The following is a 54,813-nucleotide window of genomic DNA, read 5'->3' on the forward strand; positions in this document are numbered from 1 at the left end:
GTCGGCATCGCCGCCACCGCCGCCGTGTAGGCAGTGCCCGCCGTCTCATGCTGTGCGGCCGCCGCGGCGCTGTGCGCGCTGGCCTGCGTCAACCACGCCAGATACGGGGTATGCGCCGCCACGTAGGACTCGGCGCTCGGCCCCTGCCATGCCCCGGCCTGCGTCGACGCCAGGATGCCGCTGAGTTCCTCTGCCGCCGAAGCATATTCGGCGCTCATTGAGCTCCACGTGGCGGCTGCGGCGAACAGCGATGCGGGCCCGGGGCCACTGCTCAGCAACGCCGAGTGCAGCTCCGGTGGTGAGGCCATCCAAATCGGCGCGGTCATCGTGGGACGTCCCCGCTGACATATGTGAACGGCTGGGTGGTCGCGGCAGGCAACGTCATCACCGGCAACTCCTGGGCTGGGAAGGCTAAAGGGTTGCCGAGAGCTTACTGAAAACGATTATCGTTATCAATACGGGAGCCGAGGCCCCCGATGGGACCCGCTAGACCAACGGGCGCCCCGTCCTGATCCGGCGGTCCAGGTCCCAGAGCATCAGGTTGAACGGGAACTGCCGGATGATCCGTGGCAGCATCCGGTTCACCGCCCCCAGTACCGCCATCAGCCGGTCGAACCGCCGTTGCTTGGCGGCATCCCAGGGCAGCCGCATCTCGTCGCGAAACCGTTGCGGCAGAAAGCCGGTGGTGATCAGCAGGTTGAAATTCTCCAATGGTTCCTGCAGGCGGCGGGGCAGGCGCACCCCGCGCACCCGGGACGCGGCGATCGGATACAGGAACTCGCGGACGGTGTCATCGATGTGCACCTTGGCCAGCGACTCCTGCCAGTACTTGTCGAAGGCAGCCCGGTCCGGTGGCCACATCTCCGGCGGCACCTGCAACGTGGTGCCCAGCGTCATGCCCTCGCGGTAGAGGCGATCGGCGTCGTCCTCGTCCATCTCGCCGACAAAGGTGCGGTAGACGTCGATGCCGCCTTTGTAGATGCAAGCCGCCACCCACAGCTGCAAGTCCGGATCGAACGCGTTGTATTGCACCGGGCTGTCCGGCGTGGTGTAGACCTGCGCGTGCGAACGATTGACCGCACGGCGATACGCGTCTTTCTGAGCGTCGGTCCCGGCGTTGGCGACCGCAATGTAGGTGAAGGTGGTGCGTGCCCGCTTGATCGGATGGCGGTCGATTCGGCCGCTCTCGACATGGCTCTCCGCTACGCCGTGGCCGACGCCGGGACGCGACAACTCCATGATCACGTTGGCCGGACCGGCCAATAGCGCCACGCCCATCAGGCCATAGTCGCTGGCAACCCGACGTCCCCGCCGGCTCGACCGTGGGCGTGGCGGGTCGGCCATCGGACGCTCGACATGTGGAATGGGCCGGTGAACCGCCGCCTCGTGAATCGCCATCCGAAACCCTCTCCGCACCCGAATCTGATAACGCGTGTTTCCTGATATTGTCCGGGCGGCGCGTCGGTGTCAAGATGGTGCTCATGGCTGAGACCCCGAGCGAGCGCCCCTACCGCGGCGTCCAGGCGGCCCGGCGACTGGCCGAACGACGCGCGCGGCTGCTGACCGCCGGCCTGGACCTGCTGGGCGCGGGCCAGCAGGATGCCTCGGCGTTGACGGTTCGCGCGGTCTGCGGGCGGGCCGGCCTGACCCCTCGCTATTTCTACGAAAGCTTCAGCGAGAGAGACGGATTCGTCGGCGCAGTCTTCGACTGGGTGATAGCCGAACTGGCCGCCACCACCCAGGCCGCCGTCGCGGCGGTGCCGATACCCGAACAGGCCCGCGCCGGCATGGCCAACATCGTGCGGACCATCGCCGGTGACCCCCGGGTCGGACGGCTGCTGTTCAGCACTCAGCTCGCCGATGCCGTAATCGTGCGCAAGCGCGCCGAATCCACCGCGTTGTTCGCCATGCTGGCGGGCCAGCATGCCGGCGACATGCTGCGGATGCCGGCGAACGACAGCATGAAAGCGGGCGCACACTTCGCGGTGGGCGGCGTCGGGCAGATGATCAGCGCCTGGCTGGCCGGCGACGTACGGCTAGAGCCCGACCAACTCGTCGATCAGCTCGCCTTGCTGCTCGGCGAACTCGCTCGTCCGAGGCTGTACGGCGTCACGGAAACAACGGCAGCTGCCACAGCCGCATCCCGGGATCCAGGAGCCACAGACGCAACATCGTGAGCCGCATGATGCGCTGAGCGCCACGGATCATGAAAATCGCGAGTGGCACCTCGATCCCCAGCGCCGTGACCAACGAAAACCAGATGTCGTTGGGTCCGGCGGTCATCAGATCGAACCACGCGTCGCAGATCAGCAGCACACCGGACGTGAATGCCGCAAACAGCAGTATTTGGCGCCGCAAGTAACCGAAAACCGCTGTCGCCGCCATGAATCCGACCAGCAGAATGTCGAAACCCACCCAGGTCAAACCCCAATTGCGCGCGATGTAACTGTCCGGCAGCGTCAGGGAGAGATAGACCAGCCAAGGGATCATCGCAATCGAGCCACCGATCATCAGGCCCAATCGGATGCGCCGCATCCGGGACAGCAGCACCGGATCGATCACCTCGTGCAGCGGTGCCTCTAGGCGCGTGATCAGGTCTCGGCGCTGCGCGGGCGTCAACGCCGAGATCTGCTCATCGGTCAAAATGCCGTCGGTCATCACGGACTCCCCGGGTCGGCCACGGTTTCGCCGATTAGGTTACGGCGTGCTCCTTCGGTCGCCGATCGGCCGCCGTCCTGGGAACAGCCTGGGCGTCGCTCGCGCCGAATTCCTTTACCCAACAGGCGAACTCGAGGGTGACGCCGTCGGGGTCGAGAAAATAGAACGAACGCACGTACACACCGGGGTGCACCGTGGCTGAGACCTGCATCTCGCTCTCGTCGTGGTTGAGGATCGGGCCGACGCGCACACCCTTCTCCTTGAGTCGCTGGCGGTAGGCGTCGAACTTCTCGGCCGGCACGTGAAAGGCGAGATGGTTCATCGTGCTGACCGCGCTGGTGATGTCCCCGATCCCCGGTATCGCTGCCGGCGACGAGATGCCGGGCACCCGGTCGGGCGCGTCGGCGAACCAGAAGAACGCGACACAGTCGCCGTTGCCGGCATCGAAGAAGAAGTGCTGCCCCGCGCCGCCGGGCAGATCAAGCGATTTGATCAACGGCATGCCGAGGATGTTGCTGTAGAAGTCCACGGTGCGGGCCATGTCGGAACACACCAGCGCAACATGGTTGATCCCGCCCAGTTCGAACTCGGTGTTGGTGTTGTTCGGCTTGATCACGTTGCGGCTCCGATCGACCGTTGGGCCTGGCCAAGATGTGAAACTGAATCTAACATCAGATTCAGTTCTGCTCCAGAGGAGGAACACTCAAGTGTCGATCGCGGCGGAATCCAACAGCCGGCCGGCCGAGTTCCCGACCCACCGCGGCAGGCGCACCCAAGCAGCGATCGACGCTGCCGCGCGAACGGTCATCGCGCGCAAGGGAATTCTGGCGACCACCATCGCCGACATCGCCGCCGAAGCGGGCCGCTCGCCGGCGTCCTTTTACAACTACTACGACTCCAAAGAGGCGATGGTCCGCCAGTGGGCCCTGCGCTTCCGCGACGAGGCCAACGAGCGCGCACGCTCGGTCACCGGCCACGGTCTGTCCAACCGGCAACGCACCCACGAGGCGGCCGCCGCGCACTGGCACACCTATCGCAACCGGCTCGCCGAGGTGATCAGCGTGTCTCAGCTGGCGACGGTCAACGACGACTTCGCGCAGTACTGGTCCGAAATCTGCGATATCCCAATCTCTTTCATCGCCGAGACGGTCCGGCGCGCCCAAACCAAGGGCTATTGCTCCGGCGACGACCCGCAGCTGATCGCCGAGGCGATCGTGGCGATGTTCAACCAGTTCTGCTACGTCCAGCTCAGCCGGGCCGGGGCCGACGAGCTCGACGACCAAGCCTGCATCCAAACCCTCGCCAACATCTACTACCGGGCGATCTACGCGAAGGAAGGTCGCTGAATTGACGCCGAGTAGCGGCAGTACAGGCGTTGTCCGCGAGTTCGTCGGCCTGCCGTCGCGCACTGCCGGGCGGGCCGGCGCCGGCGGGCATCCGTGCCAAGGGCTCTACCACCGCGGCGTTGGGCGCAAGCCGAAGGTGGCGATGATCGCCACGCACTATCAAATCGACTTCTCCGAGCACTATCTCGCCGACTACATGGCGATCCGGGGCATCGGATTTCTCGGCTGGAACACCAGGTTCCGCGGCTTCGAATCCAACTTTCTGCTCGACCACGCGCTGGTCGACATCGGCGTCGGGGTGCGTTGGCTGCGTGAAGTACAGGGCGTCGATACCGTTGTACTGCTGGGAAACTCAGGGGGCGGATCGTTGATGGCCGCCTATCAGTCGCAGGCCGCCGACCCGAATGTGACCCCATTGCAGGGGATGCGTCCGGCGGCCGGGCTGACGGAGTTGGTCCCCGCCGACGGCTATGTGGCGACCGCGGCCCACCCCGGACGCCCCGAGGTGCTCACCGCGTGGATGGACGGGGCCGTCGTCGATGAAAACGATCCCGTCGCCACCGATCCCGACCTCGACCTGTTCAACGAGGCCAACGGCCCGCCGTATTCGCCGGAGTTCATCGCGCGCTACCGCGCGGCGCAGACCGCACGCAATCACGCCATTACCGACTGGGCCGAGACAGAGCTCAAACGTGTTCGCGCCGCAGGGTTTTCCGATCGGCCGTTCTCGGTGATGCGGACCTGGGCGGATCCCCGCATGGTCGATCCCAGCATCGAGCCCACCAGGCGCGCGCCCAACCAGTGCTACGCGGGTGAACCGGCCAAGGCCAACCGGTCCGCGCAGGGCATCGCCGCGTCCTGCACCCTGCGGAACTGGCTGGGCATGTGGAGTTTGCGGGTGGCGCAAACCCGGGCCGAGCCGCACCTGGGCCGGATCAGCTGCCCGGCCCTGGTGGTCAACGCCGAGGCCGATACCGGAGTGTTTCCGTCTGACGCCCAACGCATCTACGACGCGCTCGCCGGCACCGACAAGTCACAGGTCTCGATCGATAGCGACCACTACTTCACCACCCCGGGCGCGCGTAGCGAACAGGCGGATACCATCGCCAGGTGGATCAGCAAGCGGTGGCGCTGAAAGTTCTCGCCCACTTCGTTCCCGGTGACAAAGTCCTCGATTTCCTTGCTGCCGAAGCAGATTGGCTCGATATCCGGTGGTGCGCCGCGGATGACGACACCGGCTTCTATCGCGAGCTGCCCGAAGCCGACGTGATTTGGCATGTACTACGACCGTTGTCAGGCGCGGACCTGCGCCGCGGGCCACGGCTGCGGCTGGTGCACAAACTCGGCGCCGGCGTGAACACCATCGACGTCGAGACCGCGACCGAGCGCGGCATTGCGGTCGCCAACATGCCGGGAGCCAATGCACCGTCGGTGGCGGAAGGAACGGTGCTGTTGATGCTCGCCGCGCTGCGCCGGTTGCCGGCTCTGGATCGCGTCACCCGGGGCGGGCGCGGCTGGCCGCTCGATCCGGGACTGGGCGAGACGGTCCGCGACATCGGCGGCTGCACCGTCGGCCTGGTGGGCTACGGCAACATCGCCAAGCGGGTCGCCGCCTTCGTCGGCGCGATGGAGGCCACCGTCGTGCACACCAGCACCCGCGACGACGGGCGGCCCGGCTGGCGGCCACTGCCCGAACTGCTGGCTGTTAGCGACATCGTCTCGCTGCACCTACCGTTGACGGCTGACACCCGTCACCTGCTCAACCGGGATGCGATCGCCTTGATGAAGCCCAGCGCGGTGCTGGTCAACACGTCGCGCGGTGCCATCGTCGACGAAGGCGCACTGGTCGGCGCGCTGCGCGACGGCCGGCTGGCCGCTGCGGGCCTCGACGTTTTCGAGGACGAGCCGGCGGCGCCGGACAATCCGCTGTTCGACCTGGACAACGTGGTGCTGACGCCGCACGTCAGCTGGTACACCGCCGACACGATGCGGCGCTATCTGGTCGAGGCCGTGGCCAACTGCCGCCGCCTGCGCGACGGCGAGCCCCTGGCCAATGTGGTCAACCAACCGACCGGTTATTAGATTGATGAGTGCTTGGCCGGAACGAACCCGAACGCAAGGGAAGGCGACCAATGCCGATCGCAATAAATCCTGAGCATCAAGACCTGGCGGACTCGGTGCGGTCCCTGGTGGCGCGTGTCGCGCCGTCAGAGGTGCTGCACGCGGCCATGGAGACCCCGATCGAGAACCCGCCGCCGTACTGGCAGGCGGCAGCCGAACAAGGTCTGCAGGGCGTTCACCTGTCCGAATCGGTCGGCGGGCAGGGCTTCGGCCTCCTCGAGCTGGCCATCGTGCTGGCCGAGTTCGGCTACGGCGCCGTACCCGGGCCATTCGTGCCGTCGGCGATCGCCAGTGCGCTGATCGCCTCGGATGACCCGAAGGCCGAAGTGCTCGCCGATCTGGCATCGGGCGCGGCGATTGCCGCCTATGCCCTGGACTCCGGGTTGACCGCCACCCGAAAGGGCGACGTGCTGGTCATCCGGGGCGAGGTCCGCGCGGTTCCCGCCGCGGGGCAGGCATCGGTGCTGGTGCTCCCGGTGGCCATCGACAGCGGCGACGAGTGGGTGGTGCTGCACGCCGACCAGCTCGAGATCGAGCCGGTGAAAAGCCTGGACCCGCTGCGACCCATCGCGCACGTGCGGGCCGACGCCGTCGAGGTCGGCGACGACGCCCTGCTGAGCAGCCTGACCAAGACCACCGCCTACGCACTGATGTCCACACTGCTGTCCGCGGAGGCGATCGGTGTGGCCCGCTGGGCGACCGATACGGCGGCGGAATACGCCAAGATCCGGGAGCAGTTCGGTAGGCCGATCGGCCAATTCCAGGCCATCAAGCACAAGTGCGCGGAGATGATCGCCGACACCGAGCGGGCCACCGCGGCCGTATGGGACGCGGCGCGCGCGATTGACGAAGCCTCGCCGGACGTGGAGTTCGCCGCCGCCGTGGCCGCGACGCTGGCACCGGCGGCCGCCCAACGGTGCACGCAGGACTGCATTCAGGTGCACGGCGGGATCGGCTACACCTGGGAGCACGACACAAACGTGTACTACCGGCGGGCGCTAATGCTGGCCGCCTGCTTCGGCCGCAACGCGTACTACCCGCAGAAGGTGGTCACCACCGCGACCACCACCGGGATGCGCGCGGTGGATATCGACCTGGATCCCGAGACCGAAAAGCTGCGCGACGAGATCCGCGCCGAGGTCACCGCGCTCAAGGCAATGGATCGCGAGCCGCGCACCGTGGCGCTCGCCGAGGGCGGCTGGGTGTTGCCGTATCTGCCAACGCCGTGGGGCCGGGCGTCGGGCCCGGTCGAACAGATCATCATCGCCCAGGAGTTCGCCACCGGGCGGGTCAAGCGGCCGCAGGTCGGCATCGCCGCGTGGATCATCCCGTCGATCGTCGCGTTCGGAACCGAGGAGCAAAAGCAACGGTTCCTGCCGCCGACCTTCCGCGGCGAGATGATCTGGTGCCAGCTCTTCTCCGAACCGGGCGCCGGTTCGGACCTGGCCGGGCTGTCCACGAAGGCAACCCGAACCGACGGCGGCTGGCGCATCACCGGCCAGAAGATCTGGACCACCGCCGCGCAGTACTCACAGTGGGGCGCGCTGCTGGCCAGAACGGACCCGTCGGCGCCCAAGCACAACGGCATCACCTACTTCCTGCTGGACATGAAGAGCGAAGGCGTGACGGTCAAGCCCCTTCGTGAGCTCACCGGCAACGCGATGTTCAACACCGTCTACATCGACGACGTGTTCGTGCCCGACGAGTGCGTACTGGGCGAGGTCAACCGGGGTTGGGAGGTCAGCCGCAACACGTTGACAGCGGAGCGGGTGTCGATCGGAAGCAGCGACGCGAATTTCCTGGCCACCCTTCCCCAGTTCGTCGAGTTCGTCCGCGACGGCCACTTCGATCAGGTCGCGCAACACCGGGCCGGGCAGTTGATCGCCGAAGGGCACGCCGCCAAGGTGCTGAACCTGCGCTCCACGCTGTTGACGTTGGCCGGCGGCGACGCCATGCCGTCCGCGGCGATCTCCAAGCTGCTGTCGATGCGTACCGGCCAGGGCTACGCGGAATTCGCGGTGTCCTCATTCGGGACCGACGCCGTGATCGGCGACCCCGATGAGTTAGCCGGCAAGTGGGGTGAATACCTGCTGGCCAGCCGTGCCACCACCATCTATGGCGGCACGTCGGAGGTGCAGCTCAACATCATCGCTGAGCGACTGCTGGGCCTGCCCCGCGACCCGTAAAGAAAATCCATGCCGACCCGAGGCCGGTCTCGGGTCGGCATGGACGTTTTTTGAGGTGGGGCCACGCCGGCCTGAGATTGTCAGACCGGCGTGGGTTCCCCCCCAATGCGGGTCGGCCAGCCTGTAACTCTGGCAGGACGAGGCTGACCGACCACGCGACTTTGGCGGCTCACCACCAGGGGCGCCACCAGTTGCCCCAACCCCAGAAGCCGTGCCCAGGGGGCCCCCAGCCGCCGTTGCCCCAACCGGGGTGGCCGCCCCAGCCGCCGCGACCCCAGCCGCCGTCATCCCAGTCGCCACCGCGGCCCCAGCCGCCGCCGTGACCCCACCCGCCGCGACCCCAGTCGGCGCCGTGGCCGCCGCCGGGACCCCAGCCGCCGTGGCCGCCACCACCGTGGCCGCCTCCGCCGTGACCGCCTCCGCCGCCAGGCCGCTCGGGAAGAATGCCAGGGCCAAGCGGTGCGCCGCCGTGCGGCCCCGCAGTTTCGAAACTTGTGACGGGGGCGGGCGCCGGCGCGGCGTGTGCCGCGGGGGTGCCGCCGAACAGCATCGCGCCGGCCACTGCACCGGCGCCGACAGCGCCGGCGGCCGCGCCGCGGATCGATCGCACTGTATTCATGGTCGTGAGCTCCTTTCGAGACCTCAGTTCCCCGACACCTCAAAACGCTACGCATAAATTCTTGGGCAAACAATAGAAATGGCGCAATTCGTGCTGTGAATTGAACGACATTTCATAGTCCGTCAGCGAATATGTGCTTTCACATTTGCGTATCGCATGAACGTATTTCTGGAAATACTTATATGCGCCATTCATGATCTCTGCCGATACTGAGGTCAGTAGCCACTGAGGCCAGTCTCTGTGCACTTCAAGTGGCATCTACTGACGTACTGAACTACGTATCTTTGAGTTTCAGTAAATCCCCATAAATCCGACACGACATACATTCATTCGCGATGCGGCGCCCTTCGATTATGACAGATGTATGCGCGGATAACAAAGCCCATTCAGCTTCAGTTTCCAAAAAAACCGTATTCCCAGCAGCTACTTCATAGAATTTCTGATGGTAGAGCGCCTCGTCGCGGCCCCGCATGCCTGCGCTGCGTTGCGTCCGGCCGGTGACACCCGACGTTGTGCGACGCGATTTACGCTGGCGTCAGTGAGACAATCAGTGGACAATGTGCACTGAAGTACTGATCTACTGATTGCACCCCACGGGAGGGACGGTCGCACCAGTGAGTCTCAACCCCGGGAACGTCGGGCCCGGCGCCAGTGCGTTCGGTGCGCAGATGTCGGCCGCGACACCCCCTGAAGACGCCGTGCCTACCGAACGTCTCACCGGCTTCCGACAGCCGCGCCCCCAACGAATGGTCAGCGAGCCCGCGGAATCCCGATCACGGCCCGAAGCCCCGCGCATCCAGCGGACCCGTCGCACCGTCGACCTTTCGGCCGCCACCCACCGGTCCCTCGACATCTGGCAGCGAGAAGCCGCCGACCGCCTGGGTGTCGCCCGGGTGACCGGGCAAGAGGTGCTCACCGCGCTCATCGATCAACTCTTGGCCGATCCCAAACTCGCGGACCAGATCACCCGGGCCATCCAGGACCGGCGCTAGGCCCTGCCCGCTAGTCGATCTCCATTTCGCGCAGCTCGCGCTTGAGGATCTTGCCGGTCGGGTTGCGCGGCAGCTCCTCGAGGAAGATCACTTCGCGCGGAACCTTGTAGCGGGCCAGGTGGTCGCGCACGTAGTGCTTGATGGCGTCCGCGTCTACGTCGGAGCCTTCCTTCTTGACCACGAACGCGCGCAGCCGGTGGCCCCACTCCTTGTCTTCGACACCGATCGCGGTGGCCTCCACCACGGATTCGTGCCCGCTGATCAGATCCTCGACCTCGGCCGGGAACACGTTCTCGCCGCCCGAGACGATCATCTCGTCGTCGCGGCCGCTGACATACAGCAGACCGTGTTCGTCGAAGTAGCCGACGTCACCGGAGGACATCAGACCGTCGATGATCTGCTTGTGCCCACCGCCGGTGTAACCCTCGAACGGGAAGGCATTGCCGACGAAGATGCGTCCCACGTCGCCCTGGGGCAATTCGTTGCCGTTGTCGTCGAGGATCTTGACCTTGACGCCCTTGACAACAGGTCCGACCGTCGATGCGTTGCGTTCCAGGTCCTCGGGCCGGGCGATGGTGGCGAACGCGATCTCCGTCGAGCCGTACATGTTGTAGACCACCGGGCCGATGTCCTTGAGCGCACGGTTGGCCAGCTCGGCGCCCAACTGCGATCCGGACACGAAGATGATCTTCAGGCTGGACAGGTCGGGCTTCTTGTCCATCTTTTCCAGGGTGTCCAGGATGCGGGACAACATCACCGGCACCACGACCATCGCCGTCACCTTGTGCTTCTCGATGTCTTCGAGCACCAGCGGCGGCTTGAACTTGCGCCGCAGCACCAGCGTGGAGCCCAGGAACATTGCGATGGTGGCGTGCAGATAACCGAGCGCATGGAACATCGGCGCCGGCAGCGACGTGATCTCGTTCGCCTTGAACGGAACGTGCGACAGGATGCCGCCGACGGGGGCCAGGGTTGGCGGGGTGCTGCGGTTAGCCCCCTTGGGCGTCCCGGTGGTCCCGCTGGTCAGGATGATGATCGAGGCGTGCTTGCTGGCCTTGGGAGCGGGCTGGGAGCTGCTGCGCTTGATCAGATCGGCGAGCGTCTCGTCGGTGCTGCCCGACGGCTCGTCGCTGTCCGGGTTGACGCCGAGCGCCCGCAGCTTGCCCAGCGGCGGCTCGGCTTTGCCGACCGCATCGGTGTACTCGTCGTCATAGATGATGACCTTGGCGCCCTCGCGCTCGGAGACCTCTTTGATCTGCGGGCCGGAGAATTCGCTGTTGAGCAGGATGATTCGGGCGCCGACCCGCGCCGCGCCGTAATTGGCGATGACGAACCAGCGGTGGTTGCGAGCCAGGATCGCGACGCCGTCGCCGCCCTTGACGCCCTTGTCGATCAGGCCGTTGGCCACCGCGTGAGCCGCTTCGTCGAGCTCGCGATAGCTGAAAGCGCCGTCTTCGTCGATGAGCGCCGCGCGGTCGGGGGTACGCCGGGCGTTGAGCGAGGGCAGCATGCCGAACTCGCCCCATTTCACGATGTCACTTGCCAGCGCGGCGTAGTTCTGCGGCGGCTCTAGCTTGAGCACACCCGCCTCGTAGATCTTCCGGACGTAATGCAGTTCGGCCGCGCCGCGTTCGACGTACTGCTGGAGCTTGGAAACGGCTTGCCCGGGCAGGCCAGGAAGGTTAGGCATAACCTCACCATATGTGACGCAGGTCGCAACGCGGCCAGAAAATTTTCGCGGAATTACGATTGACCACATGACCGGTCCGGTGCCATTGGAGGTTGCCGGGCACGAGGTCACCATCACCCATCCCGACAAAGTCGTGTTCGAAGCCCGCGGTGACACAGGGCCTTACACCAAGCTCGACCTGGTCCGGTATTACCTTTCGGTCGCCGACGGGGCGTTGCGGGGGGTAGCCGGCCGGCCCATGATCTTGAAGCGCTTCGTCAAGGGAATCTCCGCCGAGGCGGTGTTCCAGAAGCGCGCGCCCACGAAGCGGCCGGACTGGGTCGACGTCGCCGAACTCCACTACGCGCGCGGCACGTCAGCCGCGGAGGCCGTCATCCACGACGCCGCCGGGCTGGCGTGGGCGATCAACCTGGGGTGCGTGGACCTCAACCCGCATCCGGTGCTGGCCGACGACCTCGATCATCCCGACGAGCTGCGCGTCGATCTGGACCCGATGCCCGGGGTCGAGTGGCGACGGATCGTCGACGTGGCATTGGTGGCCCGCGAGGTGCTCGAGGACTACGGCCTGACGGCGTGGCCCAAGACATCCGGGTCGCGGGGCTTTCACATCTACGCCCGGATCGCCCCGCACTGGGAGTTCCGTCAGGTCCGGCTGGCCGCCCAGACCGTCGCGCGCGAGGTCGAGCGGCGGGTGCCCGAGTCGGCGACCAGCCGCTGGTGGAAGGAAGAGCGCGAGGGCGTGTTCGTCGACTTCAACCAGAACGCCAAGGACCGCACGGTTGCGTCGGCCTACTCGGTGCGGGCCACTGCCGATGCCCGGGTGTCGACGCCGCTGCATTGGGACGAGGTCGCCGGCTGCCGGCCCGAGGCGTTCACGATCGCCACCGTGCCCGACCGGTTCGCCGACATCGGCGACCCGTGGGCGGGGATGGACGACGCGGTCGGCGGGCTGGACCGGCTGCTGATGCTGGCCGAGGAACTGGGGCCACCGGAGCGAGCGCCGCGCGGTTCCGGGAAGCGTGCCGACGGCCGGCGCCAGTCGTCGATGCCGCTCATCGAGATCGCCCGGACCAAGACCAAGGACGAGGCGATGGCCGCGCTGGACACCTGGCGCGACCGCTACCCCGCCGTGGCCGAGCGGTTGCAGCCGGTCGACGTGCTGGTCGACGGCATGCGCGGGCCGAGTTCGATCTGGTACCGGATCCGGATCAACCTGCAGCACGTGGCGGTCGACCAGCGCCCGCCGCAGGAGGAGCTGATCGCCGATTACAGCCCTTGGAACAAGGCCGAGCAGGGATACACACCGCCTGCTTCCCGGCCCGGCGCCGCGGGTGCGGGAGAATCGCCCCATGCCGGTGACTGATCAGCCCCTGGGTTTGCGGGAGCGCAAGAAGCTCAAGACCCGCCAGGCCATCAGGCGCGAAGCGTTCCGGCTGATCGACGCGAACGGTTATGCCGCCACCACCGTCGAGCAGATCGCCGAGGCCGCCGACGTGTCGCCCAGCACCTTCTTCCGCTACTTCCCGTCCAAGGAGTCGCTGCTGCTCGCCGACGATCTGGACCCGCTGATCTTCGCGGCCTTCGAGGCACAACCGCCCGAGCTGTCGCCCACCGAGGCGATCCGCCGGGCCTACACCGAAGTGATGGCGGGCCTTGCGCCGGAGCAGCTGGATTTCGAGAACACCCGGCAGCGGCTGATGTTCTCGATACCCGAGCTCAAGGCGGCCATGTACGACGAGTACTACCGCACCGTCACCGTCGTGGCCGAGCTGATCGCGCGCCGAATCGGCCGTCCCACAGACGATTTCGAGGTTCGGGTGTTCGCCGGTGCGCTGACCGGCGCCATGATGGCCGCGTTCGACAGCGCGCCGCCGACGACCGAGACGATCTATCGGGCCCTGGACTTCGTGGACGCCGGGATGCCGCTGGGCTGAGTGGTAAAACCGCGCGGCGATGCAGGTCAGGGTCGGCGACGCGATACTCTCACGCGATGCGACACGGATGGAATCGGCGGGGGTTCTTGCAGCTCGCCGGTGCCGCTGCGGCCGCCGCCGCAGCGGGCGTGACCGGGCTCTCATCGGGGTGCTCGTCGCCCAAACCGACGCCGGGCACACCGGCCGGCGAGGGCGTGACGATCACCCATCTTTTCGGTCAGACCGTCATCAAGCAGCCGCCCAAACGCGTGGTCAGCGCGGGCTACACCGAGCAAGACGACCTGCTCGCGGTCGGCGTCGTGCCGATCGCGGTGACCAACTGGTTCGGTGACCAGCCGTTCGCGGTGTGGCCATGGGCCCAACCCAAGCTCGGTGGCGCGCATCCCGTGGTGTTGAACCTGGACAACGGAATTCCCGTCGACCAGATAGCCGGCCTGAAGCCCGATTTGATCGTGGCCATCAATGCCGGCGTAGACGCCGACACCTACCAGAAGCTGTCCGCGATCGCCCCGACCGTCGCGCAGTCCGGCGGAGACGCTTTCTTCGAGCCGTGGAAGGACCAGGCCACCACGATCGGACAAGCGGTGTTTGCGGCCGACCAGATGAAGACGCTGATCGATGGCGTCGACAAGCAGTTCGTCGCCGTCGCCCAGAATCATCCGCAATGGAAGACGAAGAAGGCGTTGCTGATGCAGGGCAGCCTCTTCCGCGGCACCGTGGTCGCCACCGCGGCGGGCTGGCAGACCGACTTCCTGAACCAGATGGGTCTGGTCATCGCCGACAGCATCAAGCCTTTCGTCGCCGATCACCGCGCCGTCATCCCACGTGATCAGATCAAAGCGGTGCTCGATTCGGCCGATGTGGTGATCTGGACGACCGAGAGTCCCGACGAGCAGAAGGCGCTGCTGGCCGACCCCGAGATAGCCGGGTCGCAGGCGACCGGGCAGAACCGCCACGTGTTCACCACCAAGGACCAGGCCGGTGCGATCGCTTTCGGATCGGTGCTGAGCTACCCGATGGTCGCCGATCAGCTGCCCCCGCAGATCGGCAAGATCCTCGGTTAGACCCCGGTCTCTATGAGCATTCGCTAAGGCAGCTCTGGCAGTGCTCGAAAATCTGGCGCCGCCCCCTCCCGCCTGCCCCGATTCCGAGGTTACCGTTCAGTAATGAGCGTGACGGATCTCCCTGCGGACGTGTCGAGCGAGCTGGTCGGCAACGTCGTTCTGGATTACGGCGACCAGGCGCTGTTGGTGCAATGCGGGAGCACCGCAGAGGTATTGGCATGGGCGGACGCGTTGCGCGCGGCGGCGTTGCCCGGTGTGCTCGACATCGTTCCCGCCGCCCGCACGGTGCTGGTCAAGCTCGACGGCCCTCGGTATCAGGGCGTCATCCGCCAGCGGCTACGGAAACTGCGGGTCACAGCCGATACGGCCGCCCCGGGCGAGCACACCGCCGACGTGGCGATCGACGTCGTTTACGACGGCCCGGACCTTGCCGAGGTCGCCGCCCACACCGGGCTGACGACCGCACAGGTCATCAACGCCCACACGTCGACGTTGTGGCGAGTCGGATTCAGCGGATTCGCACCGGGTTTCGCGTACCTGGTCGACGGCGACCCGCGCCTGCGGGTGCCGCGCCGCGCCGAGCCGCGGACCGCGGTACCTGCCGGCTCGGTAGCGCTCGCGGGTGAATTCAGCGCGATATACCCGCGCCGATCCCCCGGCGGCTGGCAACTCATCGGTCACACCGACGCGGTCCTGTGGGACCTGGTGCGATCCGATCCGGCGTTGCTGACGCAGGGGATGTGGGTTCAATTCCGGGCCGCGTAACCAAGGAGCATGCAGTGACAACCCTGGAAATTCTGCACACCGGACCACTCGCCGTTGTCCAGGACCTCGGCCGGATCGGGCAGGCCCACCTCGGCGTCGGCCGGTCCGGCGCCGCGGACCGCCGCTCGCACAAGCTCGCCAACCGGCTGGTCGCCAACCCCGACGACCGTGCCACCGTCGAGGTGACCTTCGGTGGCTTCGCGGCCCGGGTGCACGGCGGCGACGTGGACATCGCGGTGACCGGCGCCGACACCGACCCGTCGGTCAACGGAATCAAGTTCGGCACCAACAGCATTCATCATGTCCGCGACGGCCAGGTGATTTCGCTGGGCACCCCGCGGGCGGGCTTGAGGACCTACCTGGCGGTGCGGGGCGGTATATCGGCGCAGCCGGTGCTGGGCTCGCGAAGCTACGACGTGATGTCAGCGATCGGGCCGTCTCCGTTGTCCCCCGGGGACCAACTGCCGGTCGGCGCGCACACCGACGAGTACCCCGAACTCGACCAGGCCCCGGTGGCGGCCATCGGCGGCGAGCCGGTCGAGCTGTTGGTGGTGCCCGGACCACGCGACGACTGGTTCGTCGATGCCGATGTCCTGGTGCACTCCGACTGGGTGGCATCCGACCGCAGCGACCGGGTCGGGATGCGGTTGGTCGGCCGCCCGCTGCAGTACCGCTTCCCCGACCGGCAGCTGCCCAGCGAAGGTGCCACCCGGGGCGCGATTCAGGTGCCGCCCAACGGATTACCGGTCATCCTGGGTCCCGACCACCCGATCACCGGCGGTTATCCGGTCGTCGGCGTGGTGATCGATGAGGACATCGACAAGGTCGCCCAGGTGCGTTCGGGTCAGCAGGTACGCCTGCACTGGGCGCGGCCACGGTCTCCGGTGGGCGCCCAGTCGCACCCGGGCTCGGTGAACTCTCCCTTCTCCTGATGCGGGCCTGGCAACCAGGCTGGTAGACAAGGAGTGTGCGTCCCCAGGTACACACCGCACGCCTCGTTCACACTGCCGATCTCGACAGCGATACTCGGCATGCCGTCCGCGAGATGGTTAACGACGCCTTCGCGGGTGATTTCACCGAGGACGACTGGGAGCACGCGCTGGGCGGTATGCACGCCCTGATCTGGCAGCACGGCGCGATCATCGCGCACGCCGCGGTGGTTCAGCGGCGGTTGTTCTACCAGGGCAACGCGCTGCGCTGTGGTTATGTCGAAGCGGTCGCGGTACGGGAGGACCACCGCGGCCAGGGGCTGGTGCACGCGCTGCTAGACGGAATCGAGCAGGTGATGCGCGGCGCCTATCAGATGGGCGCGCTGAGTTCCACGATCCAGGCCCGCAGCCTCTATGCGTCGCGTGGCTGGTTGCCCTGGCTTGGCCCGACGTCCGTGCTGGCCCCGACCGGTCCAACACCCACCCCCGACGACAATGGAACGATATTCGTCTTCCCGGTGCTGATCGACGTGGACACGTCCGCGGAGCTGATGTGCGATTGGCGCGCGGGCGACGTGTGGTAGGTGTGCTCGAAATCTCCTCCATCTCAGCGTGATTCATCACAGCGCGGTCGGCTACGATGTGAGTTGCCGTTGCGTCGTCCGCCGTTATTGTGGTGTACGCCACACCGATTGACCGCCCTCACACTGCCGGCCTGGAGAGGGTGAGCGGAAATTCACGCCCGGGTCATTGCGGACAGCGCCCGGGCAACAATGGATTCCTACCGTTATCGCCAAGAGCGATGACGATTGGAGTCCCATGAAAACCCTGCTGGGCCGTTCGCATGTCCTTTCGGACTGGGACCCCGAAGACACGGAGGCCTGGGAGGCGGGCAACAACAAGATCGCCCGTCGCAACCTGATCTGGTCGGTGGCCGCCGAGCACATCGGCTTCTCGGTCTGGTCGATCTGGTCGGTGATGGTGCTGTTCATGCCGGCGTCGGTGTACGGCTTCTCCGCCGGGGACAAGTTCTTGCTCGGCGCCACCGCCACACTGGTCGGGGCGTGCCTGCGATTTCCCTACACGTTCGCCACCGCGAAGTTCGGCGGACGCAACTGGACCGTGTTCTCCGCACTGGTGCTGCTGATCCCGACCGTCGGCACCATGCTGCTACTGGCCCACCCCGGGCTACCGCTGTGGCCGTACCTGGTGTGCGCGGCGCTGGCCGGCCTCGGCGGCGGCAACTTCGCGTCGTCGATGACGAACATCAACGCGTTCTACCCACAACGCCTGAAGGGCTGGGCGTTGGCGGTCAACGCCGGCGGCGGCAACCTCGGCGTGCCGGTGATCCAGCTGGTCGGACTGCTGGTGATCGCGGCCGCAGGTAACCGGCAGCCGTACTGGGTGTGTGCGATTTACCTTGTGCTGCTGGCGATTGCGGGTATCGGGGCCGCGCTGTACATGGACAATTTGCCGCAGTACCGCATCGAGATGGACACCATGCGGGCGGTGCTGCGCGAACCGCATAGCTGGGTGATCGCGCTGCTGTACATCGGTACCTTCGGCTCGTTCATCGGTTTCTCGTTCGCGTTTGGCCAGGTACTGCAGATGAACTTCATCGCCAGCGGCGAGAACACCGCACGGGCATCACTGCACGCCGCCCAGATCGCTTTCCTGGGCCCATTATTGGGCTCGATATCGCGGGTGTACGGCGGTAAGCTCGCCGACCGGATCGGTGGCGGGCGGGTCACCCTCGCCGTCTTCTGCTCGATGATCCTGGCCGCCGGAATATTGATCAGCGCAAGCACTTTCGGTGGCCATCGCGCCGGTCACACTCCGGCCGCGACGATGGTCGGTTACGTGATCGGGTTCGTTGCCCTGTTCTTCTTATCCGGCATCGGCAACGGATCGGTGTACAAGATGATTCCGTCGATCTTCGAGGCGCGCAGTCACTCGCTGCAGATCGGCGAGATGGAGCGCCGGCAGTGGTCACGTTCCATGTCCGGAGCACTGATCGGACTTGCCGGTGCGATCGGCGCCCTCGGCGGCGTCGGCGTCAATCTGGCGCTGCGCCAGTCGTATCTGCACAGCGGCACGGCGACGTCGGCGTTCTGGGCCTTCACATTGTGCTATGTGGCGGCCGCGGTACTGACCTGGGTGATGTACGTACGCCGTCCGCTCGAGGTCACCGCCCAGGCCGCGGCAGAGGCTTCATCGTCCGTCCGATTGGCTCACGTATAGCCGCGGGTATACCTGCCATACCGATTCGGTAGAGAGCCCGTATAGCACGAAATGTATGCCACCTCACACCGAATTCCCCAGGCGCCCCGGCACGGTCGAGTACGTACCATCTTCGGGCGTGATTATCACCCGGCATCATCCCGGCTGAGCTGCCATTATTGCGGTCCGGACGACCCCTCAGGGGTTTGCCAGATAACTCGGATTCAACTTACAGGCGATATTGGTCGGATTGAGTTGACGCAGTTCGGTTCTGAATGTGAGCATCGGAACTACGGCAGGGCATGCCTCTTAATTCGAGGCGCCCACAAGGGCATTGAAGTCCAGACTCACAACAGCTCGTCCCTCTTGCGGGTCGGGCCGATTGGCGCCTGGCTCGAAGCCGCCGGTGCGCGGTTCAGGCGGGCGGCTTCTCAACGCGCCCAGAGGATTTCGTCGAAAGGTGCAGATCGTATGGGCCGCAACCACCGCATAACAGACTGGAATCCGGAAGACACCGCGGCCTGGGCGGCCGGCAACGACAAGATCGCCCGCCGCAATCTGCTGTGCACCGTGGCCGGCGACCATGTCGCCTTTTCGATCTGGACCCTCTGGTCGGTGATGGCGCTGTTCATGCCGATGTCGGTCTACGGCTTCAACGCCAGCGACAAGCTACTGCTGGGCGCCGTTGCCACGCTGACCGGCGGCTGCGCGCGCATCCCCTACACCCTGGGCATCGCAAAGTTCGGCGGTCGCAACTGGACCACGTTTTCGGCGTTCGTGCTGCTGATCCCGACCGTCGGGACCATCGTGTTGCTGGCCAATCCCGGGCTGCCGTTATGGCCGTACGTGGTGTGCGCGGGGCTGACCGGACTGGGTGGCGGCAACTATGCGGCCTCGCTGGCCAACGTCAACGCGTTCTATCCGCAGCGGCTCAAGGGCACCGCGCTGGCGATCAACGCCGGTGTCGGCAACCTCGGTGTCGCGGTGATCCAATTGATTGGCCTGCTGGTGCTGGCTACCGCGGGCCACCAGGCGCCGTACTGGGTGTGCGCGGTCTACCTGGTGCTGCTCACGGCGGTCGGGATCGCCGCGGCGCTGTTCATGGACAATCTCGACCACGGCATCGAGCTCAACCACATGCGCTCGATCCTGTTCGACCGCGACACCTGGGTGATCTCGCTGCTCTACATCTGCACTTTCGGCTCCTGGATCGGCTTTTCCTTCGCCTTCGGACAGGTGCTGCAGGTCAACTTCGGGGCCAATGGTGAAAGCCCTGCGCACGCTTCACTGCACGCGGCCCAAATCGCCTTTGTCGGGCCGCTATTGGGCTCGCTGGCGCGGATCTACGGCGGTAGGCTGGCAGACCGCCGCAGCGGCAGCCGCGTCACCCTGGGCGTCCTCGTGGGCATGATTGTGGGCGCCGGGCTGCTGGTGGCCATCAGCACCTTCGACGACCGCGGCGGTACTACGACGTCGACCGCGATGGTCGGCTACGTCATCGGGTTCATGGTGCTGTTCGTGCTGTCGGGAATGGGCAACGGCTCGGTGTTCAAATTGATCCCGTCGGTCTTCGAGGCGCGCAGTCGCTCGCTGGATGCCGGCGAGGCGGAGTGCCGGCAGTGGTCGCGCGCGAAATCGGGATCGCTGATCGGCATCTGCTCGGCGGTGGGGGCGCTCGGCGGCGTCGCAATCAACTTGGCGCTGCGCGAGTCGTACCTGCGCAGCGGCACCGAGACGAGTGCGTATTGGCTGTTCCTGGCCTCCTACGTCATCGCGGCGATCTTGACGTGGCTGATGTACGTGCGCCGACCTGCGCAGAGCCCGGAAGCGCCGAATTCGCTTCTCACAGCAGAACCCGCCCGAGTGTGACCACCACCGCAACCCGGGCAATGCGTCAGCAATCGTCAGGTAACGCCTCCGAAACGTCACAGGAATACACAGATCGTATGGAGCAGCCCGGCTCACCACCGCTTACCGGTTACCGGATAGCGGTCACGTCGTCGCGCCGTTCCGAGGAGTTGTGCGCGTTGCTGAGCCGTCAGGGTGCCGAGGTTTCCAGCGCTGCCGCGATCAACATGATCGCCCTACCAGAAGACGAAGAGCTGCAAAGCAATACCGAAGCCGTGATCGCCGATCCGCCCGACATCCTGGTCGCCCACACCGGCATCGGCTTTCGCGGCTGGCTGGCCGCGGCCGAGGGGTGGGGCCTGTCCAATCAACTCATCGCGTCGCTGTCCAAGGCGCGGGTCCTGGCCCGCGGACCGAAAGCGACCGGCGCGCTGCGCGCGGCCGGCCTGCACGAGGAGTGGTCGCCGAAATCCGAATCCTCCCAAGAGCTCCTCAAGTACCTGCTCGAGTCGGGAGTGTCCGGCGCGCGTATCGCCGTCCAGTTGCACGGCGCCGCCGACGCCTGGGACCCGTTCCCGGAATTCATCGGGGGTTTGCGCGCCGCGGGTGCCGACGTCGTGCCGATCCGGGTCTACCGATGGAAGTCCACCGCGATGGGTGGCAACTTCGACCAACTGGTCACCGGAATCGCGCGACGCCAATTCGATGCGGTCAGCTTCACCTCCGCACCCGCCGCGGCGGCAGTCCTGGAACGCAGCCGCGACTTGAATATCGAACACCAGGTGATCGAGGCGCTACGCACCGATGTGCACGCGATGTGTGTCGGCCCGGTGACGGCGCAGCCGTTGCACCGAAAGGGCATTCCGACGTCGACACCCGAACGAATGCGGTTGGGCGCCTTGGCACGTCACATCGCCGAAAAGCTTCCGCTGCTCGGATCGAGCAACGTGACGGCCGCGGGTCACGCGATCGAGATCCGCGGAAACTGCGTGCTGGTCGACGGTTCGGTCCAATCGCTGTCCGGATCGGGGATGGCGGTGCTGCGCGCTCTGGCACACCGTCCCGGCGACGTCGTCGCCCGCGGTGATCTGCTGCGGGTACTGCCCGGCAACAGCAACGACCCACACGCCGTCGACACCGCCGTGCTGCGACTGCGAACGGCCTTGGGCGACAAGAGCATTGTCGCGACGGTGGTCAAGCGTGGTTACCGGCTCGCGATCGACGAACCGGCGGTATCGCTGTGAGCCTGATTCTTGCCGCGCACGGCACCCGCCGGCCGGGCGGTGTCGCGATGATCGGCGACCTGGCGGCGCAGGTGAGCAGGCAACTCGGCCGGACGGTGCGGGTTGCCTTCGTCGACGTCCTGGGACCCACACCGAGCGAGGTGCTTTCCGCGGTCGGCGGCCACCGGGCCGTCGTGGTGCCGGCGTTCTTGTCCCGCGGCTACCACGTCCGCAGCGACGTCCCCGCCCATGTGGCGGCCAGCGGACATCCCAACGTCATCGTCACGCCGGCCTTGGGCCCGGATGGGGAGATCGCCCGGATCGTCGCTGACCAGTTGATGAAATCCGGTTGGCGTCCAGGCGATTCGGCGATCCTCGGGGCCGCCGGAACATCGGATCCCATCGCCCGCGCGGACCTGCACACCACCGCGACGCTGTTGTCCGCGCTGACCGGGTCCCGAGTTGGCTTGGGATTTGCGGCCATTGGCGATCCGCATATCGAAGAGGCCGTCGATATGGCCAGGGCCGACGGTGCGCGTCGCGTCGCGATCGCCTCCTATCTGCTGGCCGACGGCCTGTTCCAGGAGAAGCTGCGGGGCTGCGGCGCCGATCTGGTCAGCCGGCCGCTGGGGACTCACCCACAGCTGGCCCGGTTGATCGCGCGCCGATTCCGCAGGGCGGTACCGGTCGCGACTCGGCACCCGGTGCGCCGTTACCGGGCGGGCGCGCCGACGCCGGCAATGCTTGATCTTTGATCACGCACGGGTGATCCTGGCACCATGCCCCGTCGCGAAGAGCCATCGCGTGGGCTTCTCGATCCAGTCGCGAAGATGCTGCGGTTGCCATTCGGCACACCGGAATTCATCGACCGGATCATCACCGGTGGGGTGAACCAGGTAGGCCGCCAAACCCTCTACATGCTAATCACCACGTGGGACGCCGCCGGCGGCGGCCCGTTCGCGGCCAGCGCGGTCGCTTCCACGGGGATGGCCAAGACGGCCGAGGTCGTGCAAAGCATGTTCATCGGACCGGTTTTCGGCCCGCTGCTGAAAATGCTGGGCGCCGACAAGGTCGCCGTGCGAGCGTCGTTGTGCGCCTCACAGCTGGTCGGCCTCGGCATCATGCGCTATGGCGTGCGCTCGGAGCCGCTGCACTCCATGTCGGTGGACGCGCTCGTCGACGCGATCGGCCCGACAATGCAGCGGTACCTGGTCGGCGATATCGGCTAAGCGGCCAGTCGCGCGATCTGGATTTCTCCGTCGTCGGTCACGCGCACCTGGTACACCGGCACCGACACCCGCGGGTCGTCCAGACAGCTACCGTCGTCGAGCGCGAAAGCCTGCTTGAGGATGGGCGATTGGACGGCTGCGCGACCGCCGCGGTCGCCGACGATCCCGCGGGATATGACGGCCGCACCGGAGAACGGGTCGACGTTGCCGAGCGCGTGCACCGACCCGTCGTCCAGACGGAACAGCGCCGCCTGGGAGCCGTCGTCGAGCAGCACGCCGACGCCACGACCCGGGATGAGGTGGTCGTAGGTGCACGCGGTGGTCCACACCTCAACGTCGTTGAGAATTGTCACGCTTCCTCCTGAACTCATGAACGGACCCGTGGCATGCCAATGGACACAGGGATTTTGCGCCCGGCGCGCTCGGTGAATGTCACAGTCGAATCGACTTCTTCTGGCGCATTGACGAAGGAGACAAACCGCGAGAGCTTGTCCGGATCTTCGAGCACGCCCTTCCACTCGCACTTGTAGTTGTCCACGTGCCGCTCCATCGCGGCCTCGAATTCCTCGGCCAGTCCGAGGGAGTCCTCGCACACGACCTCACGCAAGTGATCGAGACCGCCGTCCAGGGAGTCGACCCACGGCGCGGTGCGCTGCAGCCGGTCGGCGGTGCGGATGTAGTACATGAGGAACCGGTCGACGTAGCGGACCAGCGTCTCGGTGTCGAGGTCACTCGCCAGCAGCTGGGCATGCTTGGGCGTCATGCCGCCGTTGCCGCCGACATAGAGGTTCCAGCCGTTTTCCGTGGCGATGACGCCCACGTCCTTGCCACGCGCCTCGGCACACTCCCGCGCGCAGCCCGAGACCCCCATCTTGATCTTGTGCGGTGCCCGCAGGCCCCGGTAGCGCAGCTCCAAGTCGATGGCCAGCTGGACCGAATCCTGCTGGCCGTAGCGGCACCAGTCGGTGCCCACGCAGCTCTTCACGGTGCGCAATGACTTGCCGTAGGCGTGGCCGGATTCCATCCCGCCGTCCACCAGCCGCTGCCAGATCTGGGGTAGCTGGTCCACCCGCGCGCCGAACAGGTCGATCCGCTGGCCGCCGGTGATCTTCGTGTAAAGCCCGAAGTCCTGGGCGATCTGGCCGATCAGAATCAGGTGCTCGGGCTTGATGTCGCCGCCGGGCACCCGCGGCACCACGGAGTAGCTGCCGTTCTTCTGGATGTTGGCCAGGAAGTGGTCGTTGGAATCCTGCAGCGAGGCCTGCTCACCGTCGAGGATGTGTTCGGAGCCGGTCGAGGCAAGGATGGACGCGACCACGGGTTTGCAGATGTCGCAACCCCTTCCGCGACCGAACCGCTCCAGCAGGCCGGAGAAGGTACGGATCTCGGTGGCGGAGATGATCTCGAAAAGCTCCGCGCGCGACTGGCTGAAGTGCTCGCACAACGCCTTGGACTGCTCCACGCCCTCGGCTTCGAGCAGCTGCTTGAGCAGCGGCAAGCACGACCCACACGACGTGCCGGCCGCCGTGCACGATTTCAGCGATCCGACGTCACCGCAACCATCGGCGATCGCGCACTTCAGATCGCCCTTGGTGACGTTGTTGCAGGAGCAGATCTGTGCGGAATCCGGTAGCGCGCCGACGCCCAAAGCCGAAGCGCCGCCGCCGGATCCCTCCGGTGCGATCAGCGCGAGCGGGTCGCCCGGCAGCTCACTGCCGACCATGGGGCGCAGCACCCCATAGGTGGAAGCGTCACCGACGAGCACCCCACCGAGCAGCGTCTTGGCGTCGTCGGACAGCACCAGCTTGGCGTAGGTCCGGTTCACCGCGTCGTTGATGGCGACCTCGAGACAGTTCTCCGTCGTGCCCATCGCGTCGCCGAAACTGGCGACATCGACGCCGAGCAACTTGAGCTTGGTGGACAGGTCCGCTTCGGGGAACTCCGCGGCGCCACCCAGCAGCTGGTCCACCACGACCTCTGCGGAGGTGTAGCCCGGCGCGACCAGGCCGTAGCACCGTCCGTCGATCGCGGCAACCTCGCCGATAGCGTATATGTCGGGATCGCTTGTCCGGCAAGACAAATTGGTGAGCACGCCGCCGCGCTCCGCGAGCGCCAGACCGGCCGCCGCGGCCAGCTCGTCGCGCGGCCGGATGCCGGCCGCGAAAATTACCGGGCCGGCGTCGATCTCGTTGCCGTCGGTCAGCCGTACCCGCGTCGACATCGAACCGTCCGCACGCGGGGCGGATTCAATCAATTCGGTGCCCGTGCCGACGTGCACCGAAATCCCGAGCTCGCCGATCATCCTGGCCAGCAGCGCGCCGCCAGCCTCGTCGATCTGCTGAGCCATCAGCCGCGGCATCATCTCAACGACGTGTGTTTCCAATCCGAACTGCCGCAACGCATTGGCGGCTTCGAGCCCGAGCAGACCGCCACCGATCACAACGCCGGCCGCATTGTGACCGCCATCACGGGCACTCTCGGCGGCGGCGCGAATGGCGTCGAGGTCGTCCAGGGTGCGGTACACGTGGCACGCGGGGAGGTCATGCCCGGGCACTGGCGGAACAAACGCGTAGGAGCCGGTGGCCAGGACCAGGGCGTCGTAGTCGTGCCGTTCGCCGTCGGCGGTCACCACTGCCTTTGTCGCGCGGTCGATTTCGGCGACGCGGGCGTTGAGCAGCAGCCGCACCCGCTCGTCGCCCGCGTAGTCGTTACCGGGCAGTGCCAGCAGGGCGCGGTCCCAGCTTTCGGTGTACGAGGTCAAGCCCACGCGGTCGTAGGCGGCATCCGACTCTTCGGCCAAAACGGTGATCTGCCAAGACCCGTCGGCGTCGCGGGCGCGCAGCGCCTCGACCAAACGGTGGCCCACCATGCCATGCCCGACCACGACCAAGTGACGGGCAGCACAGTGCGCGCGCGTGTCGGGGGTTGGGGTCATGCCACGAGATTAGGGGCCAGAAATTAAGGAAAAAACGCTCAATGTATCGCTCGTATGACGTGGGTCTCACACCTCACAACTTCCTGTGTGATGTGTGTTCACTCCGGGCGAACGGCCTGATGGAACTTCAGCGCGGTCAACTCAAGTTTTTATCTGCAGCCGGCCGGCAAGGCGCCGGTCACAGCAAATTCCCAATGAAGCCCAAGGAAGCAACGAGGAGACGACATGAGTAATCCCGCACTGCGATCGCGTCCGGCCTGGAACACCGACAGGTGGTTGCGCGACTTTTTCGGCCCCGCCGCGACGGCAGACTGGTACAAGCCAGTGACCAGTGGTTTCAGCCCTGCGGCCGAGATCGTCAAGGACGGCGACGACGCGGTTGTACGCCTGGAACTTCCTGGTGTTGACGTCGAGAAGGACGTCAACGTCGAGGTCGACAAGGGCCGCCTGGTAGTCCACGGCGAACACCGCGACGAGCACGCCGACGAGACCGACGGCCGTACCCTGCGGGAGATCCGCTATGGATCGTTCCGTCGCGCGTTCCAGCTGCCCACGCACGTGACCAGCGAGGCGATCAAGGCTTCCTACGACGCCGGTGTGTTAACCGTGCGGGTCACCGGCGCTTACGCCGGAACCCAGGCGCAGCGCATCACCATCACGAAGTAATTTCCAACCAGATCGGGCGCACGTCGAGTTGTTGGGTCAGAATCTAGCGAATTCGCCCGACAACTCGACGTTGCCGCTTTAGGCGAAGGCCTGATCGGCGTCAATTCCGATCACTTGCAACAGGTTTGCCACTTTGCGATCCAGACTCTCGCCCACCTTGGTCACCTCGGCGATCCCTAGGCTGCCGAACGCGGCGCTGGGCTGATCCATCGAGAAGATCGCGTTGCCGTCGGCGTCGGCATGGATCAGAAGCCGTAATGGGGCGTACAGCAAGGCTTTCGGGTCATGGCGAACCATCGTTTCGGCGATCGTATGGTTGCCGAGCAGATACTCTACCGCCTTCGTCGTATGGCCGGCGAGAGCGAAGAACAGCCGTCCGTCGATCTTCGCGTAGACCATCAGTCCGTTGGGCGCGTTGGTGGCAGCGGCCGCAACAACGTCATCCCAGCCGCCACCGCGCTCGGCGATCTGCTGCACCACCGCGCGATCGACCGGCGGCGCGGCCTTCTCGAAAGCCTCGATGAAATCGTCGAATTCGACACCGGTGGCGATGTCGATGCGGTTCATGGTGTGCGAGGCCACCCTGAATTCTGCCTTCATGGCGTACCCACCCAAGTGGTTCGGTGAATGAACTTGACAATCCCGAGTATACGGTTCGGTGAATGAACCAGCAAGGGGTACCATCGACACCGTGGCGCTTCCCCGCGAATACCCCAGCGAGAGCTGCCCCATCGCCCGGTCGTTGGAGATCGTCGGCGAGCGCTGGACCTTGCTGATCATGCGCGACGCCTTCTTCGGAGTTCGGCGCTTCAGTGACTTTCGCAACCACCTCGGCATCCCGAAAGCCGTGCTGGCCGACCGGCTGGCGTTCCTCGTGAATGAGGAGGTGCTGGCCAAGGCGGACAGTACATACGAATTGACCGTCAAGGGACGTCGGTTATGGCCGATGATCTGGTCGATGATCAGCTGGGGGAATGAGAACTACCTTGAAAAGCCAAACAGGCGAACGTATTTGCATGCGGAGTGCGGCGGAGTGATCGGGCAGGATCGCCGCTGCGAACGATGCGATCAGATCCCCGACGTCGCCGACCTGATCGCGCACCCGCCGCGGCGCCCGCGCGATCCGCGCCGCGACGATCCGGTGAGTGAGGCACTTCGGCGGCCGCACCGGATGCTGGAACCGATCTAGCCGGTCAGCCCCAGCGGGCCAGCAGCTCCTTGGCCCGGGCCGACAGGGCGGCCTGTAGGAACGGGCCGAAACTGATCCGGGCGACACCCAGCGGGCCGAATGACGCGGGGTCGTCCTGGTCGGGCAGCGCGATCGCGTTGATCGGCAGCGGCAGCTCAGTTGCCAAGCGCCGCAACGTCTCCGGGTCGTGGCGGCCCACCGGGTAGAGCACATCGGCACCGGCGTCTGCCGCCTCGGTCAGTCGCGCCACCGCCCGCTCGACGCGGTCCGAGTCGTCCCCGTCCTTGCGCAGGAAAAGATCGGTGCGAGCGTTGATCACGACGTGGACCCCGGCCGCATCGGCGGCCGAGCGCAACGCGCCTACTAATTCGGCATGCTCACCGGCGGACCGCAGTCGCTTGTTCTCGGAGTGCACGGTGTCTTCGATGTTCAGCCCGACGGCGCCCACGCTGAGCAGGCCTTCGATCAGGCGCTGGGCCGGCTGCGCGTAGCCGGACTCGATGTCCACCGACACCGGGACGTCGACCGCGGCGGTGATCTGGGCGACCCGGGTGAGTACATCGTCGAACGACATACCCTCGTTGTCAGGTTTGCCGATCGAGTCGGCCAGCGGATGGCTGCCCACCGTCAGGGCGGCGAATCCGGCATCCGTGGCAAGCCGCGCCGACCAGGCATCCCATACGGTCGGCAGGACCACCGGGTTGCCCGGCTGATGCAATTTCAGCAGTGCCGACGCGCGCTGCGCGGCCGCGTTCTGACCTGTCATGGGTGTTTGCTCCGCAATCTGGCCGAGTCGTCTTCTCCGACGTCCCTCGGGTGCGGTGGATAGTATCGAAACTCATATTGTGATCCGTGACACCCTCGGCCCTAGGAGATCTCTTGTCCACCACTGAACTCGCCGAACTGCACGACCTCATCGGCGGCCTGCGGCGGTGCGTGAGTTCCTTGAGGTCGCGCTACGGCGACAGCCCGGCGATGCGCCGCATCGTCATTGACGCCGACCGGATCATCAGCGACGTCGAATTACTCGACACCGATGCTTCGGAATTGGACTTGGCGCGCGCAACCGTGCAGGACTCCGGCGAAAAGATCACCATTCCCGACACCCAATACGACAGCGATTTCTGGCGCGATGTCGACGACGAGGGTGTCGGAGGTCACAGCAGGTCCTGACAGCCAAGCCCCCCGAAAATTCGGGGGGCCTCATCTGTGTACCCTTCGACCAACAGCTTCGTTCAACAGCCCGTTCGAAGAGGAACACTTGATGAGCGCTCCCACCGCGAACCGTCCTGCGTCCGGTGTCTTTTCACCCACCCGCGCCCAGATCCAGCAACGGACCCTGCGCACCGACCGGTGGTGGATGTCGCCGTTGCGGATCGACCTGGGATTCGCCGCATTCCTCATCTACGCGACGGCGCGCGCCTTCCAGCAAAATTACTTCTTCGTCCCGAAGTACCACTACCTGACGCCGTTCTACTCGCCGTGCGTCAGCAAGGCTTGCGGTGAGGCGAGCGACTTCTGGCCGAAGATCTTCCCGGACGTTTGGTGGCTGCCGTACGCGGCGCTGTCGCTGCCGTTCCTGCTGCTGTTCCGGCTGACCTGCTACTACTACCGCGGCGCCTACTACCGCACGGTGTGGCAGTCCCCGAGCGCCTGCGGCGTGGCCGAGCCCCGCGTCCACTACACCGGCGAGACCAAGCTCCCGCTGATCATCCAGAACACCCACCGCTACTTCTTCTACATCGCCGGCATCATCTCGGTGATCAACAGCTACGACGCGATCGTCGCGTTTCATTCCGACGAGGGACCGGGCGGATTCGGCTTCGGTCTGGGCAACGTGATCCTGCTCGGCAACGTCATCATGCTGTGGATCTACACGCTGTCTTGCCACTCCTGCCGGCACGTGACCGGCGGGCGGCTTAAGCACTTCTCCAAGCATCCTGTGCGTTATTGGATCTGGACCCAGGTGAGCGTTATCAACACCCGGCACAAGATGTTTGCCTGGATCACGCTGGGCACGCTGATGCTTACCGACTTTTACGTCGCGCTGGTGGCCAGCGGCGCAATTTCTGACCTGAGATTTGTTGGCTGAATCGCCATTTGGAATAAATCAGAATTTAGCTAGCGAGGGATTTATGGCTGAGGTCGAGCGGCACTCCTACGACGTAGTCGTGATCGGTGCCGGCGGCGCGGGTTTGCGCGCGGTCATCGAAGCGCGGGAACGCGGCCTCAAGGTCGCGGTGGTGTCGAAGTCGTTGTTCGGCAAAGCCCACACGGTGATGGCCGAGGGCGGTGCCGCGGCCGCCATGGGTAACGCCAACCCGAAGGACAACTGGTCGACCCACTTCGGCGACACGATGCGCGGTGGCAAGTTCCTCAATAACTGGCGGATGGCCGAACTGCACGCCAAGGAGGCACCGGACCGGGTCTGGGAGCTGGAGACCTACGGCGCGCTGTTCGACCGCACCAAAGACGGCAAGATCAGCCAGCGCAACTTCGGCGGGCACACCTACCCGCGGCTGGCGCACGTCGGTGACCGCACCGGCCTGGAGCTGATCCGCACGTTGCAGCAGAAGATCGTCTCGCTGCAGCAGGAGGATTTCGCCGAGCTCGGTGACTACGAGGCGCGGATCAAGGTATTCGCGGAGTGCACCATCACCGAATTGCTCAAGGACGGCTCGGAAGACGGCGGGCGGATCGCCGGGGCGTTCGGCTACTGGCGTGAGAGCGGCAAGTTCGTCGTCTTCGAGGCGCCCGCGGTGGTGCTGGCCACCGGCGGAATCGGCAAGTCCTTCAAGGTCACGTCGAACTCGTGGGAGTACACCGGCGACGGCCACGCACTGGCGCTGCGGGCCGGCGCGACGCTGATCAACATGGAGTTCATCCAGTTCCACCCGACGGGGATGGTGTGGCCGCCGAGTGTGAAGGGGATCCTGGTCACCGAGGGTGTGCGCGGCGACGGCGGAGTGTTGAAGAACTCCGACAGCAAACGCTTCATGTTCGACTACATCCCCCCGGTGTTCAAGGGCCAGTACGCGGAATCCGAGCAAGAGGCCGACCAGTGGCTCAAGGACAACGACTCGGCTCGCCGTACTCCAGACCTGCTGCCCCGCGATGAGGTCGCCCGCGCGATCAACTCGGAGGTCAAGTCCGGTCGCGGCACCCCGCACGGTGGCGTGTACCTGGACATCGCCTCGCGGTTGACGCCCGAGGAGATCAAGCGCCGGCTGCCGTCGATGTACCACCAGTTCATGGAGCTGGCCGGCGTCGACATCACCAAGGAGCCAATGGAAGTCGGGCCCACCTGTCACTACGTGATGGGCGGTGTCGAGGTCGACCCCGACACCGGCGCGGCCACCGTCGCGGGCCTGTTCGCCGCGGGCGAGTGCTCCGGCGGCATGCACGGCTCCAACCGGTTGGGCGGCAACTCGCTGTCGGACCTGCTGGTCTTCGGCCGGCGCGCCGGGCTGGGCGCCGCCGACTACGCCCGCGCCCTGGCCAGCCGCCCGACCGTGCACGAGGACGCCATCGAGGAGGCGGCGAAGCGTGCGCTGGCCCCCTTCGCGGGTCCGACGAACGGCACCGCCGCCGAGAACCCGTACACGTTGCAACTGGAACTGCAGCAGTCGATGAACGACCTGGTCGGCATCATCCGTAAGTCGGAGGAGATCTCCGAGGCCCTGCAACGGCTGACCAAGCTGCGCGAGAGGTTCAAGCACATCCACGTCGAGGGGGATCGCAAGTTCAACCCCGGCTGGAACCTGGCCATCGACCTGCGCAACATGCTGCTGATCAGTGAATGCGTGGCCAAGGCCGCCCTGGAACGCACCGAGAGCCGTGGCGGACACACCCGCGACGACCACCCGGGAATGGACTCGAACTGGCGCAAGGTGTTGCTGGTGTGCCGCGCCGGCGGCGGCGACGACGTGATTCCCGACGTCACCGTCACCCGCGAGGACCAGGTCCCGATGCGGTCCGATCTGATGGAGCTCTTTGAGGTCTCCGAACTGGAGAAGTACTTCACCGACGAAGAGCTGGCCGACCACCCAGGACGGAGAGGCTAATGAGCTACGACGCGACGATGCGGGTCTGGCGCGGCGACGAAGCCGGCGGCGCGCTGGAGGACTTCACGGTCGAGGTCAACGAGGGTGAGGTGGTGCTCGACATCATCCATCGCCTGCAGCAGACCCAGACGCCCGACCTCGCCGTGCGGTGGAACTGCAAGGCGGGCAAGTGCGGATCCTGCTCGGCCGAGATCAACGGCAAACCCAAGTTGATGTGTATGACCAGGATGTCGACGTTTGACGAGGACGAGGTCGTGACGGTGACGCCGCTGCGGACCTTCCCGGTGATTCGCGATCTGGTCACCGACGTCTCGTTCAACTATGAAAAGGCCCGTGAGATACCGTCTTTCGCGCCGCCCAAAGACCTGCAGCCCGGGGAATACCGGATGGCACAGGCCGACGTTCAGCGCTCGCAGGAGTTCCGCAAGTGCATCGAGTGCTTCCTGTGCCAGGACGTCTGCCACGTGGTCCGCGATCACGAGGAAAACAAGAAGTCGTTCGCCGGGCCACGCTTCCTGATGCGCATCGCCGAACTCGAAATGCACCCGTTGGACACCCGGGACCGCCGCGACGACGCGCAGGAAGAGCATGGCCTGGGCTTCTGCAACATCACCAAGTGCTGCACCGAGGTCTGCCCGGAACACATCAAGATCACCGACAACGCGCTGATCCCGATGAAAGAGCGGGTTGCCGACCGCAAATACGACCCGATCGTCTGGCTGGGCAACAAGCTATTCCGACGCTAGGTGCTCGGCGCCGTTTCGGGCGCGCCGGGTGGCTCAGACGCCGAGGCGGCGAAATGCGCTGCGGTGGAAGACAATCGGTGCCACCTCGGCATCCACCGTCACCTCGCTGACCCGCAGCACCACGATGGTGTGGTCTCCCGCCGGGATCAGTTGCTCGATCGCGCTCTCCAGCCACAGGCCGGTGCCCTTGATGAAGACCGCGCCGGAGTTGTAGGACACCGTCTCCATACCGGCGAACCTGTCGCCGGTCTTGGCGGCCAGGGTGCGCGCGGCCTCGTCGTGCGCCTCGCCGAGCACACTGATGCCCAGCATCGGCAGCTCCTTGAGCTTGGGCCAGGTGGTCGACGTGTTCTGCACGCAGAACGACACCAACGGCGGGTCCAACGAGACGGGGACAAAAGTACTGGCAGCCAATCCCACCCGGACTCCCGAAACCTCCGCGGCGATCGCCACCACGCCGGACGGGAAGTGGCCGAAGGCGTCACGCAGTGTGGAGGGAGTCAGCTTGTTCGATGCATTCACTGGACTTCATTCGCCCCTTGAGCCGACGACGGATTCGCCTGTCTGACACTACCGGTCGAGTATCCGTGCGCGTCGGCCACATCCGGGTGCGCCCGCAGTCTGCTCTTCCAGGCGTTACGCCCGTAGACCGAGAAGATCGGGTCCGACGGGTTCTCGGCCGGTGTCCAGGACGAATCGGTGCGCGCCGCGAGTTCGCGCGGTAGCGACAACACCGGGATCTGCGCGTCGAGCCGGGGATTGAAGAAGAACGGCACCGAGATCCGTTCGGCCACCTGGCCGTGCAGATTCACCCGGTGCTCGGTGGCACGCAGATAACCGCCCGTCGCGACCTCGAGTAGCTCGCCGATGTTGACGATGAACGCCCCGTCCAGCGGCGCCACGTCGACCCAGCCCTGCGAGTCGTCCGGGTCGGGTTCGCCGCCGCCCCGGCTCCGCCGCACCTGCAGACCCCGGCTGCCCGGCTCGGCAAGCAGCAGCGTGAGCACCCCGGAGTCCCGGTGCGCACCCACGCCCTGCGGGCTGGCCGCCCGGGCGGGATAGCGGATGACCTTGATCAGGGTGGCCGGTGTCTCGGCGAAGGCGTCGTCGAACACGTCAGGGCGACTGCCCAGCGATGCCGCCCAGTGCCGCAGCAGGGTGCGGGCCACCCGCGACAGCGCGGCGTCCCACTCGGCGATGATCGCCGGCAGCTCGGGCAGCGCCGCCGGCCACTGGTTGGGGCCCTGCAGCCTGAGGTAATCGGGCTCGCCCGGCCCGCCGATGGGCGGACGTTCGGGCCCAATATCAATCTGCTCGCGCCAATCCACCTCGCCCAGGGTCAATTCGCCGCCCAGCCGGGTGTAACCGCGGAAATGCGGGCTGCGCACCATCGCCACGGCGTCCTTGTCGGCCTGCGGCAGCGCAAACAGCTTGCGGGCCACCTCGAGCAGCCGGGCGATCAGCGTCTGCGATACGCCGTGGCCGGTCAGATAGAAAAATCCCACCTCGTGAGCGGCCTCGCGGAGGCCCTCGCGCAACACGCCGGTACGGGCCGCCAGATCCACCACGGGCAGAGCGGTGACGCTCTTCACACCTGACATGCTTCCATTATCGCCGCAGGTAGAGCGCCTGTCGAAGGCGCGGACGGGCCCTTCCCAACCGGTTGGTTAATTAGGCAATGAAATCTAGCTCACAGTCACTTGCGCTTATGTCACAGGCCGATATATTTTTAGCAGAGTTACTGGTGGGTAACTTAGCCCAAGTACCCAACCACAGCGTGGCATTCTCAACGAGGAGGAGAGTAGTGAGCCACTACAAGAGCAACGTCCGCGACCAGGTATTCAACCTCTTTGAGGTGCTGGGCGTCGACAAGGCGCTAGGCCAAGGTGAGTACACCGACCTGGACGCCGACACAGCCCGGGAGATGCTGAACGAGATCAGCCGACTGGCCGAGGGGCCGGTCGCGGACTCGTTCGTCGAGGGTGACCGCAACCCGCCGGTGTTCGACCCCGAGACACACTCGGTGAGCCTTCCGGAGGCATTCAAGAAGTCAGTTCACGTGGTCCAAGAGGGCGGCTGGGACAAGGTCGGCCTCGACGAGGCCCTCGGCGGCGTGCCCGCGCCCAAGTCGCTGCTGTGGGCCCTGCACGAGCACCTCCTCGGCGCCAACCCGGCGGTCTGGATGTACGCCGGCGGCGCCGGCTTCGCCAACATCCTGTACCACCTCGGCACCGAAGAGCAGAAGAAGTGGGCCGTGCTGTGCGCTGAGCGCGGCTGGGGCTCGACGATGGTGCTCACCGAGCCGGACGCCGGTTCGGACGTCGGTGCCGGTCGCACCAAAGCGGTGCAACAGGAAGACGGTTCCTGGCACATCGACGGGGTCAAGAGGTTCATCACCTCGGCCGACTCCGGCGACCTGTTCGAGAACATCTTCCACCTGGTACTGGCCCGCCCGGAGGGTGCCGGTCCCGGTACCAAGGGGCTGTCGCTGTTCTTCGTGCCCAAGTTCCTGTTCGACTTCGAGACCGGTGAAATCGGCGAGCGCAACGGCGCCTTCGTCACCAACGTCGAGCACAAGATGGGCCTCAAGGTCTCCGCGACCTGCGAATTGACCTTCGGTCAGCACGGCGTCCCCGCCAAGGGCTGGCTGGTCGGCGAGGTGCACAACGGCATCGCGCAGATGTTCGAGGTCATCGAGCAGGCGCGCATGATGGTCGGCACCAAGGCGATCGCCACCCTGTCGACCGGTTACCTGAACGCCCTGGCCTACGCCAAGGAGCGGGTGCAGGGCGCCGATATGACCCAGATGACCGACAAGGCCGCGCCGCGTGTGACCATCACGCATCACCCGGACGTGCGCCGCTCGCTGATGACCCAGAAGGCGTACGCCGAAGGTCTGCGCGCGCTGTACCTGTTCACCGCGACCTACCAGGACGCGGCTGTCGCCGAGACACTGCACGGTGTGGACGCCGACCTGGCGGTCAAGGTCAACGACCTGATGCTGCCGCTGGTCAAGGGTGTGGGCTCCGAGCAGGCCTACGCGAAGCTGACCGAGAGCCTGCAGACGTTCGGCGGGTCCGGCTTCTTGCAGGACTACCCGATCGAGCAGTACATCCGGGACGCGAAGATCGACTCGCTCTACGAGGGCACCACGGCCATCCAGGCGCAGGACTTCTTCTTCCGCAAGATCGTGCGCGACAAGGGTCAGGCCCTGGCGCACGTATCGGAGCAGATTCAGACGTTCGTCGACAGCGAGGCCGGTAACGGCCGGCTGAAGAGCGAGCGCGAGCTGCTGGCCAAGGCCCTGGCCGACGTCCAGTCGATGGCGGCCACGCTGACCGGCTACCTGATGGAGGCACAGCAGGACGTCACCAGCCTGTACAAGGTGGGCCTGGGTTCGGTGCGCTTCCTGATGAGCGTCGGCGACCTGGTCATCGGCTGGTTGCTGCAGCGCCAGGCCGCGGTGGCCGTGGCCGCACTCGACGCCGGTGCCAGCGGCACCGAGCGGTCCTTCTACGAGGGCAAGGTCGCGGTGGCGTCGTTCTTCGCGAAGAACTTCCTGCCGCTGTTGGCCAGCACCCGCGAGGTGATCGAGACGCTGGACAACGACATCATGGAGCTCGACGAGGCCGCCTTCTAAGCGGCTGGACTACCAGCAAAATCCCCCGCTTCCACGCTGAAGCGGGGGATTTTGTGTCTGTGGGTGCGATACGAAAAAGGCCGCCGCTGGATCCCCTCACTCCAGCGGCGGCCCTTTTTCGTACGCCTGTCTTTTCATCCAGGCGTGGATCCAGGGACGCCCCGTGTTGCCGTCGGGGTCGGGGGGTCAGACCACAACACGGGGCAATCCGGACATCGGTTACCCATCCCCTGGTGTTACTAATCAGCTGTGACGAACTTCATTCGTCGCCGCGCGGGAGGGCGCGCCGTGCGGCAGATGCGCAGGTCAAGCCTCCAAAATGGCTGCCACGCCCTGCCCGCCGGCCGCGCAGATGGAAATCAGCGCGCGGACCGGATCCCCGCCTTTACGCTTCGCCTTCTGCTCGGCGAGCTGCTTGGCGGCCTGGGCGAGAATCCGCCCGCCGGTGGCCGCGAACGGGTGCCCGGCGGCCAATGACGAGCCGTTGACGTTGAGTTTGGACCGGTCAATCGACCCGAGGGCGGCGTCTAGACCCAGCCGCTCCTTGCAGTACTCCTCGGACTCCCACGCCTGCAGATGCGCCAGCACCACCGAAGCAAACGCCTCGTGGATCTCGTAGAAGTCGAAATCCTGCAGGCTCAACCCGTTGCGGGCCAGCAGCCGGGGTACCGCATAGGTCGGCGCCATCAGTAGCCCGTCACGCCCGTTGACGTAGTCGACCGCGGCGGTCTCCGCGTCCACCAGGTAGGCCAGCGCGGGCAACGAATGATCGGCCGCCCACTGTTCGGATGCCAACAGGGCGACCGAGGCGCCGTCGGTCAACGGCGTCGAATTGCCCGCCGTCATCGTCGCGTCACCGGCCTTCACCCCGAACACCGGGCGCAAGGTGGCGAGCTTCTCCACGCTGGAGTTGGCCCGCAGATTGTCGTCGCGGTACAGGCCCAGGAAAGGTGTGACGAGGTCGTCGAAAAAGCCCCGGTCGTAGGCCGCGGCCATGTTGTGGTGGCTGGCGACGGCCAATTCGTCCTGGTCCACCCGCTTGATTCCCAGCTGCTTGGCCGTGATGGCGGCGTGTTCCCCCATCGACAGCCCGGTGCGCGGCTCGCTGTTGGCCGGGATCTCGACACCCAGGCTGGCGGGCAACGTGCCCACCAGCTTCAGCCGTTGCAGGTTCGACTTGGACCGGCGCAATTTCAGCAGGGTGCGGCGCAGGTTGTCGCCGAGGCCGATCGGCGGGTCGGACGTGGTGTCCACCCCGCCGGCGGCGGCGACGTCGTAGCGGCCCGACGCGATGCCGTCGGCCGCGGCGATGGCCGCCTGCAGACCGGTGCCGCAGGCCTGTTGAATATCGAATGCCGGGGTATACGAAGACAATTCAGAGCCGAGCACGCACTCGCGCATGAGGTTGAAGTCGCGGCTGTGCTTGAGCACGGCACCGCCGACGACCACGCCCAGTCGCTCGCCGCCCAGCCCGAACCGATCCACCAGCCCGCCCAGGGCGGCGGTGAACATGTCCTGATTGGACGCCTCGGCGTAGGCGCCGTCCGACCGTGCGAAGGGAATGCGATTGCCGCCCAGCACGGCGACGCGTCGACGATTACTTGCCTCAGAACTTGCAGGAGCCACGTTCATCTCCGGTTATCAGTTTGGGGGATTGGCCGTTGGGACCCATACTACCCACTGTTCTTACTCTGCAGTAAGTTCGTCCCCGATACGGTTGGCTTGTACGGCACTCAAGAAAGGGAAGGCAGCTCAGTGGCTCCCAATCGTTCGTCCGATCTGTTCTCGCAAGTTGTCAATTCCGGCCCCGGATCCTTTGTGGCACGCCAACTTGGTGTTCCGCAACCCGAGAACCTGCGCCGCTACTCCGCCGGTGATTCGCCGCTGTCCGGATCCTTGCTGATCGGGGGCGAAGGCAGGATCGTCGAGCCGTTGCGGGCGGCGCTGGACAGCGACTACGACCTGGTTGGCAACAACCTGGGTGGTCGCTGGGCCGACCGATTCGGCGGTCTGGTTTTCGACGCCACCGGCATCACCGCGCCGGCGGGACTGAAGGCACTGCACGACTTCTTCACGCCGCTGCTGCGAAACCTGGGCCACTGCGCACGGGTTGTTGTGGTCGGCACCACACCGGACGCCGCCGCCAGCACCGACGAGCGGATCGCGCAGCGTGCGCTGGAGGGCTTCACCCGCTCACTTGGCAAGGAGCTGCGCAACGGCGCGACCGTGTCGCTGGTCTACCTGTCACCGGACGCCAAACCGGCCGCGACGGGCCTGGAATCGACTCTGCGATTTATCCTTTCGGCCAAATCGGCGTACGTCGACGGCCAGGTCTTCTACGTCGGCGCCGACGACTCGACCCCACCCGCGGATTGGGACCGGCCGCTGGACGGCAAGGTCGCCATCGTGACCGGCGCCGCCCGGGGCATCGGCGCGACGATCGCCGAAGTGTTCGCCCGTGACGGGGCCCGCGTCGTCGCGATCGATGTGGAGTCGGCCGCGGAGACGCTGGCCGAGACCGCGAGCCGGGTGGGGGGCACGGCGCTGTGGCTCGACGTCACCGCCGACGATGCCGTCGACAAGATCACCGAGCACCTGCGCGACCACTACGCCGGGCACGCCGATATCCTGGTCAACAACGCCGGCATCACCCGCGACAAGCTGCTGGCCAACATGGACGATGCCCGCTGGGACGCCGTCTTGGCCGTCAATCTTCTTGCCCCACAACGGCTTACCGAGGGACTGATTGCAAGCGGCAGCATCGGCCAAGGGGGACGGGTGATCGGTCTGTCGTCGATGGCCGGCATCGCGGGCAACCGCGGGCAGACGAACTACGCCACCACGAAGGCCGGGATGATCGGCCTCACCCAGGCGCTGGCACCGGAGCTGCACGAGAAGGGCATCACGATCAATGCCGTGGCGCCGGGTTTCATCGAAACCCAGATGACGGCGGCGATTCCGCTGGCCACCCGCGAGGTGGGCCGCCGGATGAACTCGCTGTTGCAGGGCGGGCAGCCGGTTGATGTCGCGGAGGCCATCGCCTACTTCGCCAGTCCGGCGTCAAACGCGGTGACCGGCAACGTCATTCGCGTCTGCGGCCAGGCAATGCTGGGCGCCTAGGTTCAGGGAGATCGCGATGAATCAACCAAGCGGCCTGCGGAACATGCTGCGAGCGGCCGCCGGGGCGCTGCCCCTGGTGTCCCGGACAGACCAGCTGCCCAGCCGCACCGTGACCGTCGAGGAACTGCCGATCGACCAGACGAACGTGGCCGAGTACGCCGCGATCACCGGTCTGCGCTACGGCAACAACGTGCCGATCACCTACCCGTTCGCGTTGACGTTTCCGGCGCTGATGTCCTTGGTCACAGGGTTTGACTTCCCTTTCGCCGCAATGGGTTCGGTGCACACCGAGAACCACATCACGCAGTACCGCCCGATCGCGGTCACCGACACCGTCGGGGTGCGGGTGCACGCCGAGAATCTCCGCGAGCATCGCAAGGGTCTGCTGGTCGACCTGGTGACCGACGTCAGCGTCGGCACCGAGACCGCGTGGCACCAGGTGACGACCTTCTTGCATCAGCAGCGCACCAGCCTGTCCGACGAACCCAAACCGCCACCGCAAAAGCAGCCCAAGCTCCCGCCGCCCAGCGCGGTGCTGCGCATCACGCCCGGCCAGATCCGGCGCTACGCCGTCGTCGGCGGCGATCACAACCCGATCCACACCAACCCGATCGCCGCCAAGCTGTTCGGATTCCCGACCGTCATTGCACACGGAATGTTCAGCGCTGCAGCGGTATTGGCTAATATCGAGGCCAGAATTCCCGACGCGGCGCGGTACTCGGTCCGGTTCGGCAAGCCGGTGATCCTGCCCGCGACCACGGGCCTCTACATCGACGAAAACGACCAGGGCAGCTGGGATCTCTCGTTGCGCAATATCGCCAAGGGATATCCACACTTGACCGGCAGCGTCCGGCCGCTGTAGCGGCCGGCTCAGCCGGCGCGTTCGTCGTGCTTCTGCGCCCGAACGCTCAGCAGCCTTTTCAGTCCGTGGGCGCCGGTCGCGGTCAGCAGAAAAACTCCGAACAGCCACAGCGGCGGGCGGGCGAGTTCCCAGACGAAGATCGCGGCCCAGATCGGCGAGCCCTGGGTGACGGCGAGCACCCCGGCGGCACCGGTCAGCGAGACCGCCGGCACGTGCAGGTGTATCCCGGCAATCCAATTGATCGTCAGCACCAGTAGCGCGCCCGCTGCCGCACCGGTGGCCAGCGACGGTGTGAGCATCCCGCCGGCACCGCCGGCGCGCAGGAACAACGCGGTCAGCAGCGGCTTCAACAACAGGATCGCGGCCGCCGCGGACAGCGTCAGCCCGCTGGCCAAGCTGACGGTCAGGACGCTGCGACCGTTGCCCGGCAGCTCGGGCCACCAATGCGAGCAGATGCCCATCACCAGCCCGGCGCCGGCCAGCGCCGGGATCAGCACCCAGCTCCGGATCTGGCGCGCGGGGCGCGCCGCCGCTATCAGTCGGTTGAACGCGAGGCCCACCGCGAGGGCCACCGGGGCCATCAGCAGCCCATGCGCGGTCAGCAGATACGTGGACTCCCCGATCGGCCAGTCCAGATTGGGCTGATCGCGCGTGATGGCCGAGCCGACCGCCACGGCCAGGCTGGAGGTCAGAAACGCCGCGCCCAGCGCCCTCGGATGCCAGGTGTTGAGCATGATCCGCACGGAGAACAACGCACCGGCCAGCGGCACGGCGTACACCGCGCCCAGCCCGGCCCCGGCCGCGCAGGCGAGCAGTATCTCGCGGTCACGGCTCGACAGCCGCTTCAGCCATCCGGTCGCCGAATCGCCGAGCGCAGCGGCGAGTTGGCGCGGAGCCCCCTCCCGGCCAAGCGATGCCCCCGAGCCGACCAACAGCACCTGCAGCATGGCGTCGATGCTCCAGGACAGCCGCGGTATCGGCTCGTGGCGGGCGATGGTGCCGGCCAGCGGTGGCACCTCGGCCTTGCGCCGCAGGATCCACCAGCCCAGTGCCGCCAGCGCGGCGCCGACCATCGGCCCCAACACCCGGCGCACCGGACTGCTGCCCGTGACCCCGGCCAGCAGGGTGCCAAAACTGTAGTTGTAGGTCAGGTGCTGGACGAAGCGGAGCACGAAGGTCGTCGACAGCCCGGCGATGCCGGCCAGCACCCCCACGATGATGACCGCACAGAAGAAGTCGACATTGCGGCCCGAGGTCCAAGCGCGCAAGCGGGGCACTGCACGAATCTAGCCCGGCCCCGTCGCCGTCGCCGCTAGGACGCGGGCCGCCGGGCGGGGCCGGCGTCCTGGTCGACGGGCACACCGCGCAGGCCGTGCCAGAACAGGTCGATCATCAGCTCGGCCGCCTCGTCGACGTCGATGTCTCCGGTGGACAGCTGGGTGGCCATTGCCTCACCCGCGCCCACCAACGCCACCGCCATCATCTGGTACTCGGCGTCCGTGCGCGGCCGGCGACTGTTCTCTCGCACCAGGCCGGCCACCAATTCGATGATCTGCTCGCGGCCTTCCCGCACGGTGTGGGCGAAGGCCTGCGAGCTGATCGCCTGGGTGTACATCACGATCCAGGACGCCCGGTTGGCGTCGATGTAGCGCAGGAACGACCCGATGGTGTTCCGCAGCAGGTCCCTTGGGCTTTGGGTGAAGTCGATGTCGGCACGCACCGCGTCGATGAACCGGCTCAGCTCGCGGTTCAGGCAGGCGCCGAACAAGTCCTCTTTGGAGCCGTAGTACAGGTACAGCATCGGCTTGGAGATCTCCGCGGCGGCGGCGATGGTGTCCATCGAGGTCTCGTGGTAGCCGTTGACCGAGAACATCTGCACGGCGGCGTCGAGCATCTGCTGTTCCCGGACAGCGCGCGGTAGCCGCTTGGTACCACCTGCCATCGCTCTGCCCTTTCAAGCCCTTCGGGCACTGCCTATCTGACTCCAGGGTAACGATCGGGCGGCCGATTAGTGTCCGCAAGCCTTGCTGGGGCCCTTCATGGTCGCCACCCGCACCAACGACTGGTCCACCGCTGGCAGCGCCAATTCTCCTGCAGCCAAAGCCTTTTCGAGCCGGTCCAGGACCGCGGGGACCTCGTCGGTGGTGACCCACAGCGCGACGTCGCTGCCCGCCTGCAGAGTCCGCAGCACCGCCTCGGCCACGCCGAACCGATCGGAGATCGCGGCCATGCTGGACAGATCGTCGCTGAACACCGGGCCGTTGAAGGGCGGGGCCCCGTAACCGATGCCATCGCGCAGCAACTGCACGGCCGGCCGGCTCAGGCTGGCCGGGTCGTCGCCGGTCAGGCCGGGAACCTGCAGGTGACCCACCATGACGGCGACCGGTGTTGCGGTGATCAGCGTCCGGTATGGCACCAGGTCGACGTTCTGCAGGTCGCTCAGCGGTGGCGTGAGGACCCCGCCCTTGTGCGAATCACCAGAACCGTGCCCATGGCCGGGGAAATGCTTGAGCACCGGCAGCACGCCGGCGTCTCGAAGACCCTGCGCATACGCCCCGGCGTAGGCGGTGACGACGGCAGGGTCGTTGCTGAACGAACGGTCCCCGATCACGCTGTCGTCCGGCTCGTCGGAGACGTCGACGACCGGCGCAAAGTCGATGGTGATACCCAAGTCGCGCATCTTCTTGCCGCGTTGCGCCGCCAGGTCGCGCACCTGCTCGGCGGTTTGGCTCTTGGCCAGCTCCCGGGGCGAGGGCGTGGTGCCGATCAGCGACTTCAACCGGGACACCCGGCCGCCCTCTTCGTCGACGCTGACCGCGAGCGGCAGCGGCCCCGCGCTGCCCGCGATGTCGGCCAGCGGCCCCTTGAAGATCCCCAGGTCCGTCCAGCTGCCGATGAAGATCCCGCCGACGTGGTAGCCGTTGACCACGGCGCGCGCATCGTCGGCGTTTTTCACACCCACCATCAGCAGCTGCGCCAGCTTGTCACGGGTCGACAACTTGGCCGGCAGGGTCGTCGGGTCGGCGCAGACCGGCGGCGCGGGAGGTGCGGCAACCGTCTTGCTGGTCGTTGACGCCGGGGGCCGGGCGGCGTCGTGACCACAGGCCACCACGAGCGCCGAGGCGGCGGCCAGCACGGCCAGGGTGCGCGGAAAAGCCATCGGGACATGGTGTCACGAGGGGTAGTCGCACCGGCGTGGCCCCACCGAGCGATCCGCCCAGCAAATCAGGAGTGCGGCAAATGCCGATTCATCACACGTAGCCATCGCGAAGGCGGTTAACTTAGCCGCAAGCCCATTACCACGGGCAAGGGAGGAGCCAGCGATGACTGCCTTCACGCTGGCCGCCGCGGCGGGGATCGCGGCGGGCCTGGCAATCGGTGCCGTCGCGACCGTCGGTGTCACGCTCGCCGCCGAAGACCACACCGTGGTGCCGGCCCGAGCACCGTCCAGCCCGTCCTCGCACTACCTGGTGCAGTACGGCGACCGGTGCATCGGCGGGTATTGCCTGCCGTGCGACAACCCCGACGACTGCTTGAACCAGTTGCCGCCAGTGCCGGACGTGCCGCCGGACCTGCAGCCCTGACACGACCCACGGGCCGCGGGTCCGCCCAACGGCGATTCGTCACGCGCAGCGGGCGCCGACCCGGTTAAGTTAGCCGCAGACCGAATTTGACTGGCAAGGGAGGAGCCAGCAATGACGGGGTTAACGCTGGCCGCTGTCGCCGGCATCGCGGCGGGGCTGATGATCGGTGCCGCGGCGACCGTCGGCGTCACGCTCACCGTCGAAGACCACGGCCGCGTGCCGGTGCAGACGCAGCCGGCCGCGCGGAGCCTTTCCGTGCCGTACCCGGTGCAGTACGGCGACCGGTGTTGGCACGGCCACTGCGTACCGTGGCCATGACTCACGGGTCACCGGCCGGTGGGGGCCGTTCTGCTACGTTGGCTCTGGGTTGTCCTCCGTGACGACCGCGAAAACCCAAGGAGTCACCGATGAACCGGATCGTTGCGCCCGCCGGCGCGAGCGTGGTGGTTGGTTTGTTGTTGGGCGCGGCCGCGATCTTCGGAATCACCCTGATGGTGCAACAGGACACGAAGCCGCCACTACCCGGGGGCGATCCTCAGTCGTCAGTGCTCAACCGGGTCGAATACGGCAACCGTAGCTAGCTCGGCGGCGACGACTCCGTCGGCGACGCCTGCGGAATCGGCCCCGGGTTCCCCGGCTGCTCCACTGTCTCGGCGCTGGCTGTTCGGAGTCGGTGCGATTGCACTGGCTTTGGCGTTCGCGCAATCCCCGGGGCAGGTTTCCCCCGATACGAAGCTCGACCTCACCGCCAACCCGCTGCGTTTCCTGGCCCGCGCGACCAACCTGTGGAACAGCGAGCTCCCGTTCGGCCAAACGCAGAACCAGGCCTACGGCTACCTGTTTCCGCACGGCACCTTCTTCTTGATCAGCCACCTGCTCGGCGTGCCCGGCTGGATGACGCAGCGGCTGTGGTGGGCGTTGCTGCTCACGGTCGGCTTCTGGGGACTGCTACGGGTCGCCGAGACGCTCGGGATCGGCAGCCCGTCATCACGACTGATCGCCGCGACCGCGTTCGCGCTGTCCCCGCGGGTGCTGACCACGCTCGGATCGATCTCGTCGGAAACCTTGCCGATCATGCTGGCGCCGTGGGTGTTGCTGCCGACGATCCTGGCCCTGAAATCGGGGCGGGGCACGGCCGACAGATCGGTGCGCGCACTGGCCGGCCAGGCCGGGCTGGCGGTCGCGCTGATGGGCGCGGTCAACGCCATCGCCACGCTGGCGGGTTGTCTACCGGCCGTCATCTGGTGGGCATGTCATCGGCCCAATCGGTTGTGGCGGCGCTACACCGCGTGGTGGCTGCTGAGCCTCGTGCTGGCGATGCTGTGGTGGGTCGTGGCGCTGGTTCTGCTGCGTAACGTCAGTCCGCCGTTCCTGGACTTCATCGAATCCTCGGGCGTGACAACGCAGTGGGCGTCACTCGTCGAGATGCTGCGCGGCACCGACAGCTGGACTCCGTTCGTGGCACCGACCGCGACCGCGGGTGCGCCGCTGGTGACCGGATCGGCGGCCATCCTGGCGACCTGTCTGGTCGCCGCGGCCGGACTGGCCGGACTGGCCAGCCCCGGGATGCCGGCCCGCGGACGGCTGGTGACGATGCTGCTGGTCGGCGTGGTGCTGCTGGCCGTCGGCTACAGCGGTGAGCTGGGCTCGCCGCTGGCCCATCAGGTGCAAGTGTTCATGGACGCCGCGGGCGCACCGCTGCGCAACGTGCACAAGCTGGAGTCGGTCATCCGGATCCCGATCGTGCTGGGCATCGCACAGCTGCTGGGCCGGGTCCCACTGCCGGGCAGCGCGCCGACAGCGCAGTGGGTGCGCGCGTTCGCCCACCCCGAGCGCGACAAACGGGTCGCCGCGACCGTGGTGCTGCTGACCGCGCTGACCGTGAGCACCTCGCTGGCGTGGACCGCGCGGCTCACCCCACCAGGCACCTTCAGCGCGATCCCCCGGTACTGGCACGACGCCGCCGACTGGCTCAGCGCCCACAATTCTTCTAGAACCGGGAGCCCCCTCCCCGGACGGGTGCTGGTGGTCCCGGGAGCTCCCTTCGCCACGCAGGTGTGGGGCACCACCCACGACGAGCCGCTGCAAGTGTTGGGCAGCAGCCCGTGGGGCGTCCGCGACTCCATCCCGTTGACCCCGCCGCAGACCATCCGGGCGCTGGATTCCGTGCAACGCCTGTTCGCCGCCGGCATTCCCTCAGCTGGCCTGGCCGATACCCTTGCCCGCCAAGGTATTTCGTACGTGGTGGTGCGCAACGACTTGGATCCCGAGTCGTCGCGTTCGGCGCGCCCGATCCTGGTACACCGCGCGATCGAAGGGTCACCGCGACTGGAGAAGGCGGCGCAGTTCGGCGAGCCCGTGGGGCCCGGCACGTTGCCGGGGTTCGTCGCCGACAGCGGCCTGCGCCCGCGCTACGCGGCTGTCGAGATCTACCGGGTGGGCTTTCCCGGTGATGGGGCCGGCAATCCCGGCGCGCCCTACTTCAGCGACGTCGATCGGTTGGCCCGCGTCGACGGCGGGCCCGAAGTGCTGCTGCGCCTCGACGAGCGGCGCCGGCTGCAGGGCCAGCCGCCGCTGGGTCCGGTGCTGATGACCGCCGACGCCCGAGCTGCCGGCCTGCCGGCGCCCGTCGTGACCGTGACCGACACCCCGGTGGCGCGGGAGACCGACTACGGCCGGGTCGACGAGCATTCGTCGGCGATCCGGGCCGACGGCGACACCAGACACACCTTCAACCGGGTCCCCGACTATCCGGTGCCCGGCGCCAACCCGGTGTACGGCGGCTGGAACGGTGGGCGGATCAGCGTGTCGAGTTCGTCGTCGGACTCCACCGCGATGCCCGACGTCGCTCCGGCGACCTCGCCCGCCGCCGCGATCGACGGCGACCCGGCAACGGCGTGGGTGACCAACGCCCTGCAAGCCGCCGTCGGGCAATGGCTGCAGGTCAATTTCGATCACCCGGTGACCAACGCGGCGATCACCCTGACACCCAGCGCGACCGCCGTCGGTTCCCAGGTCCGTCGCATCGCGATCGATACCGCCACCGGCAGCACCACGCTGCGGTTCGACCAGCCCGGCAAGCCGCTCACCGCGGCACTGCCCTATGGCGAAACGCCGTGGGTGCGGATCACCGCCGCCGGCACCGACGACGGATCCAGCGGCGTGCAGTTCGGCATCACCGATCTGTCGATCACCCAGTACGACGCCTCCGGCTTCGCGCACCCGGTCGATCTGCGCCACACCGTGCGGGTGCCCGGGCCGCCGCAGGGTTCGGCGATCGCGGGCTGGGACCTGGGCTCGGAGCTGCTCGGCAGGCCCGGGTGCGCGGCGGCCGCCGACAGTGTCCGCTGCGCGCCGGCGATGGCGCTGGCCCCCGAGGAGCCGGTGAATTTCAGCCGCACCCTGACCGTGCCGGCTCCGGTGTCAGTGACCCCGCGGGTGTGGGTGCGGCCACGGCAGGGTCCGAAGCTGGCCGATCTGGTCGCCGAGCCGAATACCACTCGGGCCCAAGGTGATTCCGACACCGTGGACATCCTCGGCTCGGCCTACGCGGCTACCGACGGCGACCCGGCCACCGCCTGGACGGCGCCGCAGCGGGTGGTGCAACACAAGACCGCGCCGACGCTGACGCTGGTGCTGCCGCGGCCCACCGAAGTCGCCGGGCTGCGCCTGTTGCCCAGCCGCTCGACGTTGCCCGCCCAGCCGACGGTGGTGGCCGTGAACCTCGGCGACGGCCCGCAGGTACGAAACGTCAAGCCAAGCGACGGCGGGACCGCCCAGCCACAAACCCTGTCGCTGCGACCCCACGTGACCGACACCGTCACCGTCAGCCTGCTGGACTGGCAAGACATCATCGACCGCAACGCGTTGGGCTTCGACCAGCTCAAGCCGCCGGGACTGGCCGAAGTCGCGGCGCTGGGCACCGACGGCAACCCGATCTCCCCCGCCGACGCGACCCGCAACCGCGCACGCGAGATCGTCGTCGACTGTGACCACGGCCCGGTCATCGCGGTCGCGGGCCGGTTCGTGCACACCTCGATCCGGACCACGGCGGGTGCGCTGCTGGACGGCGAGCCGGTTGCGGTCAGCACGTGCGATCGCACCCCGATCGCGCTGCCGGCGGGACAACAGGAATTGTTGATCAGCCCCGGCGCCCAGTTCGTCGTGGACGGAGCACAGCTGGCGACCGCGAACGCCCTCGAATTGCCCAGCGCCACCGGCGTTTCGCCGGTTCCCGCGGCGATCGGCGCATGGGGTCCCGACCGTCGCGAGGTGCGGACCCCGCCGTCGGCCGCCCCCCGCGTGCTGGTCATCCCCGAAAGCATCAACCCCGGTTGGGTGGCACGCACCAGCACCGGGGCCCGGCTGACGCCGGTGGCCGTCAACGGGTGGCAGCAGGGGTGGGTGGTCCCCGCGGGAGATCCCGGCACCATCACGCTGACCTTCGCGTCCAATTCGCTGTACCGGGTTGGTCTGGCGGTGGGCCTGGCGCTGCTGCCGCTGTTGGCCATGCTCGCGTTGTGGCGCCGGTGCGGGCGTTCCGACGACCCGCCCGCACCACCATGGTCACCCGGGCCCTGGGCGGCGGTCCCGGTGCTGGCCGCCGGGGCGGTGATCGCCGGGGTGGCCGGGGTCGTCGTGATCGGCGGCGCCCTCGGTCTGCGCTACGCGCTGCGTCATCGCGAGCAGGTGCGCGATCGCGCCACCATCGCGACCGGTGCGGGCGGACTGATCCTGGCCGGGGCCGAATTGTCGCGCCACCCCTGGCGGTCGGTCGACGGTTACGCCGGCCATTCCGCGAATGTGCAACTGCTGGCCTTGATTTCGCTTGCCGCGGTGGCCGTATCGGTGATTGCCATGCCGAATCGCAAGCCCGCTACGCACGACGCATAGCGTTTCCGGCGTTGGCTAGCCGGCTATCGGCTGGTTGACTGGATGCGCGGAATGGTGTGACCGCCACCGCCCGAGGAGTTACGGCCATGGCATGGTTTACTGCGCCCGACTACTGGTTGGGCAGATTCGTCCTCGAGCGCGGCGTCGCGGCGATCTACCTGATCGCGTTCGTCGCCGCCGCGCTGCAATTCCGCGCACTCATCGGCGAGCACGGAATACTGCCGGTGCCAAGGTATTTAGCGCGGCAGTCGTTTTGGCGAACGCCGAGCATTTTCCACCTGCGCTACTCCGATCGGCTGTTCGCGGGTGTGTCGTGGTTCGGTGTGGTGCTGTCGGCGGCCGTCGTCGTCGGCGCAGCCGATCGGGTACCGCTGTGGGCCGCACTGTCGATATGGCTGACGCTGTGGGTGCTCTACCTTTCGATCGTCAATGTGGGGCAGGCGTGGTATTCGTTCGGCTGGGAATCCCTGCTGCTGGAAAGCGGATTCTTGATGATCTTCCTCGGCAACGATCGCGTGGCGCCCCCGCTGCTGACGTTGTGGATGGCGCGACTGCTGCTGTTCCGGGTCGAGTTCGGCGCCGGCCTGATCAAGATGCGCGGCGACCCGTGTTGGCGCGACCTGACCTGCCTGTACTACCACCACGAGACCCAGCCGATGCCGGGCCCGCTGAGCTGGTTCTTCCACCACCTCCCCAAACCGCTGCATCGAATTGAGGTGGCGGGCAACCATTTCGCGCAGCTAGTGGTGCCATTCGGGTTGTTCGCGCCCCAGCCGGTGGCCAGCGTGGCCGCGGCGATCATCGTGGTGACGCAGCTGTGGCTGGTCATGTCGGGGAACTTCGCCTGGCTCAATTGGGTGACGATCGTCCTGGCGTTCACTGCCATCGACGACTCCGCGGCGGGGCGGCTGCTGCCGATTCCCGGGCACCCACCCCTGTCGGCGTCGCCGCTGTGGTTCGTCGGCCTGGTGGTTGCGTTCGCCGGCGGGGTGCTGTTCCTGACGTACTGGCCGGTGCGCAACATGCTTTCCCCACGTCAGCGAATGAACATGTCGTTCAACCCATTTCATTTGGTCAATACCTACGGCGCATTCGGCACCATCGGGCGTACCCGCCGGGAGGTGGTGATCGAGGGCACCGACGAACCCCGGCTCACCGCGCAGACGGTCTGGAAGGAGTACGAATTCAAGGGCAAGCCCGGCACGCTGCGCCGGTTGCCACGCCAATGGGCCCCCTATCATCTGCGGCTGGACTGGCTGATGTGGTTCGCCGCGATCTCGCCGGGCTATGCCCAGCCATGGCTGAAGCCGTTCTTGCGACGTCTGCTGGCCGGCGACCGAGCCACCCTGAGGTTGTTGCGGCGCAATCCTTTTCCGGACTCGCCCCCGCGCTATGTGCGTGCGCAGCTCTACCAGTACCGCTTCACCACACCGGCGGAACTGCGCCGCGACCGGGCGTGGTGGCATCGCGCGCTGGTGGGCCAGTATGTTTCGCCGATGACGCTGCAGCAGACGACGGTACCCCCCACCGGCTGAGCCGGGGCCGTTGAAGCTAGAGCGTTTCGTCCAGCTCACCGAGCCGGTCGGTCAGCCGCAGGTTCTCGGAGTAATCCACCGGGCAGCAGATCAGCGAAACCCCGTCGTCGTCGAGCGCGGCCTGCAGCGTCGGCAGCAGCTCGTCGGCACTGTTGATCTGATACCCTTTGGCGCCAAAGCTTTCGGCGTACTTCACGATGTCCGGGTTGCCGAACTTCACGTAGTAGTGCTCGCCGAGTTCGAGGTCCATCTTCCATTCGATCAGCCCGTAACCGCCGTCCTCCCAGATCAACACGACCAGGGGGATCTTCTCTCGGACAGCGGTCTCAATTTCTTGCGAGTTCATCAGGAAGGCACCGTCGCCGACCAAGGCGAGCACCTTCGAGTCGGGCCGCGCCAGCTTGACGCCGAGAGCTCCCGGCAGCGCGAAACTCATGGTGGACAAGCCATTGGAGACCAGGCAGGTGTTGCGTTCGTAGGTCGGGTAGAGCCGCGCCATCCACATCTTGGTAGCACCGGTGTCGACCAGCACGACGTCGCTGCGACCGAGTGCGGCCCTTATGTCGGCGACGATCCGCTGCGGCGCCAGGGGATACCGCGAGTCCTGTTGTCCCCGAGCGAATTCCTCGGTGAGCAGACCCGCCCCGGGCACTTCGTCGGCGTGGTTGATGCGGTGACCGGCCAGTGCATCGGTCACCGCGTCGAGCGAGGAGCTGATGTCGCCGATGATCCCGACGCCGACCGGGTAATGCATGTCGACCTCGGCCGGGAAACGGTGAATATGGATGATCGCCTTATCGGCTTGCGGGTTGATCCGGACGGGGTCGAATTCCTGGAGTTCGTAGCCGACCGCGATGACGACGTCGGCGTTGTCGAACCCGAAGTTGACGTAGTCGTGCCGCATGAACCCGATCGTCCCGATGCTGTTGGGGTGGTCGTCGGGCATGACGCCCTTGCCGTGAAAGGTGTTGGCGACCTGGATACCGAATTCCTCGGAGAATCGGATCAGTGCCTCGGTGGCGTCGGCGCGGGCGGCGCCGTGCCCGGCCAGCACCACCGGCCGCTTGGCGTTGCGCAGGATGTCGACCGCACGGGCCACCTGACCGGCCGCCGGCGCCTCCGCGTGGACCACGTTGCGCGGCAACGGGCTCAGGTCGTAGTCGGTCTGGTCGGCGTCGATGTGCTCGGGCACGGCCAGGTATACCGCGGCCGGGCGTTCGGCCTCGGCAACCTTGAAGGCTTTACGGAACATCTCCGGGATGGCGCGCGCGGTGGGCACGCCGTCGGCCCAGCGGGTGATCGGCGCGAACATCGACACCAGGTCGACGTACTGGTGCGACTCCTTGTACTCGCGATCCTGGCCGACCTGAGCGGAGATCGCGACCATCGGCGTGCTGTTTGTGGTGGCGTCGGCGACCCCGAGCTGCATGTTGATCGCGCCCGGCCCCAACGTCGCCGAAACGACGGCCGCCCGGCCGGTGACGCGTCCGTACATCTCGGCCATGAATGCCGCGGCCTGCTCGTGCCGGGTCAGCACGTAACGGATCCGCGAGGACGCCAGCGCCTGCACGAACCTGATGTTCTCCTCGCCGGGCAGCCCGAACACCACGGCAACGCCCTCATTTTCCAAGCATTGGACCATCAGCCGAGCGGCTGTACTCATCCGCCACCTCCCTCCTGGGAACGATAGTGGCAGGCTAGGTGTTGGACCTTTTATCCACCTTGAGAAAAGACAGCAAGCGGAGGATGTCAGCGTGTCGATCGCGACCATAAACCCGGCCACCGGCGAGACAGTCAAAACCTTCACCCCCGCGACAGACGATGAAGTCGATGCCGCGATCGCGCGCGCGCACGCGCGGTTCCTCGACTACCGGCACAACACGACTTTCGCCCAGCGCGCCGAATGGGCCAACGCAACCGCCGACCTTCTGGAAAAAGAGGCCGACGAGGTCGCGGCGATGATGACCCTGGAAATGGGCAAGACGTTGAAGTCGGCCAAGGGCGAAGCGCTCAAGTGCGCCAAGGGTTTTCGCTACTACGCCGAGAACGCCGAGAAGCTGCTGGCCGATGAGCCCGCGGAGGCATCGAAGGTCGGCGCGAAAAGGGCCTACACCCGGTGGCAGCCGCTCGGCGTGGTCCTGGCCGTGATGCCGTGGAACTTCCCGCTCTGGCAGGCCGTGCGGTTCGCCGCACCGGCGTTGATGGCCGGCAACGTCGGCCTACTCAAGCACGCCTCGAACGTGCCGCAGTCCGCGCTGTATCTGTCTGACGTCATCGCCCGCGGCGGCTTCCCGGCGGACTGTTTCCAGACGCTGCTGGTGTCGTCGAAGGCTGTCGAGGGCATCCTGCGCGATCCCCGGGTCAAGGCGGCCACCCTGACCGGCAGCGAACCGGCCGGCCAATCGGTCGCGGCGATCTGCGGCGACGAGATCAAGCCCACGGTGATGGAGCTCGGCGGCAGCGACCCGTTCATCGTGATGCCGTCGGTCGACCTCGACGAAGCCGTCAAGACCGCGGTCACCGCCCGGACGCAGAACAACGGCCAATCCTGCATCGCCGCCAAACGATTCATCGTGCACACCGACATCTACGACGCGTTCGTCGACAAGTTCGTCGAGCGGATGGAGGCGCTCAAGGTTGGCGACCCGACCGACCCGGACACCGACGTGGGACCGCTGGCCACCGAGTCCGGCCGCGACGAGATCGCCAAGCAGGTCGACGACGCCGTCGCCGCGGGTGCCAAGGTCCGCCTCGGCGGTAAGACCCCCGACCAGCCTGGCTGGTTCTACCCGCCGACGGTGGTCACCGACATCACCAAGGACATGGCGCTCTACACCGAAGAGGTCTTCGGGCCTGTCGCCTCGATGTACCGCGCCTCGGGCATCGACGAGGCCATCGAGATCGCCAACGCCACCACCTTCGGCCTGGGATCCAACGCCTGGACCAACGACGAGGCCGAGCAACAGCGCTTCATCGACGACATCGAGGCCGGCCAGGTCTTCATCAACGGGATGACGGTGTCCTACCCGGAGCTGGGCTTCGGCGGCGTCAAGCGCTCCGGCTACGGCCGCGAACTCGCGGGTCTGGGCATCCGCGCGTTCTGCAACGCCAAGACCGTCTGGGTGGGCTAGACGCTCGCCAGCGCCCGCTCGTCCTCCTCGGCGAAGGTGTCTTCGAGCTGCAACGGCGAGTAGTCGAGGTCGATCTCGCCGAGCGGGCGCCCGCGGGCGCTGGCGATGGTGCCGAACCGGCGCATGCCCTTGTCCGCGGCGTAGGCCATGGACTCGTCCGTCGACAGGCCGAACGGCATCGGGTCGTACAGGACGAAGCCCTCTTCAATCAGGCGCAGCCCGAGCGGCATCAGCTCGTTCATCCGCGCTTCGAAGACACCCCAGTTGGCGTCGTCGGCGGCGACGTGGCGCCGGCAGGTGAACGTGCCCCAGGCCATGTGGCGCCGCTCGTCGTCGCCGATGCGCCGCACCAGCTCCTGCATGCCGGGAAGGATGCCGCGTTCCACGCAGATCTTGTGCCAGATGTAGTAGCCGGTCAGCGCCAGCATGCCCTCGACCATGTGGTTGTAGGTCACCGACGCCCTCACCTGGGCGGCCGGAGACGGATCGTCCGACAGCACGCTCAGACAGGCGGGCAGCTCCTCGTAGAAGATTGTGCGGTAGGTCGGGACGTCGTCGATGAACGGGTGCAGGTCGTCGGTGACGCCGACGGCGTCGAGCCACATGCGGAACACCTGGACATGCTTGGCTTCCTCGAAGGCGAACTGCGTCAGATACATCTCATCGCCGAGCCGGCCCTCGGCGCGCATCGCGGCCATGAACGGCTGGATGTCCTGGGTCACCGATTCCTCGCCGGCGATGAACTCGGCGCACAGCCGGGTCGCGTAGTGGCGTTCGTCGTCGGTGAGGCGTTCCCAGTCTTGTCGGTCGCGGGAGAAGTCGATGTCGGCGGGATTCCAGAACTTCGCATTGCCACCTGCAAACAGCTTGAGCGGCAAGCTATCCCAGTTCAGGCCGCCTTGCGCCATTGAGGCAATTCGGGTTCGGTTCATGTGACCTCCTCAGATCGCATTAGGGCTGGGCTAACGGAGGAATTGGGTGCAGCGGGCACCACCGCGAACGCGGCGGCCAGCGCCGCGACGAGCCGGCGCACGGCCAGCGCCGGCTGTTCGGGGCTGGGCTCGTCGAGCCCGAGGATGGGGTCTAGGCCGCGCATGTAAGGGGCCAGCGCCAGGTGTGGAAAGATCAGCAGCAGCAACGAGAGCAGCACGTCAATGTCGGCATCGTTTCGAAAGTCGCCACGCACTTGTGCGTCGCGCACCAGCGGCCGCAGCACTTCCAGGTAGTGGCGGTGGATGACAGACCGCACGCTGATGCGCGCATCGGTGTCGACCTCCAGGGTCGCCGCGGCGTGCAGCGCGCGCTCGTGCGGGTGGTCGGCGAAGTAGGCGACCCAGGTATCGAGCCATTCGGTCAGAAATTCGAAGAACGGCCGGCTCGGGTCGAGCTCGGCGATGCGGTCCTCCATGTACGCCCGCACCCGCTGGCTGCCGATGTCGGCGATGAACGCATACAGGTCGCGCTTGTCGGCGAAGTACTGGAACAGGCTGCCCTTGGCGACTCCGGCCCGGCGCGCGATGACGTTGAGGCTGCCGCTAGAAAACCCGTGCGCCCCGAACTCGGCCTCGGCGGCTTCGATGATTGCCGCGCGACGAGCCGGATCGACCCGCGCCCACGTGACCGT

General features: G+C 66.6%; 51 protein-coding genes. 32 read left to right on the forward strand and 19 right to left on the reverse strand.

The features are described from left to right. On the reverse strand, window positions 1-326 hold a 326-nt coding region (locus ACZY0B_RS21315; RefSeq protein ID WP_463766214.1), incomplete at its 3' end, for a PPE family protein. Between the two features lie 160 nt (window positions 327-486). Beyond that, complete coding sequence (locus ACZY0B_RS21320; RefSeq protein WP_463766215.1) at window positions 487-1,398, reverse strand: oxygenase MpaB family protein; 912 nt, start codon at window positions 1,396-1,398, stop codon at window positions 487-489. A gap of 74 nt (window positions 1,399-1,472) precedes the next feature. Between ACZY0B_RS21320 and ACZY0B_RS21325 the strand changes: the two genes are divergently transcribed. Next, window positions 1,473-2,177 carry a TetR/AcrR family transcriptional regulator gene (locus ACZY0B_RS21325; RefSeq protein WP_463766216.1) on the forward strand — a complete coding sequence of 235 codons (705 nt, stop codon included), beginning with the start codon at window positions 1,473-1,475 and terminating at the stop codon, window positions 2,175-2,177. Here ACZY0B_RS21325 and ACZY0B_RS21330 read toward each other — a convergent pair. Together ACZY0B_RS21330 and ACZY0B_RS21335 are read right to left on the reverse strand one after the other, a co-directional pair. After that, a complete protein-coding gene (locus tag ACZY0B_RS21330; protein ID WP_463766217.1) occupies window positions 2,110-2,658 on the reverse strand; it encodes a hypothetical protein in 549 nt (182 codons plus the stop codon). The two genes, ACZY0B_RS21325 and ACZY0B_RS21330, sit on opposite strands and share 68 nt — an antisense overlap. A 34-nt stretch (window positions 2,659-2,692) precedes the next feature. Continuing rightward, a complete protein-coding gene (locus ACZY0B_RS21335; RefSeq protein ID WP_463766218.1) occupies window positions 2,693-3,274 on the reverse strand; it encodes a VOC family protein in 582 nt (193 codons plus the stop codon). A gap of 97 nt (window positions 3,275-3,371) precedes the next feature. On the opposite strand from ACZY0B_RS21335, the gene ACZY0B_RS21340 reads away from it, so the two are divergent. The 4 genes from ACZY0B_RS21340 to ACZY0B_RS21355 are packed head-to-tail and all read left to right on the forward strand — an operon-like array spanning window position 3,372 to window position 8,311. After that, window positions 3,372-4,004, forward strand: coding sequence for a TetR/AcrR family transcriptional regulator (locus tag ACZY0B_RS21340; RefSeq protein ID WP_463766260.1), 633 nt, complete (start codon window positions 3,372-3,374; stop codon window positions 4,002-4,004). Between the two features lies 1 nt (window position 4,005). Further along, entirely contained in the window at window positions 4,006-5,139 is a 1,134-nt protein-coding gene (locus ACZY0B_RS21345) for an alpha/beta hydrolase family protein (protein ID WP_463766219.1), read from the forward strand. After that, window positions 5,130-6,086 carry a 2-hydroxyacid dehydrogenase gene (locus ACZY0B_RS21350; RefSeq protein WP_463766261.1) on the forward strand — a complete coding sequence of 319 codons (957 nt, stop codon included), beginning with the start codon at window positions 5,130-5,132 and terminating at the stop codon, window positions 6,084-6,086. Before ACZY0B_RS21345 ends, ACZY0B_RS21350 begins: the two co-directional genes overlap by 10 nt. A 50-nt stretch (window positions 6,087-6,136) precedes the next feature. Beyond that, window positions 6,137-8,311 (forward strand): acyl-CoA dehydrogenase, encoded by a 2,175-nt coding sequence (locus ACZY0B_RS21355; RefSeq protein WP_463766220.1) that lies wholly within the window; start codon window positions 6,137-6,139, stop codon window positions 8,309-8,311. 169 nt (window positions 8,312-8,480) lie between these two features. On the opposite strand, the gene ACZY0B_RS21360 is transcribed toward ACZY0B_RS21355, so the two are convergent. Next, window positions 8,481-8,930 carry a hypothetical protein gene (locus ACZY0B_RS21360; RefSeq protein WP_463766221.1) on the reverse strand — a complete coding sequence of 150 codons (450 nt, stop codon included), beginning with the start codon at window positions 8,928-8,930 and terminating at the stop codon, window positions 8,481-8,483. A 614-nt stretch (window positions 8,931-9,544) separates the two neighbouring features. Between ACZY0B_RS21360 and ACZY0B_RS21365 the strand changes: the two genes are divergently transcribed. Then, window positions 9,545-9,922 (forward strand): ATPase, encoded by a 378-nt coding sequence (locus ACZY0B_RS21365; RefSeq protein WP_463766222.1) that lies wholly within the window; start codon window positions 9,545-9,547, stop codon window positions 9,920-9,922. 10 nt (window positions 9,923-9,932) lie between these two features. Here the strand turns inward: ACZY0B_RS21365 and fadD2 are convergent, their stop codons facing one another. Continuing rightward, entirely contained in the window at window positions 9,933-11,612 is a 1,680-nt protein-coding gene (fadD2, locus tag ACZY0B_RS21370; RefSeq protein WP_463766223.1) for a long-chain-fatty-acid--CoA ligase FadD2, read from the reverse strand. Window positions 11,613-11,679: 67 nt separating this feature from the next. Here fadD2 and ACZY0B_RS21375 point away from each other — a divergent pair, with 67 nt between their 5' ends. The 11 genes from ACZY0B_RS21375 (at window position 11,680) to ACZY0B_RS21425 (ending at window position 22,824) form a co-directional block, all read left to right on the forward strand. Continuing rightward, the gene (locus ACZY0B_RS21375) at window positions 11,680-12,975 is read left to right on the forward strand and encodes a DNA polymerase domain-containing protein (RefSeq protein WP_463766224.1); all 1,296 of its coding nucleotides are present in this window, start codon (window positions 11,680-11,682) and stop codon (window positions 12,973-12,975) included. After that, window positions 12,962-13,546 carry an acyl-CoA-like ligand-binding transcription factor gene (locus ACZY0B_RS21380; protein WP_463766225.1) on the forward strand — a complete coding sequence of 195 codons (585 nt, stop codon included), beginning with the start codon at window positions 12,962-12,964 and terminating at the stop codon, window positions 13,544-13,546. The genes ACZY0B_RS21375 and ACZY0B_RS21380 overlap by 14 nt, the downstream gene beginning before the upstream one ends. Before the next feature lie 56 nt (window positions 13,547-13,602). Beyond that, entirely contained in the window at window positions 13,603-14,610 is a 1,008-nt protein-coding gene (locus ACZY0B_RS21385; protein WP_463766226.1) for an ABC transporter substrate-binding protein, read from the forward strand. A gap of 102 nt (window positions 14,611-14,712) precedes the next feature. Beyond that, window positions 14,713-15,375 (forward strand): 5-oxoprolinase subunit B family protein, encoded by a 663-nt coding sequence (locus ACZY0B_RS21390; RefSeq protein WP_463766227.1) that lies wholly within the window; start codon window positions 14,713-14,715, stop codon window positions 15,373-15,375. Between the two features lie 14 nt (window positions 15,376-15,389). Further along, window positions 15,390-16,307 (forward strand): 5-oxoprolinase/urea amidolyase family protein, encoded by a 918-nt coding sequence (locus tag ACZY0B_RS21395; protein WP_463766228.1) that lies wholly within the window; start codon window positions 15,390-15,392, stop codon window positions 16,305-16,307. 35 nt (window positions 16,308-16,342) lie between these two features. After that, window positions 16,343-16,888 carry a GNAT family N-acetyltransferase gene (locus ACZY0B_RS21400; protein ID WP_463766229.1) on the forward strand — a complete coding sequence of 182 codons (546 nt, stop codon included), beginning with the start codon at window positions 16,343-16,345 and terminating at the stop codon, window positions 16,886-16,888. A gap of 247 nt (window positions 16,889-17,135) precedes the next feature. Then, complete coding sequence (locus ACZY0B_RS21405; protein ID WP_463766262.1) at window positions 17,136-18,545, forward strand: nitrate/nitrite transporter; 1,410 nt, start codon at window positions 17,136-17,138, stop codon at window positions 18,543-18,545. Between the two features lie 450 nt (window positions 18,546-18,995). Beyond that, window positions 18,996-20,393, forward strand: coding sequence for a nitrate/nitrite transporter (locus ACZY0B_RS21410; RefSeq protein WP_463766230.1), 1,398 nt, complete (start codon window positions 18,996-18,998; stop codon window positions 20,391-20,393). A 77-nt stretch (window positions 20,394-20,470) separates the two neighbouring features. Next, the gene (locus ACZY0B_RS21415) at window positions 20,471-21,616 is read left to right on the forward strand and encodes a uroporphyrinogen-III synthase (protein ID WP_463766231.1); all 1,146 of its coding nucleotides are present in this window, start codon (window positions 20,471-20,473) and stop codon (window positions 21,614-21,616) included. Continuing rightward, a complete protein-coding gene (locus ACZY0B_RS21420; protein WP_463766232.1) occupies window positions 21,613-22,350 on the forward strand; it encodes a sirohydrochlorin chelatase in 738 nt (245 codons plus the stop codon). The genes ACZY0B_RS21415 and ACZY0B_RS21420 overlap by 4 nt, the downstream gene beginning before the upstream one ends. 24 nt (window positions 22,351-22,374) lie before the next feature. Further along, window positions 22,375-22,824, forward strand: coding sequence for a TetR/AcrR family transcriptional regulator (locus ACZY0B_RS21425; RefSeq protein WP_463766233.1), 450 nt, complete (start codon window positions 22,375-22,377; stop codon window positions 22,822-22,824). Here ACZY0B_RS21425 and nirD read toward each other — a convergent pair. Together nirD and nirB are read right to left on the reverse strand one after the other, a co-directional pair. Then, entirely contained in the window at window positions 22,821-23,177 is a 357-nt protein-coding gene (gene nirD / locus ACZY0B_RS21430) for a nitrite reductase small subunit NirD (protein WP_463766234.1), read from the reverse strand. The genes ACZY0B_RS21425 and nirD overlap by 4 nt on opposite strands. Before the next feature lie 14 nt (window positions 23,178-23,191). Next, window positions 23,192-25,759, reverse strand: coding sequence for a nitrite reductase large subunit NirB (gene nirB, locus ACZY0B_RS21435; protein ID WP_463766235.1), 2,568 nt, complete (start codon window positions 25,757-25,759; stop codon window positions 23,192-23,194). Between the two features lie 225 nt (window positions 25,760-25,984). Here nirB and ACZY0B_RS21440 point away from each other — a divergent pair, with 225 nt between their 5' ends. Then, the gene (locus ACZY0B_RS21440; protein ID WP_463766236.1) at window positions 25,985-26,425 is read left to right on the forward strand and encodes an Hsp20/alpha crystallin family protein; all 441 of its coding nucleotides are present in this window, start codon (window positions 25,985-25,987) and stop codon (window positions 26,423-26,425) included. Between the two features lie 78 nt (window positions 26,426-26,503). Here ACZY0B_RS21440 and ACZY0B_RS21445 read toward each other — a convergent pair whose 3' ends face one another. Further along, window positions 26,504-27,157, reverse strand: coding sequence for a DUF302 domain-containing protein (locus ACZY0B_RS21445; RefSeq protein WP_463766237.1), 654 nt, complete (start codon window positions 27,155-27,157; stop codon window positions 26,504-26,506). Window positions 27,158-27,167: 10 nt separating this feature from the next. Between ACZY0B_RS21445 and ACZY0B_RS21450 the strand changes: the two genes are divergently transcribed. After that, complete coding sequence (locus ACZY0B_RS21450) at window positions 27,168-27,614, forward strand: winged helix-turn-helix transcriptional regulator (protein ID WP_463766238.1); 447 nt, start codon at window positions 27,168-27,170, stop codon at window positions 27,612-27,614. A 4-nt stretch (window positions 27,615-27,618) separates the two neighbouring features. Here the strand turns inward: ACZY0B_RS21450 and ACZY0B_RS21455 are convergent, their stop codons facing one another. Continuing rightward, entirely contained in the window at window positions 27,619-28,380 is a 762-nt protein-coding gene (locus ACZY0B_RS21455) for an isocitrate lyase/PEP mutase family protein (RefSeq protein WP_463766239.1), read from the reverse strand. A 113-nt stretch (window positions 28,381-28,493) separates the two neighbouring features. On the opposite strand from ACZY0B_RS21455, the gene ACZY0B_RS21460 reads away from it, so the two are divergent. From ACZY0B_RS21460 to ACZY0B_RS21475, 4 genes are all read left to right on the forward strand, one after another. Beyond that, entirely contained in the window at window positions 28,494-28,787 is a 294-nt protein-coding gene (locus ACZY0B_RS21460; protein ID WP_463766240.1) for a hypothetical protein, read from the forward strand. Window positions 28,788-28,878: 91 nt separating this feature from the next. Then, window positions 28,879-29,706, forward strand: coding sequence for a hypothetical protein (locus ACZY0B_RS21465; RefSeq protein ID WP_463766241.1), 828 nt, complete (start codon window positions 28,879-28,881; stop codon window positions 29,704-29,706). Between the two features lie 43 nt (window positions 29,707-29,749). After that, window positions 29,750-31,678 (forward strand): fumarate reductase/succinate dehydrogenase flavoprotein subunit, encoded by a 1,929-nt coding sequence (locus tag ACZY0B_RS21470; RefSeq protein ID WP_463766242.1) that lies wholly within the window; start codon window positions 29,750-29,752, stop codon window positions 31,676-31,678. Next, the gene (locus tag ACZY0B_RS21475) at window positions 31,678-32,424 is read left to right on the forward strand and encodes a succinate dehydrogenase/fumarate reductase iron-sulfur subunit (protein WP_463766243.1); all 747 of its coding nucleotides are present in this window, start codon (window positions 31,678-31,680) and stop codon (window positions 32,422-32,424) included. The genes ACZY0B_RS21470 and ACZY0B_RS21475 overlap by 1 nt, the downstream gene beginning before the upstream one ends. 33 nt (window positions 32,425-32,457) lie before the next feature. Here ACZY0B_RS21475 and ACZY0B_RS21480 read toward each other — a convergent pair whose 3' ends face one another. Further along, window positions 32,458-32,946 carry a flavin reductase family protein gene (locus tag ACZY0B_RS21480; protein WP_463766244.1) on the reverse strand — a complete coding sequence of 163 codons (489 nt, stop codon included), beginning with the start codon at window positions 32,944-32,946 and terminating at the stop codon, window positions 32,458-32,460. Continuing rightward, window positions 32,943-34,025: an isopenicillin N synthase family dioxygenase gene (locus ACZY0B_RS21485; protein WP_463766245.1), complete on the reverse strand. Its 1,083-nt coding sequence runs from the start codon at window positions 34,023-34,025 to the stop codon at window positions 32,943-32,945. Before ACZY0B_RS21485 ends, ACZY0B_RS21480 begins: the two co-directional genes overlap by 4 nt. Before the next feature lie 203 nt (window positions 34,026-34,228). Here ACZY0B_RS21485 and ACZY0B_RS21490 point away from each other — a divergent pair, with 203 nt between their 5' ends. Further along, window positions 34,229-36,064 (forward strand): acyl-CoA dehydrogenase, encoded by a 1,836-nt coding sequence (locus tag ACZY0B_RS21490; RefSeq protein ID WP_463766246.1) that lies wholly within the window; start codon window positions 34,229-34,231, stop codon window positions 36,062-36,064. Window positions 36,065-36,370: 306 nt separating this feature from the next. Here ACZY0B_RS21490 and ACZY0B_RS21495 read toward each other — a convergent pair whose 3' ends face one another. After that, window positions 36,371-37,696, reverse strand: a complete 1,326-nt coding sequence (locus tag ACZY0B_RS21495) for an acetyl-CoA C-acetyltransferase (protein ID WP_463766247.1) — start codon at window positions 37,694-37,696, stop codon at window positions 36,371-36,373. Window positions 37,697-37,819: 123 nt separating this feature from the next. On the opposite strand from ACZY0B_RS21495, the gene ACZY0B_RS21500 reads away from it, so the two are divergent. Together ACZY0B_RS21500 and ACZY0B_RS21505 are read left to right on the forward strand one after the other, a co-directional pair. Beyond that, on the forward strand, window positions 37,820-39,184 hold the full coding sequence (locus tag ACZY0B_RS21500) for a 3-oxoacyl-ACP reductase (RefSeq protein ID WP_463766248.1): 1,365 nt from the start codon (window positions 37,820-37,822) through the stop codon (window positions 39,182-39,184). Window positions 39,185-39,200: 16 nt separating this feature from the next. Further along, window positions 39,201-40,046: a MaoC/PaaZ C-terminal domain-containing protein gene (locus ACZY0B_RS21505; RefSeq protein WP_463766249.1), complete on the forward strand. Its 846-nt coding sequence runs from the start codon at window positions 39,201-39,203 to the stop codon at window positions 40,044-40,046. Window positions 40,047-40,054: 8 nt separating this feature from the next. On the opposite strand, the gene ACZY0B_RS21510 is transcribed toward ACZY0B_RS21505, so the two are convergent. The 3 genes from ACZY0B_RS21510 to ACZY0B_RS21520 all read right to left on the reverse strand — a co-directional run bounded on the left by ACZY0B_RS21510 (window position 40,055) and on the right by ACZY0B_RS21520 (window position 43,206). Further along, on the reverse strand, window positions 40,055-41,314 hold the full coding sequence (locus ACZY0B_RS21510) for a chloride channel protein (protein ID WP_463766263.1): 1,260 nt from the start codon (window positions 41,312-41,314) through the stop codon (window positions 40,055-40,057). Window positions 41,315-41,358: 44 nt separating this feature from the next. Continuing rightward, window positions 41,359-41,988 (reverse strand): TetR/AcrR family transcriptional regulator, encoded by a 630-nt coding sequence (locus tag ACZY0B_RS21515; RefSeq protein WP_463766250.1) that lies wholly within the window; start codon window positions 41,986-41,988, stop codon window positions 41,359-41,361. Window positions 41,989-42,054: 66 nt separating this feature from the next. Beyond that, window positions 42,055-43,206: a glycoside hydrolase family 3 N-terminal domain-containing protein gene (locus tag ACZY0B_RS21520; RefSeq protein ID WP_463766251.1), complete on the reverse strand. Its 1,152-nt coding sequence runs from the start codon at window positions 43,204-43,206 to the stop codon at window positions 42,055-42,057. A 163-nt stretch (window positions 43,207-43,369) separates the two neighbouring features. Between ACZY0B_RS21520 and ACZY0B_RS21525 the strand changes: the two genes are divergently transcribed. From ACZY0B_RS21525 to ACZY0B_RS21545, 5 genes are all read left to right on the forward strand, one after another. Next, window positions 43,370-43,630: a DUF2613 family protein gene (locus tag ACZY0B_RS21525; RefSeq protein ID WP_463766252.1), complete on the forward strand. Its 261-nt coding sequence runs from the start codon at window positions 43,370-43,372 to the stop codon at window positions 43,628-43,630. Window positions 43,631-43,741: 111 nt separating this feature from the next. Continuing rightward, complete coding sequence (locus tag ACZY0B_RS21530) at window positions 43,742-43,948, forward strand: DUF2613 family protein (RefSeq protein ID WP_463766253.1); 207 nt, start codon at window positions 43,742-43,744, stop codon at window positions 43,946-43,948. 89 nt (window positions 43,949-44,037) lie between these two features. Continuing rightward, on the forward strand, window positions 44,038-44,211 hold the full coding sequence (locus tag ACZY0B_RS21535) for a DUF2613 domain-containing protein (protein WP_463766254.1): 174 nt from the start codon (window positions 44,038-44,040) through the stop codon (window positions 44,209-44,211). A gap of 64 nt (window positions 44,212-44,275) precedes the next feature. Beyond that, window positions 44,276-48,523: an alpha-(1->3)-arabinofuranosyltransferase domain-containing protein gene (locus ACZY0B_RS21540; RefSeq protein WP_463766264.1), complete on the forward strand. Its 4,248-nt coding sequence runs from the start codon at window positions 44,276-44,278 to the stop codon at window positions 48,521-48,523. Window positions 48,524-48,609: 86 nt separating this feature from the next. Further along, window positions 48,610-50,058 carry a lipase maturation factor family protein gene (locus ACZY0B_RS21545; protein ID WP_463766255.1) on the forward strand — a complete coding sequence of 483 codons (1,449 nt, stop codon included), beginning with the start codon at window positions 48,610-48,612 and terminating at the stop codon, window positions 50,056-50,058. Between the two features lie 16 nt (window positions 50,059-50,074). Here ACZY0B_RS21545 and ACZY0B_RS21550 read toward each other — a convergent pair whose 3' ends face one another. Continuing rightward, on the reverse strand, window positions 50,075-51,721 hold the full coding sequence (locus ACZY0B_RS21550) for an acetolactate synthase large subunit (protein ID WP_463766256.1): 1,647 nt from the start codon (window positions 51,719-51,721) through the stop codon (window positions 50,075-50,077). Window positions 51,722-51,812: 91 nt separating this feature from the next. On the opposite strand from ACZY0B_RS21550, the gene ACZY0B_RS21555 reads away from it, so the two are divergent. Next, window positions 51,813-53,189, forward strand: a complete 1,377-nt coding sequence (locus ACZY0B_RS21555; RefSeq protein WP_463766257.1) for an NADP-dependent succinic semialdehyde dehydrogenase — start codon at window positions 51,813-51,815, stop codon at window positions 53,187-53,189. Here the strand turns inward: ACZY0B_RS21555 and ACZY0B_RS21560 are convergent. Both ACZY0B_RS21560 and ACZY0B_RS21565 read right to left on the reverse strand, forming a co-directional pair. Further along, window positions 53,186-54,121, reverse strand: coding sequence for a R2-like ligand-binding oxidase (locus tag ACZY0B_RS21560; RefSeq protein WP_463766258.1), 936 nt, complete (start codon window positions 54,119-54,121; stop codon window positions 53,186-53,188). The genes ACZY0B_RS21555 and ACZY0B_RS21560 overlap by 4 nt on opposite strands. Beyond that, a partial coding sequence (locus ACZY0B_RS21565; protein ID WP_463766259.1) for a TetR/AcrR family transcriptional regulator occupies window positions 54,118-54,813 on the reverse strand: 696 nt, incomplete at its 5' end. The genes ACZY0B_RS21560 and ACZY0B_RS21565, both read right to left, overlap by 4 nt.

This window comes from Mycobacterium sp. IDUB_19, assembly GCF_055419445.1.

Bases quoted from the DNA above. Each gene is read 5' to 3' on its own strand.
- ACZY0B_RS21320 (WP_463766215.1), bottom strand. From the start codon at position 1,398: ATGGCGATTCACGAGGCGGCGGTTCACCGGCCCATTCCACATGTCGAG.
- ACZY0B_RS21325 (WP_463766216.1), top strand. From the start codon at position 1,473: ATGGTGCTCATGGCTGAGACCCCGAGCGAGCGCCCCTACCGCGGCGTC.
- ACZY0B_RS21330 (WP_463766217.1), bottom strand. From the start codon at position 2,658: ATGACCGACGGCATTTTGACCGATGAGCAGATCTCGGCGTTGACGCCC.
- ACZY0B_RS21355 (WP_463766220.1), top strand. From the start codon at position 6,137: ATGCCGATCGCAATAAATCCTGAGCATCAAGACCTGGCGGACTCGGTG.
- ACZY0B_RS21360 (WP_463766221.1), bottom strand. From the start codon at position 8,930: ATGAATACAGTGCGATCGATCCGCGGCGCGGCCGCCGGCGCTGTCGGC.
- fadD2 (WP_463766223.1), bottom strand. From the start codon at position 11,612: ATGCCTAACCTTCCTGGCCTGCCCGGGCAAGCCGTTTCCAAGCTCCAG.
- ACZY0B_RS21375 (WP_463766224.1), top strand. From the start codon at position 11,680: ATGACCGGTCCGGTGCCATTGGAGGTTGCCGGGCACGAGGTCACCATC.
- ACZY0B_RS21380 (WP_463766225.1), top strand. From the start codon at position 12,962: ATGCCGGTGACTGATCAGCCCCTGGGTTTGCGGGAGCGCAAGAAGCTC.
- ACZY0B_RS21385 (WP_463766226.1), top strand. From the start codon at position 13,603: ATGCGACACGGATGGAATCGGCGGGGGTTCTTGCAGCTCGCCGGTGCC.
- ACZY0B_RS21390 (WP_463766227.1), top strand. From the start codon at position 14,713: ATGAGCGTGACGGATCTCCCTGCGGACGTGTCGAGCGAGCTGGTCGGC.
- ACZY0B_RS21410 (WP_463766230.1), top strand. From the start codon at position 18,996: ATGGGCCGCAACCACCGCATAACAGACTGGAATCCGGAAGACACCGCG.
- ACZY0B_RS21415 (WP_463766231.1), top strand. From the start codon at position 20,471: ATGGAGCAGCCCGGCTCACCACCGCTTACCGGTTACCGGATAGCGGTC.
- ACZY0B_RS21425 (WP_463766233.1), top strand. From the start codon at position 22,375: ATGCCCCGTCGCGAAGAGCCATCGCGTGGGCTTCTCGATCCAGTCGCG.
- nirB (WP_463766235.1), bottom strand. From the start codon at position 25,759: ATGACCCCAACCCCCGACACGCGCGCGCACTGTGCTGCCCGTCACTTG.
- ACZY0B_RS21440 (WP_463766236.1), top strand. From the start codon at position 25,985: ATGAGTAATCCCGCACTGCGATCGCGTCCGGCCTGGAACACCGACAGG.
- ACZY0B_RS21445 (WP_463766237.1), bottom strand. From the start codon at position 27,157: ATGGGGCAGCTCTCGCTGGGGTATTCGCGGGGAAGCGCCACGGTGTCG.
- ACZY0B_RS21455 (WP_463766239.1), bottom strand. From the start codon at position 28,380: ATGACAGGTCAGAACGCGGCCGCGCAGCGCGCGTCGGCACTGCTGAAA.
- ACZY0B_RS21465 (WP_463766241.1), top strand. From the start codon at position 28,879: ATGAGCGCTCCCACCGCGAACCGTCCTGCGTCCGGTGTCTTTTCACCC.
- ACZY0B_RS21470 (WP_463766242.1), top strand. From the start codon at position 29,750: ATGGCTGAGGTCGAGCGGCACTCCTACGACGTAGTCGTGATCGGTGCC.
- ACZY0B_RS21475 (WP_463766243.1), top strand. From the start codon at position 31,678: ATGAGCTACGACGCGACGATGCGGGTCTGGCGCGGCGACGAAGCCGGC.
- ACZY0B_RS21485 (WP_463766245.1), bottom strand. From the start codon at position 34,025: ATGTCAGGTGTGAAGAGCGTCACCGCTCTGCCCGTGGTGGATCTGGCG.
- ACZY0B_RS21495 (WP_463766247.1), bottom strand. From the start codon at position 37,696: ATGAACGTGGCTCCTGCAAGTTCTGAGGCAAGTAATCGTCGACGCGTC.
- ACZY0B_RS21505 (WP_463766249.1), top strand. From the start codon at position 39,201: ATGAATCAACCAAGCGGCCTGCGGAACATGCTGCGAGCGGCCGCCGGG.
- ACZY0B_RS21515 (WP_463766250.1), bottom strand. From the start codon at position 41,988: ATGGCAGGTGGTACCAAGCGGCTACCGCGCGCTGTCCGGGAACAGCAG.
- ACZY0B_RS21520 (WP_463766251.1), bottom strand. From the start codon at position 43,206: ATGGCTTTTCCGCGCACCCTGGCCGTGCTGGCCGCCGCCTCGGCGCTC.
- ACZY0B_RS21525 (WP_463766252.1), top strand. From the start codon at position 43,370: ATGACTGCCTTCACGCTGGCCGCCGCGGCGGGGATCGCGGCGGGCCTG.
- ACZY0B_RS21530 (WP_463766253.1), top strand. From the start codon at position 43,742: ATGACGGGGTTAACGCTGGCCGCTGTCGCCGGCATCGCGGCGGGGCTG.
- ACZY0B_RS21535 (WP_463766254.1), top strand. From the start codon at position 44,038: ATGAACCGGATCGTTGCGCCCGCCGGCGCGAGCGTGGTGGTTGGTTTG.
- ACZY0B_RS21545 (WP_463766255.1), top strand. From the start codon at position 48,610: ATGGCATGGTTTACTGCGCCCGACTACTGGTTGGGCAGATTCGTCCTC.
- ACZY0B_RS21550 (WP_463766256.1), bottom strand. From the start codon at position 51,721: ATGAGTACAGCCGCTCGGCTGATGGTCCAATGCTTGGAAAATGAGGGC.
- ACZY0B_RS21560 (WP_463766258.1), bottom strand. From the start codon at position 54,121: ATGAACCGAACCCGAATTGCCTCAATGGCGCAAGGCGGCCTGAACTGG.